This is a genomic window from Facklamia sp. P12950 (genome assembly GCF_050409465.1).
Lineage (GTDB): Bacteria > Bacillota > Bacilli > Lactobacillales > Aerococcaceae > Facklamia.
The window spans coordinates 1-57,671 of record NZ_JBNUPK010000001.1 but is presented as its reverse complement, the minus strand read 5'-3'; the positions used below and the strand labels follow the sequence as shown (position 1 = coordinate 57,671).

The 57,671-nt window shown below is 33.2% G+C and carries 62 protein-coding genes and 4 pseudogenes (1 of these 66 running past the window's edge); 18 read left to right on the top strand and 48 right to left on the bottom strand.

What is annotated here, in order from left to right; all coding sequences use genetic code 11:
* The 5 genes in view from rbsK to rbsB are tightly spaced (at most 21 nt apart) and all read left to right on the top strand, a layout consistent with a single transcriptional unit that may run on beyond the window.
* On the top strand, positions 1–906 hold the 3' portion of the coding sequence (gene rbsK / locus ACQV2Q_RS00330) for a ribokinase (protein WP_428874054.1). Its footprint begins 3 nt before the window's first position; only the last 906 of its 909 coding nucleotides appear in the window; its start codon lies off the left edge, out of view; the stop codon is at positions 904–906.
* The gene (gene rbsD, locus ACQV2Q_RS00325) at positions 881–1,279 is read left to right on the top strand and encodes a D-ribose pyranase (protein WP_428876346.1); all 399 of its coding nucleotides are present in this window, start codon (positions 881–883) and stop codon (positions 1,277–1,279) included. The genes rbsK and rbsD overlap by 26 nt, the downstream gene beginning before the upstream one ends.
* A gap of 11 nt (positions 1,280–1,290) precedes the next feature.
* Positions 1,291–2,772, top strand: coding sequence for a sugar ABC transporter ATP-binding protein (locus ACQV2Q_RS00320; RefSeq protein ID WP_428874933.1), 1,482 nt, complete (start codon positions 1,291–1,293; stop codon positions 2,770–2,772).
* Positions 2,772–3,725 (top strand): ABC transporter permease, encoded by a 954-nt coding sequence (locus ACQV2Q_RS00315; RefSeq protein WP_428874051.1) that lies wholly within the window; start codon positions 2,772–2,774, stop codon positions 3,723–3,725. Before ACQV2Q_RS00320 ends, ACQV2Q_RS00315 begins: the two co-directional genes overlap by 1 nt.
* A 21-nt stretch (positions 3,726–3,746) precedes the next feature.
* A complete protein-coding gene (rbsB, locus tag ACQV2Q_RS00310) occupies positions 3,747–4,673 on the top strand; it encodes a ribose ABC transporter substrate-binding protein RbsB (protein ID WP_428874935.1) in 927 nt (308 codons plus the stop codon).
* Between the two features lie 69 nt (positions 4,674–4,742).
* Here the strand turns inward: rbsB and ACQV2Q_RS00305 are convergent, their stop codons facing one another.
* The 4 genes from ACQV2Q_RS00305 to ACQV2Q_RS00290 all read right to left on the bottom strand — a co-directional run bounded on the left by ACQV2Q_RS00305 (position 4,743) and on the right by ACQV2Q_RS00290 (position 7,770).
* Complete coding sequence (locus ACQV2Q_RS00305) at positions 4,743–5,069, bottom strand: GNAT family N-acetyltransferase (protein WP_428881638.1); 327 nt, start codon at positions 5,067–5,069, stop codon at positions 4,743–4,745.
* 8 nt (positions 5,070–5,077) lie between these two features.
* Positions 5,078–5,287 carry a hypothetical protein gene (locus ACQV2Q_RS00300; RefSeq protein ID WP_428881637.1) on the bottom strand — a complete coding sequence of 70 codons (210 nt, stop codon included), beginning with the start codon at positions 5,285–5,287 and terminating at the stop codon, positions 5,078–5,080.
* A 133-nt stretch (positions 5,288–5,420) separates the two neighbouring features.
* Positions 5,421–7,484 (bottom strand): heavy metal translocating P-type ATPase, encoded by a 2,064-nt coding sequence (locus tag ACQV2Q_RS00295; protein ID WP_428881636.1) that lies wholly within the window; start codon positions 7,482–7,484, stop codon positions 5,421–5,423.
* Complete coding sequence (locus tag ACQV2Q_RS00290) at positions 7,474–7,770, bottom strand: DUF6110 family protein (RefSeq protein WP_428874047.1); 297 nt, start codon at positions 7,768–7,770, stop codon at positions 7,474–7,476. The genes ACQV2Q_RS00295 and ACQV2Q_RS00290 overlap by 11 nt, the downstream gene beginning before the upstream one ends.
* A gap of 702 nt (positions 7,771–8,472) precedes the next feature.
* On the opposite strand from ACQV2Q_RS00290, the gene ACQV2Q_RS00285 reads away from it, so the two are divergent.
* Complete coding sequence (locus tag ACQV2Q_RS00285) at positions 8,473–9,867, top strand: alanine/glycine:cation symporter family protein (protein WP_428874938.1); 1,395 nt, start codon at positions 8,473–8,475, stop codon at positions 9,865–9,867.
* Positions 9,868–10,192: 325 nt separating this feature from the next.
* On the opposite strand, the gene dhaM is transcribed toward ACQV2Q_RS00285, so the two are convergent.
* From dhaM to ACQV2Q_RS00265, 4 genes are read right to left on the bottom strand one after another with little or no spacing between them, the layout of a single operon-like run.
* Positions 10,193–10,567: a dihydroxyacetone kinase phosphoryl donor subunit DhaM gene (gene dhaM / locus ACQV2Q_RS00280; protein ID WP_428874045.1), complete on the bottom strand. Its 375-nt coding sequence runs from the start codon at positions 10,565–10,567 to the stop codon at positions 10,193–10,195.
* The gene (dhaL, locus tag ACQV2Q_RS00275; RefSeq protein WP_428881635.1) at positions 10,564–11,145 is read right to left on the bottom strand and encodes a dihydroxyacetone kinase subunit DhaL; all 582 of its coding nucleotides are present in this window, start codon (positions 11,143–11,145) and stop codon (positions 10,564–10,566) included. The genes dhaM and dhaL overlap by 4 nt, the downstream gene beginning before the upstream one ends.
* 35 nt (positions 11,146–11,180) lie before the next feature.
* Positions 11,181–12,170 carry a dihydroxyacetone kinase subunit DhaK gene (gene dhaK, locus ACQV2Q_RS00270; protein WP_428876357.1) on the bottom strand — a complete coding sequence of 330 codons (990 nt, stop codon included), beginning with the start codon at positions 12,168–12,170 and terminating at the stop codon, positions 11,181–11,183.
* 27 nt (positions 12,171–12,197) lie between these two features.
* Complete coding sequence (locus tag ACQV2Q_RS00265) at positions 12,198–13,337, bottom strand: glycerol dehydrogenase (RefSeq protein ID WP_428881634.1); 1,140 nt, start codon at positions 13,335–13,337, stop codon at positions 12,198–12,200.
* A 177-nt stretch (positions 13,338–13,514) separates the two neighbouring features.
* Here ACQV2Q_RS00265 and dhaS point away from each other — a divergent pair, with 177 nt between their 5' ends.
* Positions 13,515–14,105 carry a dihydroxyacetone kinase transcriptional activator DhaS gene (gene dhaS / locus ACQV2Q_RS00260; RefSeq protein ID WP_428874041.1) on the top strand — a complete coding sequence of 197 codons (591 nt, stop codon included), beginning with the start codon at positions 13,515–13,517 and terminating at the stop codon, positions 14,103–14,105.
* Positions 14,105–15,616 carry a glycerol kinase GlpK gene (gene glpK, locus ACQV2Q_RS00255; RefSeq protein ID WP_428874040.1) on the top strand — a complete coding sequence of 504 codons (1,512 nt, stop codon included), beginning with the start codon at positions 14,105–14,107 and terminating at the stop codon, positions 15,614–15,616. Before dhaS ends, glpK begins: the two co-directional genes overlap by 1 nt.
* Before the next feature lie 326 nt (positions 15,617–15,942).
* On the opposite strand, the gene ACQV2Q_RS00250 is transcribed toward glpK, so the two are convergent.
* The 7 genes from ACQV2Q_RS00250 to ACQV2Q_RS00220 all read right to left on the bottom strand — a co-directional run bounded on the left by ACQV2Q_RS00250 (position 15,943) and on the right by ACQV2Q_RS00220 (position 21,740).
* A complete protein-coding gene (locus ACQV2Q_RS00250) occupies positions 15,943–16,137 on the bottom strand; it encodes a helix-turn-helix transcriptional regulator (RefSeq protein WP_428881633.1) in 195 nt (64 codons plus the stop codon).
* Positions 16,138–16,238: 101 nt separating this feature from the next.
* Positions 16,239–17,459 carry an HNH/ENDO VII family nuclease gene (locus tag ACQV2Q_RS00245; RefSeq protein WP_428881632.1) on the bottom strand — a complete coding sequence of 407 codons (1,221 nt, stop codon included), beginning with the start codon at positions 17,457–17,459 and terminating at the stop codon, positions 16,239–16,241.
* A gap of 2 nt (positions 17,460–17,461) precedes the next feature.
* Positions 17,462–19,306 carry a hypothetical protein gene (locus ACQV2Q_RS00240; protein ID WP_428881630.1) on the bottom strand — a complete coding sequence of 615 codons (1,845 nt, stop codon included), beginning with the start codon at positions 19,304–19,306 and terminating at the stop codon, positions 17,462–17,464.
* A 299-nt stretch (positions 19,307–19,605) separates the two neighbouring features.
* Positions 19,606–20,100, bottom strand: a complete 495-nt coding sequence (locus ACQV2Q_RS00235; protein WP_428881629.1) for an AAA family ATPase — start codon at positions 20,098–20,100, stop codon at positions 19,606–19,608.
* A gap of 44 nt (positions 20,101–20,144) precedes the next feature.
* Positions 20,145–20,579 carry a GNAT family N-acetyltransferase gene (locus tag ACQV2Q_RS00230; protein ID WP_428881628.1) on the bottom strand — a complete coding sequence of 145 codons (435 nt, stop codon included), beginning with the start codon at positions 20,577–20,579 and terminating at the stop codon, positions 20,145–20,147.
* Positions 20,580–20,993: 414 nt separating this feature from the next.
* Complete coding sequence (locus ACQV2Q_RS00225) at positions 20,994–21,392, bottom strand: DDE-type integrase/transposase/recombinase (RefSeq protein WP_428881757.1); 399 nt, start codon at positions 21,390–21,392, stop codon at positions 20,994–20,996.
* Between the two features lie 12 nt (positions 21,393–21,404).
* On the bottom strand, positions 21,405–21,740 hold the full coding sequence (locus tag ACQV2Q_RS00220) for a helix-turn-helix domain-containing protein (protein WP_428881627.1): 336 nt from the start codon (positions 21,738–21,740) through the stop codon (positions 21,405–21,407).
* 197 nt (positions 21,741–21,937) lie between these two features.
* Here ACQV2Q_RS00220 and ACQV2Q_RS00215 point away from each other — a divergent pair.
* Both ACQV2Q_RS00215 and ACQV2Q_RS00210 read left to right on the top strand, forming a co-directional pair.
* Positions 21,938–22,162, top strand: a pseudogene (locus ACQV2Q_RS00215) (helix-turn-helix domain-containing protein).
* A 2-nt stretch (positions 22,163–22,164) separates the two neighbouring features.
* On the top strand, positions 22,165–23,802 hold the full coding sequence (locus tag ACQV2Q_RS00210; RefSeq protein ID WP_428881626.1) for a hypothetical protein: 1,638 nt from the start codon (positions 22,165–22,167) through the stop codon (positions 23,800–23,802).
* A gap of 30 nt (positions 23,803–23,832) precedes the next feature.
* Here the strand turns inward: ACQV2Q_RS00210 and ACQV2Q_RS00205 are convergent, their stop codons facing one another.
* The 3 genes from ACQV2Q_RS00205 to ACQV2Q_RS00195 are packed head-to-tail and all read right to left on the bottom strand — an operon-like array spanning position 23,833 to position 26,066.
* Positions 23,833–24,789: a DNA cytosine methyltransferase gene (locus tag ACQV2Q_RS00205; protein ID WP_428881625.1), complete on the bottom strand. Its 957-nt coding sequence runs from the start codon at positions 24,787–24,789 to the stop codon at positions 23,833–23,835.
* On the bottom strand, positions 24,782–25,867 hold the full coding sequence (gene dcm / locus ACQV2Q_RS00200; RefSeq protein ID WP_428881624.1) for a DNA (cytosine-5-)-methyltransferase: 1,086 nt from the start codon (positions 25,865–25,867) through the stop codon (positions 24,782–24,784). Before dcm ends, ACQV2Q_RS00205 begins: the two co-directional genes overlap by 8 nt.
* Positions 25,868–25,880: 13 nt before the next feature.
* On the bottom strand, positions 25,881–26,066 hold the full coding sequence (locus tag ACQV2Q_RS00195; protein ID WP_428881623.1) for an AbrB/MazE/SpoVT family DNA-binding domain-containing protein: 186 nt from the start codon (positions 26,064–26,066) through the stop codon (positions 25,881–25,883).
* Positions 26,067–26,222: 156 nt separating this feature from the next.
* Here ACQV2Q_RS00195 and ACQV2Q_RS00190 point away from each other — a divergent pair, with 156 nt between their 5' ends.
* From ACQV2Q_RS00190 to ACQV2Q_RS00160, 7 genes and pseudogenes are all read left to right on the top strand, one after another.
* Positions 26,223–26,612 (top strand): DUF2116 family Zn-ribbon domain-containing protein, encoded by a 390-nt coding sequence (locus tag ACQV2Q_RS00190; protein WP_428881622.1) that lies wholly within the window; start codon positions 26,223–26,225, stop codon positions 26,610–26,612.
* Between the two features lie 17 nt (positions 26,613–26,629).
* Positions 26,630–26,722, top strand: coding sequence for a hypothetical protein (locus ACQV2Q_RS00185; RefSeq protein WP_428881756.1), 93 nt, complete (start codon positions 26,630–26,632; stop codon positions 26,720–26,722).
* 48 nt (positions 26,723–26,770) lie between these two features.
* Positions 26,771–27,271, top strand: a complete 501-nt coding sequence (locus ACQV2Q_RS00180) for a recombinase family protein (RefSeq protein WP_428881621.1) — start codon at positions 26,771–26,773, stop codon at positions 27,269–27,271.
* A 12-nt stretch (positions 27,272–27,283) separates the two neighbouring features.
* Positions 27,284–27,874, top strand: a complete 591-nt coding sequence (locus tag ACQV2Q_RS00175) for a recombinase family protein (protein WP_428881619.1) — start codon at positions 27,284–27,286, stop codon at positions 27,872–27,874.
* 45 nt (positions 27,875–27,919) lie between these two features.
* Positions 27,920–28,420: a zinc ribbon domain-containing protein gene (locus ACQV2Q_RS00170; protein WP_428881618.1), complete on the top strand. Its 501-nt coding sequence runs from the start codon at positions 27,920–27,922 to the stop codon at positions 28,418–28,420.
* Between the two features lie 52 nt (positions 28,421–28,472).
* Positions 28,473–28,628: a hypothetical protein gene (locus ACQV2Q_RS00165; protein WP_428881616.1), complete on the top strand. Its 156-nt coding sequence runs from the start codon at positions 28,473–28,475 to the stop codon at positions 28,626–28,628.
* A 9-nt stretch (positions 28,629–28,637) separates the two neighbouring features.
* Positions 28,638–30,012: pseudogene (locus ACQV2Q_RS00160) on the top strand (recombinase family protein).
* Positions 30,013–30,070: 58 nt separating this feature from the next.
* Here ACQV2Q_RS00160 and ACQV2Q_RS00155 read toward each other — a convergent pair.
* The 23 genes and pseudogenes from ACQV2Q_RS00155 to ACQV2Q_RS00045 all read right to left on the bottom strand — a co-directional run bounded on the left by ACQV2Q_RS00155 (position 30,071) and on the right by ACQV2Q_RS00045 (position 47,948).
* Complete coding sequence (locus ACQV2Q_RS00155; RefSeq protein ID WP_428881615.1) at positions 30,071–30,640, bottom strand: hypothetical protein; 570 nt, start codon at positions 30,638–30,640, stop codon at positions 30,071–30,073.
* A 433-nt stretch (positions 30,641–31,073) separates the two neighbouring features.
* Positions 31,074–31,737, bottom strand: a pseudogene (locus ACQV2Q_RS00150) (single-stranded DNA-binding protein).
* Between the two features lie 129 nt (positions 31,738–31,866).
* On the bottom strand, positions 31,867–32,742 hold the full coding sequence (locus ACQV2Q_RS00145) for an IS3 family transposase (RefSeq protein ID WP_428881755.1): 876 nt from the start codon (positions 32,740–32,742) through the stop codon (positions 31,867–31,869).
* A 133-nt stretch (positions 32,743–32,875) separates the two neighbouring features.
* The gene (locus ACQV2Q_RS00140; RefSeq protein WP_428881614.1) at positions 32,876–33,292 is read right to left on the bottom strand and encodes a transposase; all 417 of its coding nucleotides are present in this window, start codon (positions 33,290–33,292) and stop codon (positions 32,876–32,878) included.
* Between the two features lie 37 nt (positions 33,293–33,329).
* The gene (locus ACQV2Q_RS00135; RefSeq protein ID WP_428881613.1) at positions 33,330–33,689 is read right to left on the bottom strand and encodes a hypothetical protein; all 360 of its coding nucleotides are present in this window, start codon (positions 33,687–33,689) and stop codon (positions 33,330–33,332) included.
* A 451-nt stretch (positions 33,690–34,140) separates the two neighbouring features.
* The gene (locus ACQV2Q_RS00130; RefSeq protein WP_428881754.1) at positions 34,141–34,233 is read right to left on the bottom strand and encodes an IS3 family transposase; all 93 of its coding nucleotides are present in this window, start codon (positions 34,231–34,233) and stop codon (positions 34,141–34,143) included.
* A gap of 341 nt (positions 34,234–34,574) precedes the next feature.
* Positions 34,575–34,688: an IS3 family transposase gene (locus ACQV2Q_RS00125; RefSeq protein ID WP_428881753.1), complete on the bottom strand. Its 114-nt coding sequence runs from the start codon at positions 34,686–34,688 to the stop codon at positions 34,575–34,577.
* Positions 34,689–34,876: 188 nt separating this feature from the next.
* Complete coding sequence (locus ACQV2Q_RS00120) at positions 34,877–35,299, bottom strand: hypothetical protein (protein WP_428881612.1); 423 nt, start codon at positions 35,297–35,299, stop codon at positions 34,877–34,879.
* Between the two features lie 198 nt (positions 35,300–35,497).
* Positions 35,498–36,040: a hypothetical protein gene (locus tag ACQV2Q_RS00115; RefSeq protein WP_428881611.1), complete on the bottom strand. Its 543-nt coding sequence runs from the start codon at positions 36,038–36,040 to the stop codon at positions 35,498–35,500.
* A 295-nt stretch (positions 36,041–36,335) separates the two neighbouring features.
* Entirely contained in the window at positions 36,336–36,968 is a 633-nt protein-coding gene (locus tag ACQV2Q_RS00110; RefSeq protein WP_428881610.1) for a hypothetical protein, read from the bottom strand.
* A 143-nt stretch (positions 36,969–37,111) separates the two neighbouring features.
* Positions 37,112–37,399: a hypothetical protein gene (locus ACQV2Q_RS00105; protein ID WP_428881609.1), complete on the bottom strand. Its 288-nt coding sequence runs from the start codon at positions 37,397–37,399 to the stop codon at positions 37,112–37,114.
* 381 nt (positions 37,400–37,780) lie between these two features.
* Positions 37,781–38,011: a hypothetical protein gene (locus ACQV2Q_RS00100; RefSeq protein ID WP_428881608.1), complete on the bottom strand. Its 231-nt coding sequence runs from the start codon at positions 38,009–38,011 to the stop codon at positions 37,781–37,783.
* Positions 38,012–38,020: 9 nt separating this feature from the next.
* Positions 38,021–38,191, bottom strand: a pseudogene (locus ACQV2Q_RS00095) (ATP-binding cassette domain-containing protein); the annotation flags it as partial.
* 51 nt (positions 38,192–38,242) lie between these two features.
* Positions 38,243–38,431, bottom strand: coding sequence for a hypothetical protein (locus ACQV2Q_RS00090; RefSeq protein WP_428881607.1), 189 nt, complete (start codon positions 38,429–38,431; stop codon positions 38,243–38,245).
* 230 nt (positions 38,432–38,661) lie between these two features.
* Entirely contained in the window at positions 38,662–39,102 is a 441-nt protein-coding gene (locus ACQV2Q_RS00085; protein ID WP_428881605.1) for a class I SAM-dependent methyltransferase, read from the bottom strand.
* 795 nt (positions 39,103–39,897) lie between these two features.
* On the bottom strand, positions 39,898–40,413 hold the full coding sequence (locus ACQV2Q_RS00080; protein ID WP_428881604.1) for a hypothetical protein: 516 nt from the start codon (positions 40,411–40,413) through the stop codon (positions 39,898–39,900).
* Positions 40,414–40,753: 340 nt separating this feature from the next.
* On the bottom strand, positions 40,754–41,098 hold the full coding sequence (locus tag ACQV2Q_RS00075; protein ID WP_428881603.1) for a GNAT family N-acetyltransferase: 345 nt from the start codon (positions 41,096–41,098) through the stop codon (positions 40,754–40,756).
* Positions 41,099–41,745: 647 nt separating this feature from the next.
* A complete protein-coding gene (locus ACQV2Q_RS00070) occupies positions 41,746–42,870 on the bottom strand; it encodes a hypothetical protein (protein ID WP_428881602.1) in 1,125 nt (374 codons plus the stop codon).
* Between the two features lie 281 nt (positions 42,871–43,151).
* Entirely contained in the window at positions 43,152–44,714 is a 1,563-nt protein-coding gene (locus tag ACQV2Q_RS00065) for a recombinase family protein (RefSeq protein ID WP_428881601.1), read from the bottom strand.
* A complete protein-coding gene (locus tag ACQV2Q_RS00060) occupies positions 44,704–45,120 on the bottom strand; it encodes a recombinase family protein (protein WP_428881600.1) in 417 nt (138 codons plus the stop codon). Before ACQV2Q_RS00060 ends, ACQV2Q_RS00065 begins: the two co-directional genes overlap by 11 nt.
* The gene (locus ACQV2Q_RS00055) at positions 45,113–46,675 is read right to left on the bottom strand and encodes a recombinase family protein (RefSeq protein WP_428881599.1); all 1,563 of its coding nucleotides are present in this window, start codon (positions 46,673–46,675) and stop codon (positions 45,113–45,115) included. The genes ACQV2Q_RS00060 and ACQV2Q_RS00055 overlap by 8 nt, the downstream gene beginning before the upstream one ends.
* Before the next feature lie 59 nt (positions 46,676–46,734).
* The gene (locus ACQV2Q_RS00050; protein ID WP_428881598.1) at positions 46,735–46,944 is read right to left on the bottom strand and encodes an SHOCT domain-containing protein; all 210 of its coding nucleotides are present in this window, start codon (positions 46,942–46,944) and stop codon (positions 46,735–46,737) included.
* Between the two features lie 176 nt (positions 46,945–47,120).
* Positions 47,121–47,948: a SinI family restriction endonuclease gene (locus tag ACQV2Q_RS00045; RefSeq protein ID WP_428881597.1), complete on the bottom strand. Its 828-nt coding sequence runs from the start codon at positions 47,946–47,948 to the stop codon at positions 47,121–47,123.
* Between the two features lie 115 nt (positions 47,949–48,063).
* Between ACQV2Q_RS00045 and ACQV2Q_RS00040 the strand changes: the two genes are divergently transcribed.
* A complete protein-coding gene (locus ACQV2Q_RS00040; RefSeq protein WP_428881595.1) occupies positions 48,064–49,446 on the top strand; it encodes a DNA cytosine methyltransferase in 1,383 nt (460 codons plus the stop codon).
* A 273-nt stretch (positions 49,447–49,719) separates the two neighbouring features.
* Here the strand turns inward: ACQV2Q_RS00040 and ACQV2Q_RS00035 are convergent, their stop codons facing one another.
* Genes ACQV2Q_RS00035 through ACQV2Q_RS00005 form a run of 7 tightly spaced genes read right to left on the bottom strand, consistent with a single transcriptional unit; the run spans position 49,720 to position 57,596 of the window.
* The gene (locus ACQV2Q_RS00035) at positions 49,720–50,532 is read right to left on the bottom strand and encodes an N-acetylmuramoyl-L-alanine amidase (protein WP_428881594.1); all 813 of its coding nucleotides are present in this window, start codon (positions 50,530–50,532) and stop codon (positions 49,720–49,722) included.
* A gap of 3 nt (positions 50,533–50,535) precedes the next feature.
* Positions 50,536–50,934, bottom strand: coding sequence for a phage holin family protein (locus ACQV2Q_RS00030; RefSeq protein ID WP_428881592.1), 399 nt, complete (start codon positions 50,932–50,934; stop codon positions 50,536–50,538).
* Complete coding sequence (locus tag ACQV2Q_RS00025) at positions 50,927–52,315, bottom strand: hypothetical protein (protein ID WP_428881590.1); 1,389 nt, start codon at positions 52,313–52,315, stop codon at positions 50,927–50,929. Before ACQV2Q_RS00025 ends, ACQV2Q_RS00030 begins: the two co-directional genes overlap by 8 nt.
* Positions 52,302–54,176 (bottom strand): hypothetical protein, encoded by a 1,875-nt coding sequence (locus ACQV2Q_RS00020; RefSeq protein WP_428881589.1) that lies wholly within the window; start codon positions 54,174–54,176, stop codon positions 52,302–52,304. The genes ACQV2Q_RS00025 and ACQV2Q_RS00020 overlap by 14 nt, the downstream gene beginning before the upstream one ends.
* A gap of 18 nt (positions 54,177–54,194) precedes the next feature.
* A complete protein-coding gene (locus ACQV2Q_RS00015; RefSeq protein WP_428881587.1) occupies positions 54,195–54,557 on the bottom strand; it encodes a hypothetical protein in 363 nt (120 codons plus the stop codon).
* Positions 54,557–55,237 carry a phage tail protein gene (locus tag ACQV2Q_RS00010; RefSeq protein ID WP_428881585.1) on the bottom strand — a complete coding sequence of 227 codons (681 nt, stop codon included), beginning with the start codon at positions 55,235–55,237 and terminating at the stop codon, positions 54,557–54,559. Before ACQV2Q_RS00010 ends, ACQV2Q_RS00015 begins: the two co-directional genes overlap by 1 nt.
* A 52-nt stretch (positions 55,238–55,289) precedes the next feature.
* Positions 55,290–57,596, bottom strand: coding sequence for a phage tail tape measure protein (locus ACQV2Q_RS00005; RefSeq protein ID WP_428881583.1), 2,307 nt, complete (start codon positions 57,594–57,596; stop codon positions 55,290–55,292).
* Between the last annotated feature and the right edge of the window lie 75 nt (positions 57,597–57,671).

Sequence of the window (57,671 nt, the reverse complement as noted above, 5' to 3'; positions counted from 1 at the left end):
GTAAAAATTGCAGTCATTGGAAGTATATCTACTGATTTTGTGGTGACTTCTAAACGAAGACCCCAAGCTGGAGAGACTATTTTTGGGGAATACTTTGAAACTTATTTTGGTGGCAAAGGAGCTAATCAAGCCGTTGCAACCAGCCGACTGGGTGCAGAAACTTATATGTTAGGAGCAGTGGGAGCTGATAAATTTGGTGAAAGTTTAATAGCCAATTTGCAAAATAACCGGATTGAAGTTTCACACATTAAAACAAAGAAGCAGCTTCCTTCAGGTTCTGCCATTATTAATGTTGTTGAAGGCGAAAATACGATCATTTATGTAGCGGGAGCTAATGATGCTTATTCAAGCGAACAAGTTCTAAAAGAGCAAGCATTTCTCACTACCTGTGATTTAATTCTAATCCAAAATGAAAGTCCCATCGAAACGGTTGAAACCCTTATACAACAAATGGCTGATGCCTCTTGTCAAATAATATATAACCCTGCGCCCGCTCGCTCATTTAATCCACAATTGATGGCAGCTATCGATTACATCACACCTAATGAACATGAATTTCGCTTAATGTTCCCAGATCAAGAAATGGCAGAAGTTCTGGCTCAATATCCGAACAAAATGATTGTAACCTTAGGAGCTCAAGGGGCCGTCTTTCATAATGGACATGAACTTATTGAAGTCCCTTCCTATAAAGTTGATCAAATTGTAGATACTACTGGGGCTGGTGATACATTCAATGGTGCGCTCGCCTTTGCTATTGGCAACCAGTTCGAACTCGAAGAAGCAATTCGTTTTGCCAACTTAGCCGCCGCCCTATCAATCGGAAAAGAAGGGGCTCAAAAAGGAATGCCTACTATCAAACAAATGAAGGAGAGTGTATATTTTGAAAAAACATGGGATATTAAATAGTCATATCTCCAAAGTTTTATCCGATATGGGCCATACTGATCAACTAACAATTGCAGATTGTGGTCTTCCTATCACAACGCATGTAGAAAAAATTGATTTAGCTATTCGCTTAGGTGAGCCTGATTTTATCAGTGTTTTAAAAACAGTAATGAGTGATATGAAAATTGAACGGATTGTTCTCGCCGAAGAAATCAAACAATATAATCCGAATTTGCTAGCTGAAATCCAGCAATTAGTAAATCCACTTATTGAGATTCAATTTATAGATCATGACTCATTCAAGAAGCAGACCCATAAAAGCAAAGCGATCATAAGAACAGGTGAGGCGACTCCTTATGCAAATATTATTTTGCAATCAGGCGTCATTTTCTAGGGGGGAGTATTATGGAAATTCAAATGACTAATATCCATAAACAGTTTGCAGCCAACCAAGTCTTAAGAGGAGTAAACTTCGACTTAAGAAGTGGAGAAGTCCATTCACTAATGGGTGAAAATGGAGCTGGAAAATCAACTTTAATGAACATTTTAACCGGTCTATTATCAGCTGACCAAGGAAAGATTACCATTAATGGAAAAGAATCATTGTTTGATAATCCCAAAGATGCTGAAAATAATGGCGTTAGCTTTATTCATCAAGAATTGATAACTTGGCCAAAGATGACCGTCTTAGAAAACATGTTTATGGGGAAAGAGCTTACCAAATATGGCCTTTTCTGTGACCAAGCTACCATGAAATTAAAAGCTAAAACTATTTTGCAAGAATTAGGTATTCAGATTGATCTTGATGCCTTGATGGGAACACTCAGTATCGGTCAACAACAACTAATTGAAATTGCCAAAACACTGATGAACGATGCTTCTGTCATTATCATGGATGAACCAACAGCTGCTTTGTCAGACCATGAAATTGATACACTCTTTTCTATAATCCAAAAACTTAAGCAACAAGGAGTCGCAATTGTATACATCTCGCACCGCTTGAAGGAAATATTTCAAATAAGCGACCGTATCACTGTCATGCGCGATGGCATTTCGATTATGACTAAAGATGTTACCAACACGGATGAGAAAGAAATTGTTCGTGCAATGGTGGGTCGAGACATTGGGGATTACTATCCGAGTAAACGTTCAGAAGTTGGCCGTACACTTTTAGAAGTTAACAAGCTAACGGTGAGTGAAAAATTTGAGGATATCTCTTTCACTTTGAAACAAGGGGAAATACTCGGTGTGTCTGGACTGATGGGAGCAGGACGTACAGAAATTATGTCGGCTATCTTCGGCTTGCTTCCGATTGAGCGCGGAACTATTAAAATTAATAATCAGCCTGTGCTTCTCTCTTCACCACTTCATGCTATTAAACAAGGAATTGGTTACTTAACTGAAAACCGTAAAGAGGAAGGCCTTATTTTAGACTTTTCGATTAAAGAAAATATTGGAATCACTGCCTTTAAAGAATTTTCTAAAAACGGTTTAATTCACACCAAGGAAGAAGAAGATTTTGTGCAGTTACTCATCGAACGTTTGGCTATAAAGACAATGGATATGCATCTACCAGTGACTTCCCTATCTGGTGGGAATCAGCAAAAAGTGGTCTTAGCCAAATGGATTGCTGCTGGAACTCAAATTTTAATTTTGGATGAACCTACCCGTGGAGTGGATATCGGTGCTAAACGAGAAATATACTTGTTGATGCGTGAATTAACCGATCGAGGTGTTGGTATCATAATGGTATCAAGTGATTTACCTGAAATAATTGGAGTCAGTGACCGTGTACTTGTTATTCATGAAGGAAAACTGAATGGCTGTCTGTCCCATGAAGAATTATCGGAAGAACGCATCATGACTTTAGCTACAGGAGGAAAATAATGGATAAAGTTGAAAAGAAATCATCGAAAAAGCAATTTGATTTAAGAAGATTAGGTCCAGTATTGGCCTTAATTGTTTTGTTTGTTCTCGTTACCCTCTTAAATCCAAATTTTATTAAAATAAATAATTTACTTAATTTGCTTAGACAAGTCTCAATTAATGCCTTTATAGCATTCGGTATGACCTTTGTCATTATCACTGGGGGTATTGACTTGTCGGTCGGCTCTGTCTTAGCTTTGTCAAGCGCGATAGTCGCATACTTAATGATGTATGGTATGAGCCCTATACTTGCTGTTTTAATTGGGGTCTTACTTGGGGGACTTTTAGGAGCAATTAATGGATTAATTATAACTAAGGGGAAGGTTGTTCCATTTATTGCTACCCTTTCAACTATGACTATCTATCGCGGATTAACTTTGGTACTAACGGGAGGAAATCCTCTCACTAAATTTGAAGGGGGGCAATTTTTTGAATCCATTGGAAGGGGGTATTTATGGAAAATTCCAGTGCCGGTTCTTCTAATGTTGGTTGTTTTTGGCATTCTCTACATGCTTTTGCATCGCACAACATTTGGACGGAAAACTTTTTCCGTTGGAGGAAATGAAAAAGCGGCTTATATTGCTGGAATTAATAGTCATCGAGTTAAACTTATTGTCTACACTATCTCCGGGGCTTTGGCTGCCACTGCAGGTTTAATCTTAACTTCACGATTAAACTCAGCGCAACCAACTGCTGGAGTCGCTTATGAAATGGATGCCATCGCTGCTGTTGTCATTGGTGGTACAAGTATGGCTGGAGGTCATGGCCGCATCATTGGAACCTTAGTCGGCGCTTTAATCATTGGTACGTTGAATAATGGTTTAAACTTACTTGGAGTATCTAGTTTTTATCAACAAATTGTTCAAGGTATCGTTATATTAATCGCTGTTCTATTAGATCGAAAAGAAAAATAACTATATAAAAGGAGCATTCAAATGAAATCTATTAAAAAAATTACTATCGCCTTGTTCGCTATTTTACCACTTGTTCTATCAAGTTTAACTGCTAACCTACAGGTTAAGGCAGAAGAAGAATATACAATAGGTCTAGCAATTTCCACTACCAATAATCCCTTCTTCGTCGATTTACAAGAAGGTGTTGAAGAGGCTGCAAAAGAAATGGGAGCCACTGTTAAAATTGTTGACGCACAAGATGATGCAACAACACAGCTTAATGGACTGGATGACTTAATCACTCAAGGAGTAGATATTTTACTCATTAATCCCGTTGATTCCGATGCTATAGTCCCAGCTATTAAAAATGCTAATGAAGCAAAAATTCCTGTTATTACCATTGACAGAAACGCTGCAGAAGGTGAAGTTGTTTCATTAGTAGCCTCTAATAACTTAGATGGCGGTAAGATGGCTGCTGAATTCATTATTGAAAAGATTGGAAAAGGTGCAAAAGTTATTCAATTAGAAGGTGTTCCAGGCGCTTCTGCAACAAACGAAAGAGGGGAAGGTTTTGAAGAAGGAGCCAAAGATCAATTAGAGCTTATCGCTAGTCAATCTGCTAACTTTAACCGTTCAGAAGGATTAACTGTTATGGAAAATCTTCTTCAAGCACACCCTGATGTTCAAGCTGTCTTTGCTCAAAATGATGAAATGGCTTTAGGGGCTATTGAAGCTATTAAAGCTGCTGGTTTAGAAGAAGAAATTCTCGTGATAGGATTTGATGGCAATGACGATGGCTTGGAAGCGGTCAAAGAAGGTGAGTTGGCTGCAACGATCGCTCAACAACCTAAAGAAATGGGACATTTAGCGGTTGAAGCTGCCATCAATCATTTAAAAGGAGAAAAAGTTGAAGAATCCATTGCTTCTCCGTTAGAATTAGTAATTAAAGACACACTAGAAGAAAAATAATTCACTTTTCATTTAATAGTTTTAAGACCTCACGACACTTATTTAGTGCCCTGAGGTCTTCATTATTTTTTACCCACCTATATTAGTATCTGTAGCATAATCCCTAAAATCATTTTCCACTAACTCATAGTCAACACTGGATTGGCTACAACCAAGTTGGTCGACCCATGAGTCATCGTTAATCCGCAACTTTTTAAACCCTAGTAGCTCATATACATGTTGGGCCCTAGTATTTTGAAGATTAACATCTAAAATAATTTTTTGATAGCCTTGATTAAATAATTCTTTAATCAGTAAACTCAGAATAATTCGACCCAGGCCTTTATTGCGATAAATTGCTTCACAAATCTTTATATGTATTTCTGTGACTTGATTCCCCAAGTTATCATAAAACATTTCACCAATTAATTGACCTTGATACTCAATGAGTAGGAGCCGACCTTTTCATCGGTATAATTTTCAATCTTATCTTCGATTTCTTCGACTGATTTGCCTAGTCCATTGGGAAAGCCCAAATATTTCATTAGTTTCCCATCATTCCACCATTGACAGAGTTTGGCAGCATCTGCTATTTCTGCATCACGTATCCATAAATTTTTATACCTTACTTTCATAGAAATCCCCCATTTTAATACAGGGCTGCTTTATATTAAACAGGCATTGCAATTGATATTCAGGTTTAACTAGGATAAGGCAAAGTAAATCTACCAGCTTTTTTAAGAGAAAGCGAATACTGGATTATTCCTTTTATCTTTTAAAACCTGACATACTTCTTAAAATTATGCCAGTCGTTGTCAAATTATGTAGGATTGATAGGGAACTTGGTGATAATAAATCAAAAACACCTAATAAAATGAGCCCACTATTAATCGCAATGGTTTGTTTAACATTTTTCTTTATTCTTTTATCTAATAAATGGCTAATTTCAGCCAATTCCATTAGACTTTCTAATTGATTATTTGATAAAACAAGATCACTTGTTTGTTTGCAAATATCAGCAGCATCATTCATAACTGCCCCTATGTCTGCAAGCGATAGTGCAGCAGAATCATTGAGCCCATCTCCAAGCATCATGACTTTTTTACCTGAACGTTTTTGTTCTTCAATGAACTGATATTTATCATTTGGTGACACTTCTGTTTGTAAATATTGAACGGATATATTATTCATAAGATTTTGAGTTCGCTCTTTGGTATCACCAGTAAGAAGCGCAACTTCTTTGCCCTTACTTTGTAACCATTGAATGACTTTGGCCGCTTGCGGACGAAGCGGGGTATCAATTAGAAAAAGACCAATTAATCTTCCGTTGTAACCAAGATAGAGTAGGTTGTATTGCTGTTCATAGTTATTAATAACGGCTTTTTGTTCTTCAGAAATAGCAATTTTTTTATCCGTCATTAAAAGATAACTACCAATGACTACTTCTTTTCCATCAATGGTTGATAAGATCCCGCGCGACGCAATATGATGGAGCTTTCCATGCATTTCATCATGGACAATAGCTTTTTCTTGGGCTTCGTTCACTACGGCTTTAGCCAATGGATGATGAATGTGTTCTTCTAAGCAAGCGCCCATTCGTAAAACATCTTCGGTTTCATAATCATCAAAAGAGACGGTTTTATAAACCTTAGGATCGGATACAGTTAAAGTCCCGGTTTTATCAAAGACAAACAGATCGATGTCATTATACTTTTCCACGACATCCATACTTTTAATTAATATTTCTTTCTCAACTGCTTCTTTAATTGCCGTTAAGTAAGAAATAGGAACCGAAAGCTTCAAAGCACAAGAGAAATCAACTAATAGAAACGATAGGGCTCTTCGCAAGGATCCAGTGAATAAATAGGTAAGAATGACACCTAAAAAATTGTACTTAACCAGATTGTCAGCTAGAGCAATATATTTAGTTTGTTGAGTGCCTTTTTGATTTTCTGATTGACGCATTAGAGACATCAATTCGTGGATACGGTAATTTAACGTGGTATTTGTAACGCGAATAGATAATTCTCCCGATTCGATCACTGTATTTGAAAAGACTTGATCTTCTTCTTGCTTAAGGATAGGGAAAAATTCTCCGGTAAGCGAACTTTCATTGACCATGGCTGAGCCAGCATCCACTACCCCGTCAAATAAAATTTCCTTTCCTTCAGACACGATTATAATGTCATTCAACTGAACTTCTTTAGCATTACGCTCAAGCTTATTCCCTTGACTGTCTAACAACCATACCATTTTAGTAGGATCTTTCATACTGCTTTCCAAATCTGCAATTGACTTTTTATTGGTCCAGTCATTTAATTGATCACCCAATCCCATGATAAACATAATGGAACTAGCGGTTTTAGGCTGTCCAATCAATATGGCAGTTAAAATAGCAGCGCCATCTAAAACTTCCATATTTATATCCTGCGATACTAACGATTGAAGCGCTTTTTCTATATATTTAGTGGATAAATAAAGGGTATAGAGATACTGAATAGGTTGAGGTAGAAATAGACGTCTCAGCACAAACAGGCTCAGTTCCTTCGAAACAATCGCATAAGGCGTCTTTTCTTTGCGATAGGGCTCTTGTAAACATCTAATGACTTGATCTTCAGTCAAACTATTTAAAAATTTGAGGGCGTGTGCCATCGAGTAATCTTTATGAACAAAGACAGCCATTGTCCTTTCATCATGATAGAAAACTATTTTTTGAATAGCTGGTTGGAGTTGAGCCTCCTCCTTAATCATTTCTCTAACGGATAACGTTAGTAAAAAAGAACACTTAACTCTTACTCGACTTTTGTTTTGATGACAAATTTTAAACTTCATTAGCGCCTGCTATATCCTCAATGCTATCGGCTTGCTCTTGCTGTTTTTGGGCAAGATAAATTTCTTGAGCATCTGACAAAACGTCATCGGTATGTTGTTTAATTGTTGATACATTCGCATCAAGCTCATCTTTTAATTGGTAAGATTTTGCGATTACATGAGCATAAGTTTCTTTAGCTTTTTTACTCGTTAAAACTTTTAACCCTAGTGTTCCAAATAGAGCTCCTCCGAGGAATAAACCAGATGATTTGCTGATTTTTGTGGCCTTTTTTAAATTCTTTAACATTTTAAATCCTTCTTTCTATTTATATTTAAATAATTATAGCACTGATAAAAGTAAGTTTCAATTAATGGGTCCAGGGCTCAATTCTTATCGTGTCCACAAGTGATAATGTTTGCTTTTCGTTTTGAAAAAACTCGTTCCCATACGCTCTAATGTTAGACATAAATAATTGTTAAATCAAACAGATGCGCAATCATTTTATAGTAAATCAGCTTAGATTCAAATTGAGAAGTTAAAAATAGAATGACTTATCGATAGAACCAGCAATTAATAGGAGCGTTATGATGACCTTGGGCTTTTGATTCGATCTTTTAAATTATGGCCACTGCAATGGATTAGTGTGTTTTTTCTTAGATTAGGTAGTGACTTGTCCCTTAGTGGATTATTATTTTGTGGAGTAGTTTTAGCAAAACAGACCCATTCTTTGTTTAAATTCAAATAGATATACAGTTTAATTGTTAAGTACTGTTTCTTTCCTATTTTATTCACTTTTTATTTCGTTACGCTACCCTAAAATTGCAATTAGGCTTGCTGAAGTAAGCTTTGTCAATTGATCAATCTTTCACAAAAACACTTTTATTTCATTTGAATTTTTGCTAATTTTTTTTAATTCGAAAAAAATGGTTTCGTTTTCATAAAAATCATTGACTTGCTATACCCTTTTATCATACAATTTAGTTAAATAAAAATTTAGGAGGGGAAGAGATGAATTCTTTAGTCAGTTATTTTGTGAAAAATATCACTCATTTGAGTGATTTAATGTGGTCCAGTGTTCTTTTGTATATTCTTATAGCGGTCGGTATTTTTTATACTTTTTATCTTGGCTTTCCGCAATTTCGTTATTTTGGAACAGCGTTTAAAGAGACTTTTGGCGGCGTTTTTGGTAAAAAGGAAAAAGAAGAAGCCGGTACCATGTCTTCATTCCAAGCCCTAGCAACAGCCATTGCTGCTCAAGTCGGAACAGGTAATGTTGCTGGGATTGCTACAGCTATTATGGCAGGAGGACCTGGTGCTATTTTCTGGATGTGGATGTCTGCTTTTGCTGGCATGGCTACAATTTTTGGCGAGGCCGTTTTAGCTCAGAAATATCGTGAAGTGCGTGATGATAACTTTGTGGGAGGGCCTGCCTTTTATATCAGTAAAGGGATAAAACAAAAAACCTTAGGCAAATTCTTAGCCGGCTTCTTCTCAGTAGCAATTATTATTGGCTTAGGATTTATTGGGAACTTAGTGCAATCAAACTCGATATCTGCCGCTGTCAATGAGGCTACCGGTATTAACCCAATTATCGTTGGTGTTTTGATAGCAATTGCAGCTGCTTTAGTTTTTATGGGTGGTATGAAACGAATTGCTAACTTTGCCGAATTAGTTGTGCCATTCATGGCTGCTTTATATATTATCGGCGTCATCGTCGTAATGGTTCTCTATAAAGATCAAGTCGGTCCTGCTTTTAAATCGATTTTTGTGGAAGCTTTTAAACCTACATCTATGATGGGTGGAGCGATTGGTGTCACCGTTAAACAAGCCATTCGATACGGGGTCGCAAGGGGTCTCTTCTCAAACGAAGCAGGTATGGGTTCTACACCACATGCCCACGCAGTGGCCAACGTAAAACATCCTGCTGAACAAGGTTTAGTAGCGATTGTTGGTGTTGTCATTGATACGCTCGTTGTTGGAACCGCTACTGCAATGGTAATTCTCGTTACCGGCGCTCATGAAAAAGGGTTAGAGGGGGCTTTAGTCACGCAAGAAGCTTTTTCTTCCGCTTTTGGTACGTTAGGTACATCCTTTCTAGCTCTTTGTTTAACCTTTTTTGCCTTTACCACTATTGTAGGTTGGTACTATTTTGGAGAAACCAATATTCGTTACTTATTTGGTAAAAAAGGGCTTTTACCTTATCGTATTATCGTCATTTTCTTTATCGTTTTAGGATCATCACTCACTAAGAAAATCGACTTTGTTTGGACCATGTCAGACTTCTTTAACGGGCTGATGGTCTTTCCAAACATGATTGCTCTCCTTTTATTAGCGCCTCAAGCTAAACGGATTCTAGATAGCTATAAAGCGCATCAGCTCTATAACCGGGAGGATTTAAGTTAGTTTTATTAAAGTATAAAAAGGCCTCTGAAGTTGAATTCAAATCAACTTTGGGGGTCTTTAAATATAATCCAAATATCAATTCTTGTAATATTCGCAAACTATGTGTAATAAAAATCCCACTAATTTAAAAAATAGATAGGACCAGTTCTTTAAAAAAATAATTGAAAAACTCTAGCTCTCCTACTCTTTAGGATGCGGCTAGAGTTTTTAACGCGGTGCTGCCATTAAAGTTAAACCCTCACTATTTTCTCCAAGTATTTAGCAATCTAGGGAAAACATTTTAAGCTACTGATGATTTTCTTTACTAATAAATAAACTTTATCCGTTATTTTACCATATGCATTTCTTCTAGTTGTGCCTCGATATTTTCTTGATCGACACCGGCTTGTAATAAAGTTGCAGCGGTATATGCTCCTTCTACGACTGGAACATCATATATTTTGATTGTTTTATCACTCATTTCCATAGCCATTTCTAGATTCATTTTTGCACTACCTAGATCATAAAATGCCAATAAATTTTCAGCTGAGTTTTTATTGATGGCTGCTAAAGCGGTATCAAAGTTCGTCCCTATTTCGTTTTGATCAATACCGCCTACTACTTGCACATCAACATCTGCTGCTGCTTGTTGAATCAAACGATGAATTCCTTCCGCAATCTCATGAACATGTGAAACAATCACAATTCCAGTTTTTTTCATTGTTCTGCCTCCGCTTCTAGCATTGCGTGAAATAATAAGCCTGAGGAGTAAGCTCCTGGATCAATATGGCCAATAGATCGATCTCCCACATAAGAGGCTCGTCCTTTTTTAGCTTTTAATGGTTGCGTTGCTTCCACTGCTTCATCAATTAATTCGTGGGTTAATTGATGAGTCTCAACTGCTTCTACAACAGCTATCCATAAATCTACCATTGTTTTGTCGCCTTGTTCTGCTTTTCCACGCTTTTGAATCGTTTCTAACCCAGCTTTTAAAACACTTGCCCAGTCTTCAGCTGATGATTCAGCTTTCATCATGCCCATAAAGGCTGACCCATATAGTGGCCCTGAGGCTCCACCAACTTTACTTAGCATATTTTTCATCATTAATTGAAGCAATTCATTCAACGTTTTTGGGTTTTCGTCTTCAATCGCTTTAATTACATGGGTCATGCCACGAGACATATTATTTCCATGGTCACTATCGCCAATAGGTGTGTCTAGTTGTGTTAAATAGTCTTTTTCGTTTTGAATTTTTTCATTGAATAATTCCATCCAACGAATTCCAGTCTCTAGATTCATTTAAAAGATTCACCCTTTCATTTTATAAAATAATCTTACCAATTAATGGTATCAACTGGTGCTTCAATAGCTTTCAAATAGAATGCTTCATCTAAGCGAAGCAAAGTTAAGGATAAACCTTGCATATCTAACGAAGTCATTAAATTGCCTACTTTCGAAAACGCAATCGTCAGATTCTTTTCTTTCATTATCCTTTGCACATCATTTGCAAATACATATTGTTCCATTAATGGCGTTCCACCTAAACCATTCACGATTATTGCGAAGCGATCATTGGCTTTGGCATCAAACTCTTTTAGTAATTTTGTAAGTAATTCTTGGGATAAATCCTGTGAACTCTGCAATTTTTCTCGTCGATATCCCGGTTCGCCATGAATACCTACGCCATACTCGATTTCATCATCCGCTAAGGTAAAACTTGCTTCATCGCTCCCGGGCGTAGTGACCCCTGTTAATGCGACTCCAATCGTTTTTATATTTGGGATAAGATTTTCTGCTAATTTTTTAATCTCTCCAATGGTTTGCCCTTGTTCAGCAGCATACCCTAATATTTTGTGAACAAAGACCGTTCCTGCAACGCCACGTTTTCCCTGGGTGTAGAGACTATCTTCGACAGCAATGTCATCATCAACTACGACACTCTCTACTTTTATTCCTTCCATCTCAGCTAATTCCTGAGCCATCTCAAAGTTCATAATATCCCCTGAATAGTTCTTTATAACGAGAAAGACACCTGCCCCCTCATCTGCTTCTTTAATTGCTTGTAAAATTTGATCGGGCGTTGGAGAAGTAAAGACTGCCCCACAAACAGCTGCTGATAACATTCCTCTTCCAACAAATCCAGCATGTGCAGGTTCATGTCCGCTTCCTCCACCAGAAATAATAGCCACTTTCCCGGTTTTTTCTAAAGTTCGTTGAATAATTCCTGTTTCAGGAATTCTTTTAAGCAATTTTGAATGACTTTGTACCATTCCATTAATCATCTCATCCACAATATTTTCTGGTTTATTTATTATTTTTTTAATCACGCTAGATTCCTACCTTTTTTAAATTTATTTTGCTTGTTTTTTTGCTTTATAATCGCGACCCATCGCATCCGCTGCAATAATTGCATTTGCAACGGCTTCTTCTGTGATTTCAAAAGGCATTGAATGAATGGATTCTTCTGGGATACATGCTTTTTTAGCTACTTTTAGAATTTCTTGGTAATTAACTTCTTCGACATCTAAGTCCGCTAGAGATACTGGTAACCCAACAGAAATATTAAAGTCTAATAATTCTTCGACTTCTGATTTTGGTGCGTCTTCGAGCACTAATTGAACAAAGGTTGTAAAAGCAACTTGTTCCCCATGGTAATAATTTCCTGGCCCTTCTAAAACAGTTAAGCCATTGTATATTGCATGAGCAGCTGCTAATCCTCCCGATTCAAAGCCTAAGCCAGATAATAAGGTGTTTGCTTCTACGATATCTTCTAAAGCTTGTGTAACAACGTTCTGATCAGCCGCAATTTTTGCATCGTATCCTTTTTCTAGAACCACTTTTAAACTTTTTTCAGCTAGTGTCATGGCTGCAATTGTTCCTTTAGCAGGTCCTGTAGCCCCAGTACGATAACCATTTGGCAAACCAGCATTCACATTTGAATTGGATTGACGAGTCGCTCGAGCTTCATAATAAGTTGCCAAAGTATCGCCCATACCAGCTACTAGGAATCGACTCGGTGCCTGTGCAATAACGGTAGTATCCATCAAAACAACATCTGGGTTTTTGCTAAAGTAAGCATAATCATCAAATTGATGATCGGCCGTATATAAGACAGCAGAGTGACTCGTGGGCGCATCTTGAGCTGCAATCGTCGGGCAAATAATAATATTCTGTCCTTCCGCTACAACTTTGGACGTATCGATTGCTTTTCCTCCCCCCAATCCTACAATAACATCAGTGCCTTTTTCTTTTGCTAATTTTTTCAATCGTTCGACTTCTTCGCGTGTGGCTTCGCCACCAAAATCTCCTCGATGTAATTGAACCTTATAGGTTTCAGCTGTTTGATCCAGCTTGGCTTGTACACGATCAATATCTGCTTTATTTCCTATAACGAGGGCAGATTCACCTAAAGACTGAATATAAAATCCTAAATTCAATAATTCATCTTCACCTTGTACATACTTACTTGGACTAATAAATGCTTTTCTCATTCTTATTCCTCCTGTATCTTTTAAGCTTCTTCTTCTCCACTAAATTAATGGTAACAAGTAAGCGCTATCAATTCAACAGACAAAAACCTTCGTCTGTCCGTTTGGTTTCAGATTTGCTCTGTCGTATACTGATACTATCAAATACTGTTTTATTTTTAATAAAAGGAGTTTGCCTGGATGAAAGAAAAAACAGATACACAAGAAATCATCGCTCAATCATTTCGAGAATTAACACTAAAAAAAGAAAGGGATAAAATTTCAATCACCGATATAATGAAACAAGCAGATTTTCGTCGTCAAACTTTCTATGATTATTTTGATGACAAATATGATTTAGTTACCTGGATTTTTTCGCATGAACTCTATCAATCCATTCAATCAATAATGGATTGGCAAAATTGGGAAGAAATCTTATGGCAACTATTAACTTATCTTGAATCAAACAATAAATATTATCGAAAAATCTTCCTCGATATAAAATTAGATTCTTTTAAAGAATATTTTATTTACTCCATTAAAAAAATAATCAAACAATTAGTAGATGATTATTTCAAAGAGCAGTTTCTTTCGTTAGAAAAAAAGCAAATGATTCAAACAGCTACAGATTTTTATAGCTATGGTCTCTCTGAAAGCCTCTATCATTGGGTCTTAGAAAATTGTGAACCAAATAGTAAACACTACCATGCGATGCTCGTAAAGCTTGTAAACTGTCGAAGCAAATCGAATGAACACACTACTATTTTATCAGGGAAAGGAAAGGATAAGTAATGGCAGAATATATATTATCAATTGATCAAGGAACAACGACGACACGTGCTTTTATTATTGATCGCAAAGGAAATTATATTGGAACTGCGAGTCGAAAATTCCAACAAATTATCCCACAAACTGGATGGGTAGAACACGATCCGAATGTTATTTGGGAAACTGTATGTCATGTTATTGAAGAAGTTATCCAAAAATCTGGGGTTAATTACTCTCAAATCAAAGCACTTGGACTAACGAATCAACGTGAAACAACTGTTGTTTGGAACAAGATAACAGGTGAGCCGATATATAATGCCATTGTTTGGAGTTCTAACCAATCATTAGCTACAATTAATCAATTGAGATCCAGTAAAAATGAAGAATATATTCATAAAACCACCGGACTGGTTATGAGTCCCTATTTCTCAGCCAGTAAGATTCGTTGGATTTTAGATTATCATACTGGAGCGCAGGTTGATGCTGAAAAAGGAGCATTACTTTTTGGGACCATCGATAGTTGGATTGTTTGGAAATTAACTAAAGGAAAGTTACATATCACTGACCATACGAATGCTTCAAGAACCATGCTCTTTAATATTCATCGTTTAGAATGGGATAATGAATTGCTTAAGCTTTTTAATATTCCAAAAGCAATGTTACCCAATGTTTATCCTAGCTCTCATTACTATGGCGAAACAAGTTCTGATCTTTTCCATGGAGTAAAAATACCCATTACAGGGGTAGCTGGAAATCAGCAGGCTTCTTTAGTTGGTCAACTTGCTTTTCAATCTGGACAAGTTAAAAGTACTTATGGTCAAGGGACATTTATTGTTATGAATACCGGGACTGAAGCCAAATTATCAAACAATCATTTACTGACAACCATTGCCTATTCGATCGATGGTCAAATTAATTATGCTTTAGAAGGGGCTGCTTTAATTTCTGGAAGTGCCATTGAATGGTTAAAAGACGGTTTAGAATTATTTGAAACGATTGAAGATTCAGAAAAGCTGGCTCTCATGGCAAATCCAAAGTCTTCCGTCTATTTTCTTCCAACTTTTAAAGGAATTGAAGCTCCTTATTGGGAAACGAATGTCAGAGGGGCTATTTTAGGCATGGATGACTATACGACTAAAAGGGAACTTATCCTTGCTACTTTTGAATCATTAGCTTACCAAGTCTATGACATTATTGACTTAATGGAATCAGACACTGGAATTGCGCTGGATGTTTTACATGTTGATGGTGGCCTTGCTCAAAATAACTTACTCATCCAATTTCAAGCCGATATTCTTAATAAAACAGTTGAACGCGTTGAACGTTTAGAAACAACCGGTTTAGGTGCTGCATATCTGGCTGGATTAGCTGTGGGTTACTGGAAGGATTTAGATGAATTGAGAGCTTTAGTATCCGAGAACGAAGTTTTCCAACCAAATATGAGTCAAACCGATCGCTTTAAAAAACTGAATGGATGGCACAATGCGCTTAAAGCTGTTCGATATTATTCTCAGTTAAGTCAAGATTTCTTTTAATAAAGAACACGAATGAATTTAAGTGGATTTCAAAAATAGCTAAGAAAAAGTTCTTAGCTATTTTTAGAAAGTTCTTAATCTTATCTAAAATACTTTATTATTATTTCTATCCTATCCGACTGATTGAACACCTCTAAAATTTATGGTGTCGATGGAGCCATTCGATTCATTGACACCATTTTTATTTTTTAATAAAAAGTCAATGAATCGCTACCATTAAGTTTCCACAAATAAAGCTAGGAGCATTCACAAAACTCATTCTTATATACGAATGATTATGGAATTAATGTAACAGTTATCTATATGCTGCATCAATTTCCAGAAATCTACTGATCATTAATAAAAAGCTCATCAACCATTGTATCTAAATGCTTTGCCATATTAAAAGCAAGTTGTAGACTCGGATCGTATTTGTTATTTTCAATTGCATTAATTGTTTGTCTGGTAACATTGCACTTATCCGCAAGTTGGGCTTGAGACCAACCCTTCTTAATTCTTAGTTCTTTGATTTTATTATTCATAGATTAACTGAACTTTCTAATTTAAAGACCATTTCATACGATTAAGGACATTACCAAACAAATCTTTCTAAATAATAAGAATTTAGATTCGTTGAAACCTTTTACTTGAGAGCTGCTGCAAACTTCTTCCAAAAATTTCTTCTGATATTATTAAATTCCTGACGATTTATTTCACTCGGTTTTTCAATTTCATGAAGAATGCTCATATCGTCGCGGTGCTGACTCTTTGTCAAGACGGCTAATATCCCATCGGCTTTTTGGCCTATATGATGAAGTTCATAAGGCAACTTTGATATCGGATCAATCGGTGCACGACCCATTTCCATTAGTTGAAGATTGGTAAGATTAAATCCTTTGGCTTTGTAATTTAAATCAATTTTTTGAACCATTTGTAATTTACCATCAATCATTTTGGCTATTAAGCCTGCTTTTTTATAGTGTTCATACTCCTTAATTGTTTCAATCTCTTTAATAAGTTCAACTGGATATCCTGATTCTACTTGTAAAAATGCTGCCTCTTTTATATTTAAACCAGATAACTTGGCACCTTTTAGATTTGTTAAAGCTTTTTGAAATTTATAACCCACTGAACTTGCTCCAGTGATTGATCCAAGAATTGCTCCCCATTTAAATTCGTCACTAGCTGAAAGAATGCCTGCTTTTAATGCTTTTTCTAGATTGTTTGTTTGAGCGCCTGTTAAAGCTGCTGTTGTTATGCCACTTAATCCAGCGGATGAAGATGCTAATGTTAAAGCCGATTTAGCACCTGTCGCAAACATTAAACTCACAAGCGGAGTCCCTGATGTGACCATCGATGCTGTCACGAAGATTAAGATGACCCCTGACCCTACCGATACGTTATTAACAATTTTATTAAAAGTATCATCATAATCTTCAAATTTTTCGACAGTTGTTTCATTTGTATTACCTAAGGTAAAAACATAACGTTGGTCATTAAACATTTCATTTAAATCACTCAAAGAATAGCCAAAATAATTATTTTCTTTTGAGTTATATGCCAGTTCCTCAATATACTCTTGTGATAAATAAACAGCCTCTACATTCTCTATAAAATACGTTTCATTTTTTAGTTTTTGGATTACCTCAGTATATAGATTATCTTCTACATATCTCAGTAAATCTGGATCATCTAATCCTGTAAATTCGGGTAAGATATTCTTAAAGTCTTGGTTTTTTATTTCTGAATTCATTTCATTAGCATTAACTTTTATAAGCTCACCAAATGTATTCATAGGGTAGGAGAAAAAACAACGATTAAATAGTAATGTTATTGTCACAATAAAGGTTATCAATTTTTTCATAGTTACTCTCCCTCGTTATTTCTTCTTTTAATAACTACCCATAGAGCAATCATCAAGCTAACTATAGCTAATAGTACAATAAAAGCATTATTGCTCTTATTTTCTTCTACTTTAACAAAGGTTTTTGTTTCTTCAATTTTCTGTTTCGGATTCTTTCCATCAGATGGTTTAGGTAACAATTCTGTAATCTCAGAGTTTTCTCCTAAGCGAATGTCACTTTCTAACTTATCAACCATGTCCCCATTTTCATTAACTTCTCGTCCTGCTAATAATTTCTTATTCAATTCTTCAATACTTAATTGATTCTTTGCTAATGCAGCAATATAACGATTCTTTCCAACAAAAATAGTAATGGTAGTTGGAGCTGAATCTGAGTAATTATTTTTGACAGTTAATTCATAAATACCTGGTTTATCATACGTGTTTTTTCCATTGCCTACTGTATTTGAACGTACACTACTTGAAACACTGCCGTCATCATTTTTAGTGATTTCTTTTCTTACAACATCTAAAGTTAAATACTTTGATTGAGTAAAATCAACCGTAAAACCGTTATCTGTATGGGCGCCATCCTTTAATTCAGCCCCAGATTCTATATCTCTTGGAAATGCCATTGTATTTCCATTTCTAATTGAGAAGGCAAAATTAATTTTATAATTAGTATAAGAAGGTAGAACATCCACCGATAAAATTTTTCGTGGATTGTTAATAATTTCATAATTCAAGGTAACTTCGTAGTCACCTTCTTGATAAATTTGAATACGGGTATTGGCCCGAGTAGAGGCATTTGCTGCTAAAAAATCAGTATAAATAACCGGATCAAAACTGTGCCCCTCATCATCGGTATATTTCACTATTAAAGTACCATGCTTAAAATTGGTCGGTTTAATTCCCATTGCAACATCATAGCCATTGGTATCTTCTGATATCGATAAGACAGGATTATTGTCCAATCGATTAATGTCTTGATTTAAAGTAAACCATAATTTAATATCATCACCTATCGTCTTTAAAAAGACTGGCTTGCCCTCAATCTGTTTAGCTTCCCTAGTGTATCCATTAATAGTAAAATAACCTAAATCCCAGCCAAAATGAGGATCTTTTGTATCAATTAATTCAGCTTTAGTTATGTCATAACCTGTATCACGACCTATTTTTACTTTTTCTTTAAATTCTTTACGTGGTTTATCCTTTGGAGAAGCATTTGAATCCTCAACTGTTTTCTGATCAATGGCATAAAATTTGTATTCCTCAAATTGATATTTAGTTTCAGTATTTTCAATATCAAAAATAATCAAATCAGTAGGGTCACTCGCTCTTTCTAATTTATAAGTAACCAAAATACGGTAAAATGTCCCATTTATTTGTTGAATGTCATTGGTCGTAAAGAAAGGTTTGGAGAAATCCATCTCTTCTGAAAGAATATCAGTAATTATTTGGTCTGTTTGCCAATCTTTCCCATCAAAAGAAGATTGAACAATAATGGTCCCTTTCATAATCGGTTTCTCTAATTTAAGTTTGCCAATCTTTGTGCTTTTATCTTCGATAACCTGCCATTGGTTTTTTAAATCCGTTATTTTTGATTTATTGAGCTCATAAAAAAAGCTTAAATTCCCTTTTTGTATGTGATAGTGATTATCTCCTTGATCATTAACGTCTCCATTAATAAAGAATTGCCCGATCGTTTCTAATTCACTATTTGCCTCTATGCTATTATTTCTTGATAAATCATAATTTTTTACATTTTCCTGCTCATATACTTTTCCTTCAATGATTGTACGATCCTCTGCATAAAGCCTAGTATTCGGGTTTAAAAATAGGCCTAAAAATAGAAATGCTATGAACAATTTATAAAACCTAGTTAAAATCTTCATAAAAACGTAACCTTTCTTTTTAAATAGTTGGGACTAAACTGAAACAACAATTATTATAAATATATTATCAAAAGATAAACTCTTCCACCATTATTATTCTAGATTTTTTCCAAAAATGAATACAGAGTTTGTAAAGAGATATTGTTTGAGTCAAATTTTCTTTTATCTTACTCTCCTTAAAATTTGATAATATATTTAAAAAAACCACTAATCTATCGCTGAGGTCAATCTCATTCAAATAAACCAGTAGTTTTTCTTCTAGATTTATAATTTTAACGTATTGAAGCCATAATCATTTTTACTGCTTCCTCGATTTCTATTTCCTCAGTGAGTATTTCTTCTTCGATCCCTTCAAGATAATCTTTTTCATTCCACCATCTTTTTAACTCCGCCTCACCAAACTCATTTCGTTCATCCTTAGTCCGATGTCTTCGGACTGTCTCTTTAAACGGCAACTCATAATAATAAGCAAAGATGTTTTCTGGACCGTATAGTTCTTTGACCTTTTCAAAAAGCGGTTGATACCATTTAGCGTTGAGAATTCCCTCGAGAATAGTCACTTTATTGTTTGCATAGCCGTATTCAATTATTGTCTGCAACAATTGAATTGCTTCACTACCCACGCCATCATGAACGCTCAGCATTTCCCTTCTAATAACATCTTGCGCTATCACTAATGTATTCGGTCCAATAGCTTTTTGAAGCTCTTTGGCTAAAGTTGTTTTCCCACTGCCTGAATTTCCTCTGATAACGATTAATTTGGTCATACTTTCTCCCCCATAGACTTAATCTAAACCCTTATTTTACTTGCTTATCCTATCTTCTTTAACTCAAGAAGCATGTCTACTTCATGACAACCAGATTCTTCTACATTATTGACTTCCGAAAACCCAACTTTTTGATATAGATTCTTTGCTATTTCATTCCCATAGCGATATGTTGTGGTAATTACAGATGCTTGATAGTCTTCTTTCATTATTTTTAACAGTAACTTTAAACCACTATAACCTAAGCCTAATCCTTGAAAGTTTTTATCAATGGCATAATTCCAAAGAAACCAGCCTTTACTGCTAAATTGTCTAAGCATGGCAAAACCAACTAATTCGTCGTCATTAAAAATATCATAAGCTATGACGTTTTCTTGCTTACACCCATTTTTAATTTTTTCAAGTGAAAAAATTTGGTCGATTTGTTCTTTATTTAGAGAAATTTTTATTTCATTTGAACGCATAAATTTTATACTCATTGCACACCTCTAAAAACAATCTCAATATTTTAAAACATTCTATTTTTTATTATTATCTCTAGTAAAAAAGTCTAGAGTTGTCAAACATATTTTACACAAGGTGCTTCTAAATGGGCATGCTTATGTCTTAGCGTCTCATCCTCAAATTCTTTATTTCTGTCAAAGAGGAAAGCAGAGCGATCCTTGACAGAAATAAAGAATTTGAGATCATGGGCAAGACTAAGCAGGCTTGTTCCTAAAGTATTCGCGTACTACTTCATTGGGACTCTTAAAATTTAAAACCTTTCGATGGATATTATTGCCTCGGTTCACATATCGACGATGTGCTTTCTTCAATTCTTGCACACTCTTAAATTCTCGACGATTGTAGAATCGTTCCCCATCTTCTCGGTGACTTCTTTCAACTATGCCGTTCTACCATGGAGAATAGGGACGGGTCTTGAGATACTCTATCTCCTTACTCTCTAATATCTCCTCAAAGATGGTTAGTTTATCGGTAACATCTGGATCATTGGTAAATTCACGCCCATTATCCGTTTGAACCTTCTTGATATCAAAGCCTAGACACGCTTCTAACTCTAATAAAAATAAAGCGGTATTGGTGATTGTTTTTTCATCCACAATCTCACAGTAGCGTTTGCGCGAATACTCATTGATCGCTGTGATTTGATAATAACGAATGCCTTTCGAATCAAACTTAAGACAATGCATGGGCACATATTTGATATCGTTTTGTAACTTTTCGCCTGGATAAGTTACTTGGGTCGGTTTCCATGTAGACTTGGGATATTTTTTCTTAGCATCCGCTACGATCTTATTTCAACCCTATTCACGAAACTGTTTGCACATATCATAACTACGTGAATAACCTTCACGCTGACATTGAACATAAACTTCCACGAGCCCTTCATGACCATAGCGTTGATACTTTGCTTTGATTATTTGAAGTTCGTTATCGGTATGCTGATTAGGGTGTGAGTGAGGACGTCGTGACTGATTTCTTATACTCTCCCAACTTCCGTCATATCGATCACGCCAACGTTTTACATTTTGTCGAGACGTATGATAACGCCGAGCTGCTGCTGCATTATTATCATGTTCGATGGCATACTCTACAATTCTTTTTCTTAATCGCATTTCTTCTGTTATAATATTTTTCATGGGAGCTTCCTTTCGCTAAGTTGCTTATATATCTTTAGTGTAACAGAAGCTCCCTATTTTTATTTGTTTTATGCCACATATGTATTATCGTCTAACAACCTTAATCAGGGTAACATACACAACGTTGAATTTACAAAATCTAAAGAAATAGGAAGATACGGATTTCTTAATTGAATATATGATTAGGAGGACACATTTTGAAACTAAAATTAAGCTATAACAAACTCTGGAAAGTTCTTATTGATAAAAACATGAGTAAAACTGATTTAAGAAAAAAAGCAGGAATAAGCTCAGCTACATGAAATAAGCTAAGTAGAGGAGAAAATGTCAACACAAGTTCTCTTCTTAAAATTTGTGAAGCTATTAACGTTAATTTAGAGGATGTCGTAGAAACAATTATAGTTAAAAAAAGGGGCGAATAATTATGACAACAGAAAATATTATAGGAAATAATGCTCACGGATTTACTAATGAACAATTGTTGATAAAATCCTTAGATAGTAAAAAATATAAATCTTTAAATACACATTTAAAGAAATTTATTCAGCAAATTTGTATAGAACATGGTATTAGTATAAGAGACGAAATGTTAATTACTTCATTTAAAGCCGAGAGAGAAATAGACCCTTTTACAAATAGTAGAATCAATGTAAAGCCAGACTTCTATATTGAGATAACGAATCAAAAATTTGGAATAAGTACGAAAATGGGGTCAGGTAATAGTGTACATCAAGAGAAGGTAGAATCTTTTATTCATTGGATAAAAAACAATAAGAATATTATTATTAAAGATGAGTCTATTTATAATGACTTAAGACTTTTTACATGGGGAGATGGAACATTAGATGGTAGCGCCCCAGTTACTAGAGATTCTAAAAGTTATGTTATAGGTCGCTATTCTACAAAAGAGTTTAAAAAAATTTACCCAGAAAAACACAAACTAATACAAGAGTTTTTAAATAAAAATTCTCAAGAAATTATTAAAAGATCACTATTTCTTGGCAAAACAAATAATGAAGTTCATTATATATATCACGGAACATCTATAAATGGAGTTTGGATTTCACAAGATGCTATTCTTAATTTCAATTTAACAAACCCTCTAAATAATAGCACCTTTAACGTTGGTAGGTTGTCATTTCAGATATATAATGCAGATAAAAAAGGAACTCCTTCAGGAGCAAAAAAACGTGGTGATATTCAGCTTAAATATGGTACTATTGAAAACGACATTCAGCATTTAATGTTAATAAGCACATCAAACATAGGAACTTATGAAGGTAATTTAGAAGAGTTTAATTTTTCTAAAATGATGAATAGAAACAAAAAACATAAATTTTGGAACTATTTACATTCAAAATTAAATTTAAACAAAAACAAATATTATTATATTGTTAAAGTAGAAGGTCAAAAATATTCTAAGAATGCCAAAAAGAAAGTTATGTGTAAAACTGATAACTATATTATTGAAACTGAAAAAGAATTAGATAAAAGTTTTCTGTTGAGAAATGAATATCAGCTTACAGAAGCTGATTTGGATAATATTGCTGAATATCGAATAGTTTTAAATTCTGGAATGTCAATAAAACAAAAGAGCTCAAATAATTTTACAATCACAAAATTAACAGTAAGTAGCTTTAAATCTGCATTTAACAACTACCTTAACAATCTTGAATACATTAGTGCTACACTTATTTTTTACTGCACAAAAAATCAAGTTGATAAAAACTATAAAATAGCTCAAGATTTGAACATTGAAGAATCTAAATTTATAGAATTTATTGCTTCTGAATATGGTTTAAACATTGAAAGTCTATTAGATTATAATTCTTTATCACTAGCCACTAAAGCTACAAAAGAGCTAGTTACTAAAACTATTGAAAACAATAAAGAGCTAAAGAGGGCTTTGTTTGCTGGAAAAGGATGGTTTGATTCTCCATATGACATAAACTTTATATATTCCAATGGTCAATTAACCGATCAATTTTATACTCCATATAGAATTGATAATGGATCTGGTCGCAGTAAAGGTATATATACTATAATTATTAAGCCTTGTTAAAAAACTAGAGGTACAATAAAATTTGTGCCTCTACTTTATTATTTGTATTAATTTTTCACCAATCATTTCAATAATAGGAACTACTACACTATTCCCTATCTGTTTATAACTTTGACTATAGTTCGGCTTAATCACAAACGAATCAGGGAAACCCATTATTTTCAAGCATTCCTCCGTAGTAAATTTCCTATTTAATTCAACAATTACGGGAACATTATTCCCTCCTGTTCCCATTTTAGCAGTTAAACATGGTGATATCCCATTCGAGCTAAAGGATACTTTAGATGGTCTAATATTATTTGCTATAACAGGCTGTTTCTCCATTAATGTTAACTGTTCTTTTTGTAAATAAGATTTTATATGTTTTTCTATGTTGTTTTTTGCTATGTTAGAAATTTCATACTCCTGTTCTGTGGTATCTACTAAAATATCTTTTAAAGTGTATTTCAACTCAGACTTAGATGGAAATACCTCCTCTAAATCCATATCTCCACATAGTTTATCTATACCCACACAATACCACCTATTCCTATTTTGTGGAATTCCATAATACTTTGCATTCATTAATTTCCACGATACATTATAATCTAAATCTTTTAAAATATTAATAATCGTGTCTAGAGTTCTACCATTATCATGACTAACTATGCCTGCTACATTCTCAAGTAGAAATGCTTTTGGCCTTTTTCCTTTAATAATACGTGCCACTTCAAAGAATAGTGTCCCTCTGGCATCTTCAAACCCTAATCTTTTTCCTGCAACTGAAAATGGTTGGCAAGGAAAACCTGCGCATAGAATTTCATGATCTGGAATATCTTCTGCCTCAATCTTAAATATATCACCTGATGGGTATTCTCCAAAATTCACCTTGTAAGTTTCTCTTGCCTGTATATCTATTTCACTAGAAAACACACACTCACACCCTAAATTTTCAAATGCCAGTCTAAAACCACCTATACCACTAAATAAATCTATAAATTTAATCATCCTTTACAAACTCCTTATAAAACTTTTTCATTATCCCAGCGATTACTGGTGGACTAACGGCATTTCCTGATTGCTTATACATTTGTGTATTACTCATCCCAGTTTTTTTTATGTTTTTAACAAACTCTTCACCAAAGCCTTGTATTAGAAAATTTTCTTCTGGAGTCAATTTTCTAATTTTATAAGCTCCTCCATCATTTATTAATATTTTAGGAGAGTCGGTACGCGCTAATAAGGTCGGAGATATTCCTTTTGTTGAGTAAACCCTCCTTTGTCTTTCCAAGTCATTGTGAACATCTTTTGGTAAATCAAAAAGCTTAATTATCTTATTATCACGAGTTATATTATACTCTACTAATAAAGATTCAAGAAATTTACTAACTTCTTTAGTATTGATGAAAAATTTTTCATCTACATCTTCTAATAACACATCATCTATTACTTTTATTTCCTTTTTAAAATCCAAAGAATTAAAAAAGTTAAAGCTTGTATATTTTTTAATGTTCAATTTTTGTTTCAATTTGTTTATTTTAGCATTTCTTTTGTCTGGTAAATATTCTTCTGTTTTCCAATTATAAACCCCAAATATATATGTCCTCTCTCTATTTTGTGGTATACCAGCTTCCATCGAATTAATAATTGTAAAATCAACAGTATAATTCAATTCTTCTAAAACTTTTAATATTTCATTAATTGTTTTTCCCCCATCATGACCAATTAAATTCTTAACATTTTCAAGAAAGATAAATTTAGGTTTCTTGTTATCCAAAATTCTTGCTACATCATAAAAAAGAGTTCCTCTTGTATCTTCAAAGCCCATCCTTTTTCCAGCAATACTGAAAGCCTGGCAAGGAAATCCTGCAAGCAATAAGTCATGATCTGGTACACTATTTGCTTTGATTTTGGTTATGTCTCCATATAAGTTTTTTGTATGAAAATTAGCTAAGAAGGAAGTCTGGGCAAACTTATCTATTTCTGAAGCAAATACAATTTCAAAATTAATACCAGCAAACTTCAATCCTTCTTCAAACCCACCAATTCCTGAAAATAAAGATGCTATTTTTATTCTCTTTTCCATTATATTTCTTCCTCTATTCTATATCTCTATCTGCATCTTTTCTTAATATTAATTGAGAATTTTTAGCATCACAATATATTTTAAATTTTGTCTTTCCCTTTGTTGCTTGCAAATTTTCTATAATACTTTTTGGCAATCTTATTCTCATATCTCTTTGTAGTACATAAGTATCTAAATAAATCAATTCTTCTTTTTCCATTTCTAACCTCGTTTTAGTCTGTTTTTAGTCTAATTATAGCGTTTTTTGAGGTTTTTTCAACATTTACGTCTTACAAAAATAATTTTTACTAGATAAATTATTTTCTTACTCAAAACCTATCAAAATGTCCTGTCCTTTATAGGAGGGGATTTTTTTATGATAGAAAAACTAAGACAAGAAGGTTACAGCTACAAAGAAATAGCTGATGCCTTAAGAATATCCATTAATACAGTTAAAAGTTATTGTAGACGAAATGGGCTAACTGGCACAGCAGAAAAGAAAAGATATATTTGCATAAACTGTGGAACTGAAATTGGTGAAGGCAAAAGGTTCTGTTCTTCTATGTGTAGACAGACTTGGTGGAACAATAATCTTGACAAGTTAATCGTAAGGCTTACTACTCTTTTACTTGTTCCTATTGCCATAAACCTTTTAATGCCTATGGGAATAAAAATAGGAAATATTGTTCTCATGAATGCTATATCAAGAATAGGTTTAGCCATGAATAATGAGTTTAAGTTTATACTTCCCACTTATTCTTCCTAAGACTAAGAGATGAAAAGATAATAACCAATAAGGAGTTTAAAGAAATAAAGGAAAAACTAATAGAAAAATATAGTTCCTCAATAGTCCCTTTTATGCTAAATATCTCTTGACTTATAGACCATAAGTATTGATATATAGTAATGGAAGGAGGAAGTCTTATGAAAAGAATACAAAAGATTGATGTCAAGCTACCTGAGTTAAAAAAGAAAAAAAGAGTAGCTGCCTATGCCAGAGTTTCAGTTGCAAAAGGAAGAACCCTTAATTCCCTATCACAGCAAGTAAGCTACTATAATGAGCTAATAACAAACAATGAAGACTGGGAATTTGCTGGTGTCTTTTCCGATTTAGGTATATCAGGATCAAGTACCAATCGAGATGGTTTTCAAGGTATGCTTAAGGCTTGTGAAGAGGACAAAATTGATCTTATTCTTACTAAATCCATATCAAGATTTGGAAGAAACACTGTAGACCTACTTGAAATAGTTAGGCATCTAAAAGATATAGGAGTTGAGATTCACTTCGAAAAAGAAAATATCAAAACATTTTCTGGAGATGGTGAACTTATGCTTTCCATCCTTGCTTCCTTTGCCCAAGAAGAAGCAAGGTCTATTTCTAACAATGTTAAGTGGTTTGTTCGTAATAAATTCAAAGAAGATTGAGTTAATAACTTTGTGCTATATGGCTACAGATGGGATGGAGAAAAGTTTAATCTTGTCCCCAAAGAAGCTGAGGTTATAAGATATTGCTTTCGAAATTTCTTAGATGGGAAATCAGCTGAGACTACTGCAGAGGAACTTTCTAAATGGTCTATTAAAGGTCTTACTGGAAAACCTATAAGTCCATCAAGTATAAGAGCTATTTTGAAACAAGAAAAATACACTGGTAATTCTCTACTACAAAAAACATACACCGACTTCATCACTAAGAAGAAAATTAAAAACGAAGGAGAACTACCTATGTATTGGGCTGAAAACACTCATCCAAAGATAATAGATTTAGATATTTTTGAGAAGGTTCAAGAAGAAATAAAAAGGCGTAGAGAGCTTGACCCACTTGCCAACTGGTCAATAAACACATCTTGCTTTACAAGCAAAATTCACTGCTCATGCGAAAGAAACTACCAACGTAACCAAAGAAACAATCGAGCAAAAGCAGATGGTAAATATACCTGGTGGATGTGTGCCAGTCAAAGGGAGGGTAAACGAAAGGGTTGTCTCAATCCAGGTATTGAAGAAGGCCTGCTTAAAGGAATCTGTGCTTAGGCTTTAGGCCTTGAGGAATTTGATGAAGATATCTTTAGTGACAAGGTGTCAGATATCAATGTTTTAAAGCCTGGTCTTTTAGAGTTTATCTTTTATGATAACAGTAAGAAAAAAGTCCCATGGCAGTCAAAGGCTAGAAAAGACTGGTGGACAGATGAAGCAAAGCTTGCTTATTCAAAGAAACGTAGCCAGTCAGAGTTTAGTCGTAAAATAGAACGATTTAATGCCTTTTCTAGCTTTGTAAAATGTGGGAAATGTGGCCTAAGCTACCGAAGACAAACCAGGTATTATAAAAATGGCGACCAACTAAAATGTTTTACCTGTCCTTCCCCTGCAGATGAATGTTCAAACTCTACCATCAATCAGAGCCTTTTAGAGGACTTGGTCACAGAAAAACTGAACCTTCCAAGCTTTTATAAGGAAGAGATGTATAAAAATTTAAGCCATATCAGTATCCAGGATAACAAACTCACCTTTCATTACAAAGGTGGTCATGAACACACCATTTCCTATGAAAATCCTATAAGACCAAAGCCAAAAACATAGTGAGGAAACCAAGAAGAAAATGAGTGAAAAAAAGAAAGATGGAGGTTAAGACGTGAGAAGGAAAGTAACAACAATTCTAGCGACTAAGGCTGCTTTTTCATCAAAATCTACTATCCAGTATTCTAAGAAAAAAGTAGCCGGCTATGCTAGGGTATCAACAGATTCGGATGAGCAGTTTACCTCATACGAGGCCCAAGTCGATTATTAAACTAACTACATTTCAGGAAGGGCTGACTGGAAATTTGTTGGAATATATACCGATGAAGGAATATCTGGGACTAATACCAAAAAACGTGAAGGTTTTAATAATATGGTCCAGGATGCACTAAATGGAAAGATAGATCTTATCTTAACAAAATCTGTTTCAAGATTTGCAAGAAATACCGTAGATAGTTTAACAACAGTTAGAGAATTAAAAGAAGCGGGAGTCGAGGTCTATTTTGAAAAAGAAAACATCTGGACTTTTGATTCCAAGGGAGAACTCTTGATCACAATCATGTCCTCCCTAGCCCAAGAAGAATCCAGGTCTATTTCAGAAAACGTCACTTGGGGGCAAAGAAAAAGATTTGCTGGTGGAAAAGTAAGCGTTCCATTTGGTAATTTCTTAGGCTATGATAAGGGAAAAGATGGCAACCTAGTTGTAAATAAAGAAGAGGCCAAAATCGTAAAGAAAATCCATAGGTATTTTCTTGAAGGCAATACCCCTACAAGATTGCAAAGATACTCACAGAGGAAGGAATACCTACAGTACAAGGCAAGAAAAATGGTCTGGAGGACCTGTTAAGTCCATTCTAACCAATGAAAATTATAAAGGAGATGCTCTTCTTCAAAAATCTTTTACAGTTAACTTTCTTACTAAAGAAAAGAAAAATAATGAAGGAGAGGTCCCTCAGTACTATGTAGAGAAAAAACATGAACCAATCATCGAACCTGTCATTTGAGATTTCGTTCAAGATATGATAAAAAGTAGACCTAAGAATAAAAACGACCTTTTTTCTTCCAAAATTATCTGTGACAATTGTGGATTCTACTATAGAGCTAAGACCTGTCACTCTAATAGTAAATACAAACGTACCATTTGGAGATGCAACAATAAATATAACAAAAAAGAACCTTGTAAAACACCTCATCTTTATAAAGAGGAAATTGAAGAAGCTTTTGTAGATTCCATCAATAAGTTAATAGCTAATAAAAAGAATATTATTGAGGATTTGAAGCTATTGGAATACATCTTTGATACAAAAGAACTAAAAGAAAAACTAAACTCTTCAATTGAAATCATGAATCTGAATAAGGAAAAAATAGAGCAGATTATTGAAGAAAACTCTAATGCAAGCCAAGACCAACTAGAATAAACTAAAAGATATGAGCAGATCGTTACCGACTTTAACTCCAGTAAGGAAGACTATGAAAATCTACGAACTTTAATAGAAGATAAGGAATCAAAAAAACTCAAGTATGACTTCTTTATTGAAAAACTAAATATACTTGAACCACTAGAAGAGTTTGAGCCTTTACTTTGGAATTTGATGCTTGAAAAGATGGTAGTAAATGAGGATGGAAGTTTTGAGTTTAAATATCTAAAGGCATAAACAAATAGAGCTTATCAGAATTATCCCTCATAGGCTCTAGTTGCTTTTTCTATTAATACTAAGAAGAATATCCAATGATTTCACGTATTCCATCGACCAACGCATAATATAAATATGCATCCCTTACCCTAGCTTCAGGGTGAACAAAGCTAACAATGATTTGATTTTTGTTTCTTACATACTCCACGCCTCTTCTCATCATAGCCCAATTAACATAATTAGATTCTGAGTAGCATTTAATAAAATCAGATGAAGTGCCACAACAAATTATTATCTCTGGATCGTACAATTCTATTTGTTGTTTTATTATTATTCTATTTTTAGTTGCAGCTGTTGATATTTCTTTATAAATCGATGTATGTTTTCCTGGTGTCTTTTTTAAATTTATTGTTCCAATTTTTCTAAGGTACTTTTTCCTCCTATTCTCATTATCCTCAGATAGGTATTTCCAACTGAATTCTTCATGTAAATTAAATATACCTTCAGTCCATCTGGCTATGTTATCCCAAGTCTGTGAACGCCCACCTTCAAATAAAAAATCTTTTAAATCCCAACCAGACCCACCATTGACTTCTTTCATTATATATACTATTTTAAATTTTAATTCTATATATTGTTTTTTATCCACTATGCCATCTTCAACAATGTTAGGATTTTCTCTTTTAAGCTTATCAAATATATTTTTTCTTTTTCTTTAATACTCATGCTACCCCTCTTTTGAAATATAATCAACTTATTACTACCCTCTTTTAATAATACACACCCTTTTTAAATAAGCGTTAAAAGGTATACGCTAAATTTTTCTTAGGGGTGTGCATAAAACGTAAATCCTAAAAATAAACAATAAAAAAAGACCTTAAATCCAAAGTCCATTATAATTAATTTTCATTATCTCCATCCTTAACTAATTAGTTTTTATTTGAATTATTAGTATATATATGCGAAGTTTTCATATAGATTATTATATCATACCTTTATATACATTTTTAAAGCTCATCATGGTTTGATTGAGAATGTTAAACAACAAAAAACGGTGCAGTTCGAAGACCACACCACCAATCTTATCTTTCTGTTTCTATTTTTTTATCTGCCTTTTCCGAGTCTTTGCCCTTATCCTCTGTCTTGCACTTCTTTATAACTCCAAGGATGGATTCTTTTTTAGGACTTTTCTCCTGGCCTTTCTCTTTTGCTTTTAAGAGCTTTGATGATAGAACCCTTATGTTTGTGTATTCTTTTCCATCAGCACCTAGTGTGTTCTTTGTTTGCCCAAACACTCTCATAAAATCTCCCTGTTTAAGATTTTCCATTCCTTTTGCTTTTTCGCCATAAGCTGAACAAGTGTGGTAATTCTTCCCTCCCTCCTTGTCATTAGAAACCAAGGTAAAATTAGCCACCTTAAGTTTCTCTCCTTGATTATCCTTTATCTCTAATAGTTCCGGATCTTTGATAAGATTTCATACTAGATTAATTAGGTCATCTCTTTCTTCCTTTATAGTAGCTTCTTCATTGTAGTAAGCTTTGTTCTTTAAAATTATCTATTGAGTAATCAAATTCTTCACTTAATAAACCTTGGGTATCATTGTCCATGAACTCCTCATATAACCTGTCTAAGGCTTTTTTATCATCAATCCCTTTCTCATAATAACTAATTAGATTTTTTACGAAGTCCTGATAGTTATTATCTGCCATTTCTTCTATATTTTTTCTCATCTCTTTGTCACTCATTTAATCATCCTCTTATAATTAATAAAAGGAGCTATCTCTAACCCCCTTATAGAGTGACCCCAAATAGTTGGACCAGAGAGATACACACAATTTTGTGTGTATCTCTCTTTTTGGTTTAAAGATGAAACCTTAAGCAATCCGTGCTTTCCTATATGCCACTGGACTTAACCAATTCAATTTTTCTTTAATTCGTTCCTCGTTATAGTAGTCAATATAATCGATGATTGCCGTTCTTAACTCTTTATCATTTCGATATACTTTTCCATAATACATTTCCTGCTTCATCACACTAAAGAAGTTTTCAATGGGCGCATTGTCATAACAATTCTCTTTACGTGACATGCCTTGGAAGACATGATGTTCCTCGAGTAGCGCTCGATATTCTTTCATTTGATACGCCCACCCACGATCTGAGTGAAAGGTTCGTCGATATGCGCAGGATTGGGAAGCTTCTAAAGCTTCTTTCAAAGCGTCAATCATTGTGAGGCCGTTAGGTTGAGAAGATAGTTTAAAGCTAATAATTTCTAGATTATACAAGTCCATAAAAGGATCTAAATATAGCTTCTTAACTTGAAGCTTACCAGAAACATCTTCTTCATAATATTTGAATTCAGTCGTATCAGTCGTAATCTTTTGTCTGGGTATGGAAGCCTCAAATCTTCGATTGATACGGTTAGGGGCAATTCGGCCAACAACCCCTTTGTAACTATTGTATTTTCGATATTTACGCCCAAAGTTTTTAACCTGAATCTTTAATTCTTGACAGAGACGTTGGACTTTCTTTTTATTAATTTTCCACCCCTCATTAACAAGGGTCGCATGAATCCGACGATAGCCATAGTTTGGATGTTTCTTACGAGTTGACAAGATAGCATCTTTTACTTCTTGGTCAGGGTCTTGTTTTTTCCATTGAGCCTGCCAATACATATAAGTCGATTTAGGAAAATCTATTGCCGCAAGAATCTCAGTTAAAATAAATCTTTCTTGTTGTCGGAGCTTGTGGATGATTCTTGCTTTGTCTTCATTGCTTTCTGTCGCCGCAAGCTCCTTAGCATTTCCAAGTATTCATTTTTTATCGTTTGCATCTTTAATTCATACTCAAGTTCTTCAATTAGTTTATTTGCGAGCTTTAGATCCTTTATCTCAAAGGCTTTAGAAGCAGTTTGTTTTCCCTTTTAACTTTTTCTTTATTAGACATTGGCGGCCTCCCTGGTTTGCGAGAAAGACCTTCCATCCCGTGGTCATGATACTCTTGACGCCATCTAGTAATCAGAGCTGGATTATTCAATCCCAATTCATTCGCCACATCTTGATAGGACTTCTCGCTTGCTTCATACATAGTAATTGCTCTTAACTTAAAGTTTACACTGTATGTCTTCTGTTTGCGAGAGCGTTCTAATCCTTTTATACCTAAAGTTTTATAAGCATGAATCCATCTTCTTAATTGTTGGGTGGATTTAAGCTTATATTTCTTAGCTAATGCGTTTATTCCGATCGTTCCAGAAAGATATTCTGATACGATGTTAATTTTAATTTCTAAACGATATTTAGCCATACAAATACCCCCTAAAGTTAGATTTTTTGGTCCAACTTTAGGGGGTCAGTACAAAATAATTAATAACATCAATCGCTAAATCCGTGTATTTATGTGCTAAAGGTTCTGAATCACTCTTATTAATATGCTTATTTATAAAGAATATGATTTCCACTTTTGATCTATATGTCTTTAACAAATCAAAAGTATGATTATGATAAGTATAATCTTCAATTATTTTTTCAGTACAAATTCCCACTAAATAATCTTGATAATAAAAAGTATATGTATCTTTTTCTCTAAAAGGAATAGCAAATGGTAATTCAATTAGTACTGTAATAAATCCATTTGAATTATCTTCATGCTTGAATTGCCTTTTCATTAATTTATAAATACTATAATCAAATATCCAGTTCATGTTCTGCCCTACTTTCTTAAGATTACCATCGGCCCCAATAACCAGAATGCTAATCTTTAAAAATTCATCTTAGCTACATGATCTTTATGATGTTCCCTTATTACTAATAACTCATCATTTTAAGATATTTTAAACTTTTCACATCAGCTTTTGAAAAAATATAAAATTTATTAATATTTCCACTTTCTGATTGCATTCAAAAATTTTCTTAAATGTTCGGCCAATTTATAGTCTTGCATTGTCTTTAAAAGGTGAATGGTTATTTCTTTTTCATTACTAACTTTAATCTGATGTTCATCTTGAACTACTTGCTCTTTTCCTTTTTAGTTGATGTTCATCTAATTCCTATTTCTTGATTTAATAGAAACATATGATTCATAAAAAATATTTAGAATTTCTGAAGACATCTCTCATACTTCACAAGTATACACGTACTTTAATTGAATAATCTTTAAGCGGCTTGTAACCTATATTGAATAGGAGATAGACCGTTTAATTTTAGTTTAATTCTTGATGGATTGTACCACTGATATGTGTGAACCATTAATTGATAATTGGTGGGTAATTTTTTGGAGTGCTTTATCCTAAGATCCGTTGGAAAATTGGACAGTCGGTGAAGTACATAAGCTATATCCAACAATCTCACTGTTATATAAGTCTAAAATAGCGGACAGTTAGAGCTTTCTATCTTCATTTGAAATGACTTAACTCCGTCACATCACTCAGCCAAATGGTATTATCTGTTTCAACTTCAAATGAACGGTTCAAATGATTGTCGGTAATTTTCCCAACTTCTCTCTTATAAGACCTATATTTTCGAGATTTTAAAAAAATTTAGTACAGAGTATATCATTTTCTCTCATTAATCTCAGGACTCGTTTATGATTAATTTTTTGAGTTCTTTAAGTCAGCTGTCACTCGACGGTACCCATAACTCCCCCTAGATTTATCAACGATTCTACATATTTCTTCGATAAGTTTTTCTTCCTCATGGTTAATTATATTTAATTTTTTTAACCACTCATAATAGGGAGATTTTGGTAAATCAGCTGCTTTTAGCCAATCGCTTAACTTTTATTTTGGATACGCTCGCCTTAACTCAATCACAAGTCTCATTTTTTCTTTGTTTGTGACTAGTTCTTGCGCCGAATTAAGGCGTCTAGCTTTTTAAGATTAAGTACTTTTGCTTATAAATATTCATTTCTTTCTCGTAATTCTTGAAGTTCTTCCCATTCGCTTTTCGTTAATTGACGTGGCTTTTGAGGTCTCTTGGACATATCGTTCTCTCCATCCTTCTTAGGACGTCCTAACGCTCTTGATAGACCTGCGATCCCTTCTTCACAATAGATACGATTCCAGTTAGCAATAGTAGCTAGATTTTTAATTTGAAAGTGTTTCGCAGTCTCACGATAGAACAGTCCATGTTCTTGTCTAAATCTTAATACAGAGAGTTTGAGTTTATCGCTATATTCTGTTTTTCGCATACTTCTACGTATACTTTCAATCCCAAACGATTGGTAATCGCGACACCAGTTTTTAATCGTAGAAATATTCAGTTTGTATTTTTTCGATAAGCTTCTATATCCCAGTCCCTTTTCTTTTTCGATCACGACATTTAATCACAATTAAAAAATTTTCTCTAGACATGCATAAGACTCCCTAATTCCGTGACGGATTTTGAGGGTCAATCATCCTACAAAGTTGGTCTTTTTTATTTTATATTTACCTATAAACACGCTTTACGAAATTTTCCATTATAAATATAATCATATTTTCGTAGATTAGGTTTCAAGTTAGATCCTCTATTATTATTGTTGTGAAAACCCTATTTCTGTTAAAAAGCTTTCTAATATCGACTTCATAGAAGGATAATCTTCTTTATCAAATTCATGCCAATACCATTTATGTAAATCATTCTTATCATATTTATCTAAATGAACATTATTTCTTAATTTTCTCAAAGAATCCAATTGATCTATTAATTTAGAATCTAAATTAAGTAAGTTTTGATCTTGTACTTTTTTGATCGCATTATTAAACGTCTTTCTATCATTATCCCATTCACCAAATTTATCGACTATATAAATTAAACTTGCTTCTATTATTGAACAAGCGTTTATTATATATGTCTTATAAACGTTTTTTTCCAATGTTCCTTTGAGATAAATCTCTTCTATTTGAACATCAATAAACTCTAAGTACTGTAAAGTATATTTTATATTTTTTCTTAGCGGTTTATCAATGTCTTTCAATAATGAATTTTTAAAACAATCATAATAAATTTTAAAATCTGTTGGATACCATCTCTCTTTACAGTGATTTTTAATTATTAAACTTTCCATTCTTTCCATAAAAAATCTCCTCTGTATTTAATTTTCACTTATTTATTTAACTCTATATTATCATAATCATGTGTTTTTTTTATATTATACACCTTTACTTATCTGCCACCGACATCTATACCACTGCCTCAATATTTGTCGTGAGTAAGGTAAGTGCGTAAAATGGTATGTTGATTATAAAGTTTTACTGTAAATCACTTCATTCCAAAATATGTTCCATCTCTATTGTAAATATTCTTTATATCACTTGATATGGTCAGACTATCTTCATTATTATCATCAGAATTCTGTTTCTTCTTGGCTTTCAATAGTTTATTATCATTTTCTTCATTAGCATAAAAAATTTTATTAAACAATTTTTCAATCTGATCATGAAGCTATCATATCCTGTTTCTTCTACAATTTCTTTGAAGTTTTTATCATCACTCTTGAGATATTCACTTATCAAAGGAATCTTTGCTAATAGTGAATATGTGTCCCATCTGAGACCAATTTTAAACTCTTTATCTTCATATACAACATATTCGGTGTTATTGATACGCTCTTTTTTAGACTGACTATTTTTGAGTACGTACAAATAAGGTAAATAATAATTAATTATCTCCATATCCAAATTAACATTCAAACCATTATTTAATTGACTAATTTCTGGATCAATATCGATAATTTCACATTCATTTTGATTACCATTATTAGTGTTGACACCAGTGTAGATAATATGACCTTCCAATTGAAATATATTATGCACATTATTTCTTGAAGGATAAAATATTGAATTTGGCAAAGTATTTTCATAAATAATACCTTGAAACGTATTATTAAATGTAATGTTTTGAACACTATTTAGCTGTTCAACTGCACGTATTATCCTTCTATAATCTTTTTGTAATTTTGATTGACCTTTCGCCTCAAATACGAAACCTCTATTTGGATTCAAAGTAAAACCAAAAAAATCTGGTTCTCTTCCTTCTTTAATGCTTCAGATTCTATTATCATTAAAATGGAACAAGTATTTCACTCTATGCACTCTTTCTGCTGAAACCTTTGCGCCTATCATACCTAAATAAAAAGAAATACCAGCTACAAAAGATTTTTCTGCATTAAAAAATCATTGCCTATATAAGGGATATCTTCTCGAGGAAAGATAAAATCTATTAATGAAAAATAAAACCTGTGTGCCTTATCGCTTAGAAACGAACCATAATATCCTCCTAATTCAAAAGCAATTTTTTTTAGTTGTAATTTATAAATTTGAATATTACTATCCGATAAACTATTTCTAGTATTTAATGTGTTTTTTACTAAAGCTTGAATATCCTTATTATGATAAGTTTGAGGACTATCAAAATATCTATGAATTATTTCCATTTAGAACCTTCTTTCAAAAATATAATAGAATCTGTTATTATAAATCGTATTTCATTAAGAAAAACAGATTTTGTATTAATACAAATTAGTTTGTCTAATAGACAGTTATCCTAAATTGTCTTTCTATTATTTAAGTGATAGTATAATTTTACAATTAAACTCGCAGCTTATCCAGAGTCTTCAGAGAAAATTTACCTAATAAAGCTGTAGCAACCTACCATTCGGAAAAGTGATAAATCCAATTCGAAAGAGACAGAGGGGTTTAAAAAGAGAAAAATAAACGGCCTTTCCCCTATCAAGGATAGGCTACAGGCCGTAGAAAAAAGTAAATTATTGTCTGTATTTAGGACTCACATTATCATTTATGATTGCAAAAACTTTTTAATATACAGCCACTAAGCCTCGATCAGTTTCCATTACATCCACCGGTATTTGAAATAAATCTGATAATGTTTGGCTTTTCATTATGTCCTTCACTTTACCTGACTGAAAGAGTTGACCGTCTTTAATCGCGCAAATATAGTCGGCATACTGTGAAGCCATATTGATATCATGAAGAACAATGACAATTGTGCGGCCAAATTGATCGCAGGCTAAGCGTAATTGTTTCATCAAATTCACTTAATGCGCAATATCTAGGTTATTGAGCGGTTCATCCAATAAGATGTATTCCGTTTCTTGGCAGAGAACCATGGCAATAAAGGCACACTGTCGTTGTCCGCCTGATATCTCATCCAGATATCGATCTTGTAAGGATAATAAGCCTAAAAATTTCAAATAATAATCGACACGTTCATAATCTTCCTGAGAAAAGCGTCCTTTATTTGAGGGAAAACGACCGAATCATGCTAACTGTCTGACGGTTAACCGAACTGTAAAATGATTATCTTGCATTAGGATTGCGAGATGTTTAGCTACTTCACCCGAAGGTTGTTGATGAATATCTATCCCTCCCATCGTCACCTTCCCTTGAGCAAGAGGCAACAAGCGCCCCTTCATGGTTAGGATAGTAGATTTTCTATATCCAACCATTCATCTAGCCAAACTTTATGACCTAGTCCTCTATGTTCCTTAGAAACTTCCTTCATTACTTTTATTACTAAATCTCAATTCTTTTCCAATCTCAAAATCATAGATATTACTCTTCCTTTAAAGAAATAAACATTCCATATTCCTTTGGAATTTTTATAACTCCATTAGTTTTATTTTTTTCTAAAGTGTGCTTTATTGTATCCCTTGGTATTCTTGATAAGTGCGTCATATTAGATAAACTCAAATGTTTTTAATAAAATTTCTTTACCATTTTGCAATGTGAAATTTCTATTTAAAGTGTTCTCTACCCCGAAATTACTAAGATTGTTAGAAATATATTTAACTATTCCATTTTCACCGTTTATTGCAGAATAAAATTTACCTCCGCCTTTTAAAACTCTTTTTACTTCAGATACTGCTTTATTAATATCCTGCACATGGTATAGCATCATATTAGCAATTACAATATCAAAAGACTCATCTTCAAAAGGTATTTCTTGAATGTCTATAACTTTAAAAGAAATATTTTTATAATTCTTTAGTTTTATTTTAGCTGAGTTTACCATAGTTTGAGAAAAATCAGATAGAACCAACCTATCACAAGTTTCTATTATTAAATCTTTTTCTTGCCACATATCTCCATTGCCACAACCTAATTCTAATAACCTCATATTATTATCTATTTCATACTTTGAAAAAACCCAATTTCCAAAACCAATTTTATTAGTTGAATATTTCTATGTATTAAAATTCTTTTTCCAAATTTTCAGTAGTTGCGTATTGTTTTATTACAATTTCTCTATCCTTTAAATTATTCATACTTTATTCCCATCTTTCCTTCATTCTATTAAGTTACCAGTAATTTCTTCTTCCTTTTATATAGTCATTAACATCGTCTTCTAAAATCTAACTTCGCTCCATATTAACTACATCCAATTACTGTTATAATATTTAAATACTATAAACAATTTCCCTTTTTTAATCATGATTTTAATTAGATTTTTATATACTAATAAGTCTCACTATTGTTGATTATATATTAGAGAATCTTTAAAATTACCCTTTGCTTTATTAGGTGTGTGCAGGTGTGTGCATTTTTTGTTTTTGGAGAAGTTTTATCAACTATTAATTTCATCACCAATATTTTTATCAAAAAAAGAAGACTTATTCCAAGCTATACCAACGATTTAACGATAGCTATTGAATAAGCCTTATTTTTCAATACTTTATTTACTTGTCTGGTGCAATTTTATTGACATCATAACTATAGTCTCGATTTTCTTATCACTTTGTTTCAAATGTCCTAATAATTCTCTCGAAAACAATACCAAAATCTACTAAAGCAATTTTGTTTACAAGAGTGGAAACTCCTCCTTGAAGTTGCTCATCTATAATTGGTTGCAAGATATTTTGCTACGAGAAAGATTGAGAATATAATCGTGCTATAAATAAATTTAACCGATACCTTAATTAAGTAGATATGATTTATCATGTTCTATGAGAGTAATGTTGGCAGCTTCATATCTAGATAAAAGATTACTAGTATCCCAAACATTTGGCATTTTAGTTCTACTGAGTAAATAATCTTCAGCTTTTGTTACTGTTGCAGTCCACAAATATTTGTTTAATTGATTGAAAACAAATTCTTGTTTTAGCTCACCTTTAGAAGCTAAATTTTCACAAATAGACTGAATAAATCTTTGTTTTGGAATAATATGCTCATAAATTAAGTGCTTATGATCCTCCTTCATTAATTGATGCAAGGCTTTCTCCGTAACAAAGTCAGTTGTGTAGTACTTATTATTTTTAGAATTTAGAATATTTTTACAAGCTAGATAGATATTTAAATTAGATAGAAACTTACTTTTACCTTCTTTAATACCAACCATAAAATACTCATCATAATAATCCAATAAAGTTAAAAATTTATAATAAGTCTCAGCAAGTTGCGCTAGAATTTCATTTCTATAATTGACGCTCATAATTCTCGTCTTTCTATTTGTAGTTGATTGTTAAAATCACTCATTATAACTGAAGGCAAGGTTTCGATGTTTTATTCGTTAATTCATGATACTATTATTTTACAATTAAAAACCACAACTCATCCAGAGTTAGCTGAGGTAATTGGTCATGAAAAACTAATCCTTAAAAGGTTATTATTTAAAAATTAGAAGGCACTCATCAGTTTTTATGCCCTTTAAATAATTTTTAAGCTATTTCATCTCATTAATTTCTTAGTCATTATGACTTCATTCCAACCCTCTTGTTTTCCAGTCTCAACATAACCTTCTGTTTCTAATAGATGTTTCATAGCTACATTACCTACCACGTAATCAGATACAATTTTTTCGTATCCCCTAAGGGTGTGGATGTATTCTCAATCACTCTTAAGGCTTTTCTTCCATATCCTTTTGACTGATATTGACTCCCAATCATAATACGCCAAATATGAACTGTTTTTTCCTTAATTTCTGTTATCAAAGATAAGAATTCCACAACTTCATCCTGCTCTTCTAATGCAAACAAAAGCACTGTATCATCATCACGATAATAATAACTCTCAGCTAAAGAAAAGAGTGGGTCCCTTACAAAATTGCTTTGATTCGGCTTAAGCTTGAGTGCCATCACAGCATAAATATTTTGCTCTGTAATTTTAGCTAATTTCAAGTAATTCACCTTATTTCTTTACTTTGAATAAATTTATATCATTTCAGAATTCTTACCAAACATTTGCGGTAATACCGAATTACCTTCTTCAGTAATCGATTTGCTAGCTTACCTAAATCATTCTGATATACTAGGTAAAATTCGATTTCTCTTTTAACATTTTCAAATTCATGAAAAACAGATTAATAAAAGTAGTAATACATCCTTTTCCTATATCAAAACATCTTTTGTACTAAATTTATACTTAGTCTGAATAAATTAAAAATATATAAATTTTATTTGTGAAACCGAACCCTTTTGATATTCTATATTATACAACAAAAGCGAGCCACAGAACCATGTCTCTAGAAACATGATTCTAGGGCTCGCTTATTTTTCAACTGTAATATTTTCTCCACTTTTTTGTGAGGTGCACAGGCGTCATCTTTAATTACTATTTACCTTTTAAAACAACACCACACACTCGATGTGGCTTGAGTCGACAGTATGGATAACATTTGAGATTCTAAGAAATCCTCGTATGTGAGAATATATCAAAAATATAACTCCATATACATCTATACCTAACCATCGTTGTTTTAAATTAATATAGCTAAATTCACCTAATCACTGTTTTTAATTCATTCTATCAGAATTTGACTATAATTTTATTTTTCAGAATTTTCTTTTAAAATTTCTTCAATTTCTTTAATATCATCATCATGCCTAGATCTATTTATGCATTGGTCATTTTTATAATATTCATCCATAACTCTTTCAATTGTATCATCTGAAAACTCTCTATAATGTAGCTTGAAAAATATCATGAAAGAATCAGCCGAATCAAAACCATAATATGATGGCACAGATTTTATCATTATAATTATGAATTCATTTATATCAAAGTCTCTCTCATCCTTCAAAGTATCAAAAATATCTTTAATATAGCATGGATCTTGTAAGCTTGAATTATCTTTAAACCATTGATTTGCAGTTTTTTCTCCAGAAGGATAAAAATATTTATATTTACCCAGCTCCCTTGGATCACTCAGTACTTTGTCAGCAATAAATGTAAGTAATTCATTATCCATCTTTATTATTTCCATTATTACTGGAAAATTAGTAATTATATCTACCAACATGCTAAATTTTATGTTATCATCTTTCAGATTATCAATGTTTATTCTAGAAAAAATTTCCAGAATACTTTCTTCTTTAAAGATTTCTGAGTGGCCTTTTTTAATAATAAATTCAGTCATAGCAATAATAAATACATAAAGACCACTTGCATTATTTCTACATTCAACATCATCAGATATAAAATTCAGTTTAATGAATGTTTTATATGATTTGCATAGTGAATTGTAAGTCATCCTACTAAGATATTTTTTCTTAATATTATTTTTAATATTTTCTTCTATTTCTCTTCCTGGATAGTAAAACACTGCATTTGCGTAACTTTCAACATCTGTCTCTACAAAACTAAATAAATCTAAAATAAATGGAGCTTTTACAGAAAGAATATTATCATACATTGAACAAATTAACATTCTTGCTTGATAGTCATTTGGTACATACAGAGTATTATCATCTACTTTCAAGTGTGCACACTTGTTACGACAATCTTTTAGATAATTAATATCTTCCTTAAAATCTTTAAAATAAAGTTCATGATTCTCAATGAAGTACCCAACTATCTTATTCTCCACGATTGAATATTTCTCATCATCTTTAATCATGCTATTTATTTCTTCTACCATATTTTTTGCTTTGGTATCGCCTTCAATTGCCATTGTCTGTAGTTTCATGAATAAATCATAGATAACGAATGAATACAATAATACAATAGTAGCTCGATAATTCTGGCTATAATAAGATTGCAGTATTTCCCTAAAATAAACTCTTGAATCAGAATTTTGAAAAACCCTCATGTCTCGTTCATCAAATAGCATAATTTATAGTCCCTTCCTAACAATTAATATTTTTTGTTGCCATCATGAATTATGTATATATTTCATTTATATTATACCATTTATAAGCAAAGGAAAAACAGCCCCATAATATGAGCTGTTCACTAATCAATCTGAACCTCAAGTCCAGATTTGAATACTACTTTTAAATTTTCTTCATACAATATTATCTTCTCTACTAATTTTCTAACCAATTCTTCGTCATAGCTTTCTATTTCAAAATCTTGATGATCCAAAAAATTTTCTAGTTCTTTTAGTCTATTTTGAGAGTTTTTTTCTTCAGCCATTTTAAGTAGTATCTTTTCTTTTTCATTCCTTAACTTTTCTACTTGGTTTGCAAGGTCTGTGTAATCTTCTTTTGCATTTGCAACTTTCAATAATTCTTCTTGGACTTTTAGCATTTCTTCGTCAATTTCTTCTATTTTTTCATTGGCAGTCCCTATGATGACTGTCTCTATATTTCTTTTTATAATTACTTTTAATTTGCTTCTTTCAGTTATAAGTTGATTTATTGCTTCAACGACTGCTTCTTGTAGACCCGTTTCTTTAATAGTTCTAGCATCACATGTCTTTGGCCCCTGAGTTACTCTTGTACAACATCTCCAAACTGGATATTTCTTTCCCCTATTATTCCACATTATTCTCCTATAGATATCACCACATTTGGAACAATAGACGATACTTGAAAGAGCATACTTATTAGAGTAAATTCTTCTTTTCCCTTTACCACTCACCATATTTGCTCTTCTTGTTAATTCTTCCTGAACTCTCATAAAGATTTCTTTTGGTATGATGGCTTCATGGCTGTTTTCTACATAATACTGAGGCACGATGCCATCATTTTCTACTCTTTTCTTATTTAGAAAATCCACTGTATAAGTTTTTTGCAAGAGAGCGTCTCCCATGTACTTTTCATTCGTAAGAATCTGATTGAGATTTGAAATATGCCACTTCTTATTTCCTGCCCCATTTGTAATTCCAACTTTTTCCAGACCTTCTTTTATATCTCGTAGACTTGCCCCTTCCAAGTACTCTCTGTAAATCCTTTTTATTACTTTCGCCTCTTCTGGAAAGATGATTAGTTTGCCATTTTCATCCTTTGTATATCCTAAAAATCGATTATGATTTATTTGAATTTGTCCCTGCTGAAATCTGTATTGAAAGCCCAGCTTAACATTTTGGGATAAAGACTGACTTTCTTGTTGAGCAAGAGATGCCATAATAGTAAGTAAGACTTCTCCCTTAGCATCCATTGTGTTGATATTTTCTTTTTCAAAATATACGGGAATGTTATTTTCTTTAAGTTTACGAATGTACTTCAAACAGTCCAGGGTATTTCTTGCAAAACGGCTGATGGATTTTGTAATGATGTAGTCAATATTTCCAGCCATAGCTTCTTCAATCATTTTATTAAATCCATCTCTTTTCTTAGTATAAGTTCCACTGACCCCTTCGTCTGCAAAAACTCCTACAAACTCCCAGTCCGGATTTCTTTTAATATATTCCGTGTAATGTTCTACTTGTGTATCATAAGAAGTTGCTTGCTCTTCACTGTCTGTGGATACTCTTGCATAGGCTGCTACTCTTAGCTTCTTCTTTTCAGATTCTTTGATGGTATTCCCTTGTTTCTTTTTGGCTGGTATAACAATAACTTTGCTATTCATCATCAATCACCTTAATCCTGCTATATTGATATCTAGCTCTTTCAAATGGATCTATGGGCAATACTTCCCCCTTTTCATATAAAAACTCTGTAGGAACTTCTATTTCCTTCTCTCTCTTTTTCCATACTCTTCCCATAGCTACTGCCCTGTCTTTAATCATTTGACCAGCCATATCAAAGCTTTCTTTATCTATGATTTTTGGGTAATTCTCATTTCCCATATATTTTTTATTAGTGAGAATTCTTTTTACACTAGAATTATTTTTCTTAATACCCATTAATTCTGCAGACTTGATAAGTGAATTTCCTTCTAGATAATTTCTAAAAATCCCTCTTATATTTTGAGTTTCTTTTTCGTTTATCACAAATTTCCCATCTTTAATCATATCGCCATAACATAATCTAGCCACTCACTTCTACCTCCTCTCTAAGAACAAGTCCGCACTTTAGATAAAAATCAAATATATTTCGATCAACCACTAGGATATAATCAATGACTTCTATAAATAGACCATCATCAAAACTCTTAAGCATGTCAGTTTTAGATAATAAATCTATTAGTTTTTCTAGTTCCCTTATTTCTTCATCGTTACCAAGGATTGCATTTTCACTTCTTGTCCTCTCTTTTATCAGTGTTTTTTCTTTCTCCCTAATTTTTATAGTTTCTTCAGTGTATACACTAGCTTCCAGAATTCCTGATGTCATGAGTTTGTTTAATACTTCTTTTCTATCAACTAACTTTTCTAACTCGCCTTCTAATTCATTTAGTTTTTTCACTTCTTCTTTACTATCGATCTTTTTTACAGATTCTAAAAGTGGTAACAAAATGAACTCTTTTCCAAAGATTAATTTATTGATTAAAGTTATAAAAACTAATTTAACATCTTTATCTCTTATATATTTCATGGAACACTTATGAATATCCTCTAAATGTTTTGTACAAGTCCATGCAATATATTTTCCGTTAGGTTGGTAGTGATGTCTTCTTTTAAAAGTTGAATGACATTCTCCACACTTAATTTTTCCTGATAATGCATACCTATTCTGATACTTACCTGTATTTTCTACATTACCTTTCTCTATTGCTCTAAGTTCTATCAAGTCTTGGACTTTTTCAAAGTCTTCCCTGCTTATAATTGTCTCGTGATTGTCTAAAAGCAAATATTGGGCTTTTTCCCCATTATTAGTATGTCTGTTGTAGGCAGTATCAGTATAAGTCTTTTGATAAAGTACATCTCCAACATACTTTTCATTTTTTAATATTGCATTAATGGTTGAACCATACCATCTTGCTCCTCTTTGCCCCTTAATGTTTCTATCATTAAGCTCATCTGCTATTCTATGGGTTCCATTCCCAGCAAGATATAATTGGTATATTTTCTTTACAATCTCTGCTTCTTTTTGATTCACTACCATTTCCCCATCAATGTTTTCATAGCCATATGGTGGAGATGATATGATAAAGGTTCCATTTTGAAATCTCCTCTTTATGGACCATTTATTATTTTCAGAAATTGACCTGGATTCACTTTCTGCTAGGGATGAAAGAAGCGATAACATCAATTCACTTTCCATAGACCTTGTATCAATATTTTCTTTTTCAAAATAGATACCAATGTTTAAATCAAGCAGTCTTCTTACGACTTCTAAGCAGTCAACAGTATTTCTTGCAAGTCTTGAGATGGATTTGGTTAGAATAAAGTCTATCTTTCCTTCTTCGCAATTTTTTAGCATTTTTAAAATCCCATCTCTTCCATCCTTCTTTGTCCCGGATATTCCCTTATCATAATATAGGCCTACAAAAACATAATCCTCATTTTCAGATATCACCTTTTCGTAGTGGGTCTTCTGAGTCTTAAGACTTACTAGCTGAGCATCTTCATCCGTTGATACCCTTGCATAAGCAGCAACTCTTAATATAGGATTTTCTTTTTGATTTGCTTCTATTTTAGTAATCTTTTTCATTGTCTCACCTCCATTTCTGCTAGTGCTATATTCCCGTACAACTTAGTATTTATCAAGTCTTATAGCAGTAATTCTGAAAGAATAGGTTTGAATTTCTTGATGTTTTCTCTCCTAATTTTCCTGTATTCTTCAAGGCTGATTTCATCTAAAAGAAATAAATCTCGAATCATTTTATCGGCTAAATAGAAATTAAGTTCTCCTTTTAGTTCATTCTCTCCATATTTTCTTACCTGAATCTCTTTTTTACCTTCAACCTTATCTACTTTCATAATCCACCTCCCATGTCACAGGCAAAGAAATTTAGTCAATTTTTAACCTTGTCTTAATTTCTCACCTTCTATATCCCTTTGGACAATTAGCTTGATTTTGAGAAATAATACTAATAAAAAAATAGAGGTAAAAATTTCCTCTATTTTAATCAAATATAATATTTTAAATAAGAATTTTATAGACTCTCAACCTCGGTAGTTGAATTTTCATGAATATATTTAAGATACGAATCCTCATTTAATTCTTTTACTGCTAAATTAATTTTCTGTTCAGTAATTTTATCAGTAATATTGGTATGAGCTAATACCAACTGTTTTAAGTTTTCCCAATTTGGAATTGGTTTACTTAAATCTGTACTATCTGGTCTATTTAATCTATTCCACTTTATAATTGTAGTTCCACTTCTAATTGCAGAACTCGAACTATTTTCTGTATTGTACTTATTTTTTACTTGTAGCATAACAGAATTGTTTTCATTATCATCATAATCTAACAAACAAAAGTCGATAGCTCTATAGACTGATCCTGAACACCAAATCCAACCTATGGGTTCTAAAATTGTTGATAAATATTCTTCTAAAATTGCTCCATTAAAGTTCTCTGCACTCATATAGATTGCATGACCATAAATATATTTTTTTAAATCTTCATCAGATGCTCTGGTTACCTTATCTACTCTAGCTGTCAAAGCAGAATCTAGTTCCATATATGTTTTTAATTTCTTTTCTGTAGCGGGTTGTAATCGTTCATTTAGAAAACGTCTTATCCACTTTTTAAAATAATCCTCAGATGCATGATGTAAAGATACAAATAACTCTGGATTATATTTAATTGCATATTCAAAAAGTTGGTCAATTGAATCTAGCCAGTATTCTTTGATTTGATAATTGCTTCTTGAATATTCTGTTTTAATATAATCTTTTGCCTTTTTAAATCCTTCTTTTGCCTCCTCGATTGTAATGTTTTTATCTTTCATTGTTTTAACATAAGTTTGTTGTGCCATTTCAAATCCTCCCTGACTCAATATAAATATATTATAACAAACTTAATGATATATTACTAAATGTATGATATAATTGAATGGGTCTAAAAATAGTTTCGCAAAGGAGTTCATACTATTGTTAAATACAAAAGAAACATCTGAAATATTAAAAATTTCAGAACAATATGTCAGAAAGCTTATTAAAGATAATACATTAAATGCAATAAAAGACGATGATAACAATTGGGTTGTACCAAAAGAATCAATAAATAGTTTACTACAAGAAAGAACTTTTGTGGTTAATCCTGATAACTTTATTAGAAAAGAAAAAACCATACCAAATATAACTGCAGTCTCATTTTTTTCTGGAGCTATGGGTTTGGATATAGGTCTCCAAAATGTTGGGATAAAACCCATACTAGCTGTTGAAAATAATAAAGCAGCAAGAGCCACTATAGTAAATAATCACAAAAATATAGGTCTATTAGATGATATAAATAACTGTGATAAGGAATTAATATATAAGTATGCAAACTTACCTAAGGATAATAAAATTAATATATTTGTTGGTGGACCCCCCTGCCAAGCTTTTTCAACGGCTGGTAATAGAAAAGGCTTTGAAGATTCTAGAGGAAGCGTGTTGATAAAATATGTTGAATTAATAATAGAGGTTAAACCTCAATATTTCATTCTAGAAAATGTGCGTGGCCTATTAACAACAAAGGCTGTTCTTCCAGAAAATAATAATATTCCTATAAAAGGTGCCGCCTTGCATTATATAAAAAACACGCTCGAAGAAGCTGGATATGGTATATCTTTTGAATTATATAACGCTATGTATTTTGGCGCTCCACAAAGCAGAGAAAGATTTGTAATTATTGGCAAGTTAAACGGAGATAAACCTGAGTACCTTACACCAACTAATTCTGATGATAAGACTTTAGGTCTCAAACCTTTGGTAACTTTATATGATGCAATTTCTGATATACAAAATAAATCAATGAATTATGTAGATATACCAAAATCTAGAAGAGAATGGTTTAAAAAAATACCAGAAGGTGGAAACTGGAAATCATTAAATATGGAGGATCAGAAAAAGGCCATGGGTAATAAATTTAATATGGGTGGTGGAAAAACTGGATTTTTTAGAAGATTAAGTTTCAATAAACCTAGTCCAACATTGGTCACTTCCCCAATAATGCCCGCGACTGATTTAATACATCCAACTGAATTACGAGCTTTATCAATAGAAGAATATTCTAGAATACAAGGTTTTCCAGACGATTATAAGTTCTACGGTAGTATCATGGAACAGTATAAGCAAATTGGAAATGCTGTGCCCATTAAATTAGGAGAAGCTATTGGAAAAACCATATTAAATGATATGAATGGCGTAAAAACTAATAAATATAATAACTTTAGATATTCGAGATATAAAAATACTTCTGATGAAGTTTTTGAAAAACTGTATATCAATAACCTAAACAAAGAGTTTACGATATTTAATATTGATTATTAGTGTTCTTCTTTTAATATACTTGGAGTTATGTGAATTACATGAAAAAGGAGATTCTGCACCTTTATCGAATCTCCTTTAATTTGCTTTTTTATATTTATTATCACGCATATCCTCATTCAGGATCTATGTCTGTTCGCTTTTTGATACAATTTAATCCTTGACTTTTCAAAATGGCTATTCTATTGAGTCGCACACCCCTTTACTAATAACGTTAAAAGGTATGTAAATAAAAAAACGCCTGTACCATAAGTCGGCACAGGCATAATTTTATCCTTATTGTATGATTTGATTTACTCTTTTCTGAACAGCATAATAATCATATCCTGCTTGAGTCAGTCTTCTTTTTCTTTCTTCTCCATTACCCCAACCACCTCGAATAACTTCTCTTGCTAATTGGTCGATTGTTTTACCTATTGGATAGATTATCTTGCCATTTTCATCAAACACTTTTAATCCAAATCTATCAGCACATCTTTTTGCATTATCTAAATTCTTAAACGCTCCCTTTTGACTTTTAACATCGGACCAGGATTTCCTCACCCTATATAGTTCACCTTTTGATTTACTTACTGATTTATTTCCCCTTAATCTTTTATTAACCTCACTGGCAATATAGGAGAACTTACTGCCGAGATAGGGTCCTGGACAGTTTGTATTTGAATACCACTCATGTTTTTGTAGCACTCCATCCTTTCCTCCTGTATAGGTGCAATTCTTGATTCCATTTCTCTTGCAAATATCTGTAACTAAGTCAATAAGTGTAGTTAAAACTCTATCACTTATTGGCCAATTGCCACCATTTTTTGAATTTGCAACTTCTATTGTAACCGCCCTATTATCACACCAGGAAGATGATGTACACCAGGAACGATTTTTTTCATCTACACATAAGACTATCTTGTTATCATTGCCAATACCATAGTTACATGATGCCCTTCTTGTCCTTGGTTTGAAAATATTTCCAATGGTTTCTGCACTAACCGCTCCAGCTGTATGGTGGATGGCAATTTTAGTAATGGGCTGATTTCTCCTTCCACTATGGTTGGGGCTATATATCCTTAAGTTTACTAGTGGGCTATTCGTCATTTCTTATTCCTCCTTCAGTTGCTTTAGCATATCTTGTAATTTTTTAGGTACAGGTAGGCCTATGGCAATTGAGTTCTCTAATATAGATAGGCCCTCATTTGCTATATAAAAAAAGATGATGGCTGTACGTATTATAGTTCCATCACCTTTAAGTAAATTTACATCGCATAGGTTTGCTATCCCTACCACAATAAAAATCATAATCTTTTTCGCTATTCCTTTAAAACCGATACTTGATGAAAGTTTCTTTTCTACTCCTGCCCTTAAAATACCTGTAATGTAATCAGCTATTATAAAAGCCAGTAGGGTATAGATAAAGGCATCTACATTTCCAAGGTAAAATCCTATATAACCACCAAGGGCTATAAAGAAAACTCTCATGGTTTCTAAAATCTTACTCATTTACTTCCTCCTCTGTTAAAATATAGGTTATTTTCATTGTCTTATCTGCTGTCTTTAATATTGGACTTGATAGGTTATTGATTGTTCCAAGATATGGGGTATGAAGATACAACAGTTTATAAAATCTTTCTTCATATCCTCCAAATCCAATAGCAAGTGGTCCTATAGTTTTTACTTCCGTCATTAAATAGTTGGGTAATCTTCCATCATAATTAGAGACATCATTCACTATAACTTGATCGTTTTTATCTATAACAAATTTATATCCTAGAATATAATCACCCCAATTATATAAATAATTGTATTCTCCCGAATATCTACTAGTATTAACTTCTTTTCCCAATTCTATTATTGAAATATCAACGGGATTATTTATATTAATCTTATAAACTTTATCTGTTGAATATTTTCCAAGTACATAGAGGTATCCATTTTTGATACAACAATAGTTATAACGATGGCAGTAACTACTTGTTTTTTTATTATAACTTCCTAAAACAGGCAGACGTATACCATTTAAAGACCACACATCAGTTTTGGTAGAATAATCATCTTTCTTTATCTTTATTCTTACCAAATTTTCTCTTTTAGTTCCGAAGCCATACCAATATCCATCCTCTCCATCATAAAAACAAGTCTCATACCAGTTGTAGCATTGACTAAAAAATTCTGATACATCGATAGTAATTTTTTCTTCTGCATAATTAGCTTTGCCATTAATAGGATCATTTAATCCAACACTTGTAAAAGGCGATTTCAATTTAATCAGTTCTATAGATTTTTCATCTATAGGCCAAATTGATACTAATGAATTATTTTTAAAATCCATCTCAACACAACCGTTATAGCTGTCTGATAATTCTCGGTTATTATAAAAACAAGTCCTGTTTAGTAAAATAAAAGGGTCTTTCCCATGAGTGTCTCCGTAAAAGTATTTACCTCCCCTGTAGTGTGTGAGGGCTAAAGATGATATCCTTCCATTAGCTTGAGATGTAGAAAAATCCCAAACAAACTTATGACCATTTTCAAGTGGTGTCGTTTCTGTTAAATTTGCCGAACCTCTTTTTGGAGCATCTGTTTGATTTACATCATTTGATGCATAACCAATGATTTGATTATCCGATGGAGCAAATATTTTGTCTGCTTCTTCTACCAGCTTATCTTCAAAAAGTAAAATTCCTCCATAGCACTTTTTTGCTATTGGAAAAATCTCCTTATCATATTCTGTTATTCTAGATTCTCCTACGGGATACATTAACCCCATGGGATTAAGTCTTAGTAAATCCGGTACCGCATTTGTAATTAGGTTTTCATCTTCATATACTTCTTTTTTATTCGTCCTTACATCGGTAAGTTCAATGACTGATTTACCCTTCAGCATTTGTTCCTTCCTCCTCTTCTTTTAATTCATAACTTAATTCTTCACTTAAATTTCCAAACTTGAGTCCTTCATATTTAAATCTTGCTACTTTCTCGTTAAAGATAATAGGCCTTGGAACTTGTCTTTCAACTGTATATTCATCTTTTATTTTTCTAAGCAAAAATGAGTGTTCAAGCTTTATCTTATTCCAAGATTCATCAATCTTTATCTTTCCATCCCAAGCCTCTGTTGAGCCTAAGGATTGTCCACTTATAGCAGCTATTGCATTGTCTTTACCTATCATAGCTTGCCCTGTTTCTAATCTTATAAGTACAGAGAAATTGTTCATAGTCTTTTCTTGAAGTTTTGTAAGAGGATAAAAAAGATTTAAAATATGATTTCCACTTAAGTAGGTTTCTTTAGGCACATGGTGTTCAATTCTCGTATCATTAAATACGTAGGTTATAACTAGCCTTGTTGGTATCTCAATACTTTCTGTAAACTCAAGTTCTTCTATTTCTTCTTTATCTTCAAACTTCGGTGGATCATAAGACTCCCCATCTTCAGTTAAAACCTCAACCTGTCTCATTAATGTTCTTGATATTTTTCTAGTCTTATCTTCTGTATCACAGATGATATTTAGTAGAATAGACGCATTAAAAATTGCCTCTGTTTCTTTATTGGAGGCAAACTCTATTCGTATAATTGGTGTATCGGTAGTGCTTAGTTTTATCGCTGAATAATTAGAATAAGCATGTACAACAAGTTGTTCTGACTCTATTTGATTTAATATTCCTACAATATTTTTGTCATTCTTACTCTTTGCCTTTGAAAGATATGGATTCTTTCCTACTCCTAGAATTCTGTGTTTTCCATTAATCTTATATTCAATATCTGTTATAAGCCCTTCTATGTTCTCATCTTTAAATAAAAGGCTAATCCTATCCCCCACATCTAAAGAGGGATCACCAATGGTTGTCGCATCAAAGGGAGTGTGATGGATCTTACAAATTTCTGTAAGAAGAGCCTCACACATTCTCTTTCTTTTTTCTGGAAGACCTAACTGCATAAGTGGATTTACTCCAAGATTCATAGTAAGTCCATCATCTTTCTCAAGAGAATAGTATTCAGATGTTTTTGTTTTAACATTGGTGGAGTTAATTGCTGTGTAGTAGGTTTTAAAATCGGATATTGAAGAAGAAAACCTCTCTTTTGCATCGATGCTCGTGCTTACATTCTCACTATAAGTCTTTATTATTAGCTTTCCTTCTCGATTAATTTGAGCAAAACCTCCCAATACGTGAGCAATATAGTGAATAAAGTCTCTATATGTTTCTATATCGTGGTCTTGATAAATTGCCAAAACTTCCTCTCCATTTACAAAAGATTTTAATTCATCTTCTGTCATTCCAAGTTCTACCTTGCATTTTTCGCAGGATAAAGATAGAAGTTCAAAAGCTGTGCCAAAGGTATCTGTTACAGGGAAGTTCTTATCAAAACGCAACATATAGTCATAGCCTTTTAACTCTAAGATTTTCTTAGACCTATTAGCCTCCATTACATCAAAGTTTCCCATGGGGATAGTTTCTATCATTTTATTTTCCAACTCTTGATGGTAGAAAAGTCCTATCTTTGAATTTTCTAAACTATATCTATCTATATCTGAAAAGAGACTGATACCAAATTCTGATGCATAGACTGTTCCTATTTCAAGTTCAGATGATCCGGAAGATGAACGGTGAATGTATCCTGACCCTTTTAATATGTCCTGATTGGTAAAAGGAATGACCGTATCATCTTTTAGGATAATATTTCCACTCCAGTAAAATTTACGAGAGTTTTGCTTTATTACTCTTTTGTATTCATCACTTGTTGGATACACTCAATCACCTCCCCTTACCTAGTACTCCTCTAAAGAAAAAGACACCTCCCACAATCCCTTGTAAGAAGTGTCTTTTACAAGCTTAACTGAAAATTTATCTATATACATTTCTGTATTCTTAAGCTCTAAAGTTTCTGTATCCAAGTATTTTACTTTTAGATTTGATTTATTTTTAAGTCCTGTAAGAACTTTTACTAGCCTTGGACTACTTGTAAACTCAACTGATATGCTGGCAACTTTATTTCTAACTATGTCTCTTTGAATAGTTCCTGCCTCTGTCTCTCCTCCTGTGTCAGCCTCAATATCTCTATAATCTAATGAGTAAGAGTCTGGAAGTGGCAGTTCAATGTCTTCAATAATTAAATAGATTTGATGTTTCATTATCTCCCCCCACTTCTTAAGTTCTTCCTCATCGATGCATTAACTATCACCTCATCTAGGAGAGTTCCTCCTAGATAAACAGGAATCACAATATCGCCTGTATTTTCAGATGTTAGGTTTATTTTAGATAATGCGTCTGATATTTGTTTTCCAATATCTATCCCATGCGTTTCAATGGCACTACTGTTTACTCCAACAGTAGCTATATTTGGATTTAAAATCATATCGCTTGCTACATTTTTCATGGACGATTGAACTAAATTTCTACTTTTTTCTATGCCTCTAGATAGGCCTTCCATAAAGTCAGGCATCCAAGTTTCATAATCAGTAAGTGGCCCAACATCAGGGACTGAGAAGTGAAGATATGACCTTATAGTACTGGCGACATTGGAAACAGCTGACACTACATTTCCAATGGTATTTCTAATTCCTCTTGCAATTCCATTTATCATATCTGCTCCCCAAGTGTAGGCTTGAGATGCTAGATTTCTAATATGATTAACCGCATTACTAAACCCATTTTTAATAGTTGATTGTATATTTGACATTGTAGATGAAATGGATGATTTCATTGAATTAAATGCAGAGGATACAGCAGACTTTGCCGAATTAGTCGTTGATGAAATTGTAGATTTGATATTATTCCAAGCTGATGACACAAAAGACTTAATATTATTCATAGTTGAGGATATAAATGTCTTTATACCATTCCATATGGTTTCAACGATAGATTTAATCGCTGTGAGTACAGTCTCTATACTTGTCTTTATTCCATGAAGTCGTATTAAAAGTCCCAATAGACGTAAGGATAGTAGTAATAAACTCTTTTATAGCATTCCATATTGTTTCTACTTTAAGCTTTATGGCATCTAAGACTATTGAAATAAAGGTCTTAATGCCATCCCATGTTGTCTTGAAAAATTCAGCAATTGTTGTAAAGACTTGTGTAGTTGTTGTAGAAATAGCAGTCCAGGTGTTTTGAAATATATTCTTTATTCCCTCCCAAAGTCTAGTGAAGAAATCTCCTAGACCTTGCCACAGTGTCTTTGCTCCTTCAATAAAAGCATTCCAAGATTCAGATAAAAATGTAGTAATTGCTGACCAAACCGTACTCCAACTTTCAGAGAGTCCATCCCACATACTGGTAAAGAAGTCCTTTACCCCCTGCCAGATACTTTTTATTCCATCAATAAATCCTGTCCATAGATTTGAAAGAAAAATCTTAATGGCAGTCCATGAATTAGACCAGGATTCAGATATTCCTTGCCATAAATTTGTAAAGAACTCTTTTATTCCATTCCAAATATTAATTGTCTCCCATATGGAGATTACTCCTTCTCTAAACCAGTCACACTTTTTCCAAAGTAGGACAATTCCTGTAACAACTGCTGCAATAGCAATAGGCACAATTCCAATAGCAGACACAACCGCTGTTATATCAGGTATGATAGTTCCTGTAACTAGTCCAGCTATTTTAGAAATTCCTCCAATAATTAAAGGTCCTTTGGTCATAATTGTCCCTATTGACCATATAAGTTTTCCTACAATAACTAAAACCGGACCAAGAGCAGCTACAAAGACTCCAATTGCAGCTATAATTCCTTTTACAGGAGTAGGAAGGCTATTAAGTATATCTACAAAACCTTTAAGCCCATCAACAATTTTCTTTACAGCTGGCATAAGGAGTTCACCAAATGAAATAGCAAGTTCTTGTAAGGCTGATTTTAATTGTTCTATTTTACCACCAAGGTTATCTTGCATGGTTTCAGCCATATTTTTTGCAGTACCATCTGCATTGTATATGGCGTCACTTAAACTGTTGTAGTCTTTTTCACTTGCATTAATGATTGCAAGCATACCGGACATAGCATTCTTACCAAAAATCATAGAGGCTGCCTGCGCCTGTTGCGTTCCGTCTAAGTCGGCAAAAGCATCTCTAAAAATCCTTAAAGTTTCATCAAGAGATAAACCTTGCACGTCTTTAATGGATAAACCAAGCATAGACATTCCATTGATTACTTCTTTGGTTGGGGATGCAAGCCTTGTTAAACCAGCTCTTAAAGCAGTACCTGCCTGTGAGCCTTTTATTCCAGAATTTGCCATTAGACCTATGGCTACAGCTGTATCTTCTACTGAATAACCAAGAGCACCTGCAATTGGTGCAGCATATTTAAAAGTTTCGCCCATCAAGGATACATTGGTATTAGCATTGGATGATGCCTCAGCAAGAACATCTGCAAAGTGTGATGAGTATTCGGCTGTAAGTCCAAAAGCAGTGAGAGCATCTGTAACAATATCAGAAGTAAGTGCTAAATCCTCACCACTGGCTGCAGCGAGGTTCATAATTCCATCAATACCACTAATCATATCCTTGGTTTTCCACCCTGCCATAGCCATGTAGTTCATGGCTTCTGCAGCATCGTATGCGGAGAATTTAGTCTTTGCTCCCATTTCACGAGCTTTTTCTTTTAATGCGTTAAAGTCTGCTCCTGTAGCACCTGATACTGCCTTTACCTTAGACATCCCTGAGTCAAAATCTGCCGCAGTCTTTACAGCGACTGCTCCAAGACCTGCAACGGCAAGAGACGCTGGCATAACCTGTTTACCTACAGATTCTATTGACTGACCTGTTGCTTGCCATTTTTCACCAGTTATTGCTATGTTTTGAAGTGTTTGGTTGGTAGTTGCACCCTGTTTTTCTAAGGATTTAACTGCCTGTTCTGTTTCAATTATCTCTCTTTTTAGGGCATCATATTGTTCTTGTGAAATCTTACCCTCAGCAAGTGCCTGTTCTGCTTGCTTTTGTGCCTCTTTTAATGAAGTTAATTTATTTTTTGTTTCTTCTAGAGTTTGTCCTAAAAGCTTATGTTTCTGTGAGATAAGTTCAGTGTTCCCAGGATCAAGTTTAAGAAGTTTGTTGACATCACGCAGCTCAGACTGGGTATGTTTTATTTCGGTACTAATCTGCTTTAAAGCAGCCTGTAATTTGGTCGTATCTCCACCGATTTCTACCGTTATTCCCTTTATTCTATTTGCCAATATATCACCTCCTAAATTTGGGCATCAAAAAAGCACCTCCCTTTTTGATAGGTGCTTTATAAAATATCTTCGTAA

Excerpts from the sequence above, each read along its gene's own strand:
- ACQV2Q_RS00320 (WP_428874933.1), top strand. The coding sequence starts at position 1,291 with ATGGAAATTCAAATGACTAATATCCATAAACAGTTTGCAGCCAACCAA.
- ACQV2Q_RS00315 (WP_428874051.1), top strand. The coding sequence starts at position 2,772 with ATGGATAAAGTTGAAAAGAAATCATCGAAAAAGCAATTTGATTTAAGA.
- rbsB (WP_428874935.1), top strand. The coding sequence starts at position 3,747 with ATGAAATCTATTAAAAAAATTACTATCGCCTTGTTCGCTATTTTACCA.
- ACQV2Q_RS00305 (WP_428881638.1), bottom strand. The coding sequence starts at position 5,069 with ATGTTTTATGATAACTTGGGGAATCAAGTCACAGAAATACATATAAAG.
- ACQV2Q_RS00300 (WP_428881637.1), bottom strand. The coding sequence starts at position 5,287 with ATGAAAGTAAGGTATAAAAATTTATGGATACGTGATGCAGAAATAGCA.
- ACQV2Q_RS00295 (WP_428881636.1), bottom strand. The coding sequence starts at position 7,484 with ATGAAGTTTAAAATTTGTCATCAAAACAAAAGTCGAGTAAGAGTTAAG.
- ACQV2Q_RS00290 (WP_428874047.1), bottom strand. The coding sequence starts at position 7,770 with ATGTTAAAGAATTTAAAAAAGGCCACAAAAATCAGCAAATCATCTGGT.
- ACQV2Q_RS00285 (WP_428874938.1), top strand. The coding sequence starts at position 8,473 with ATGAATTCTTTAGTCAGTTATTTTGTGAAAAATATCACTCATTTGAGT.
- dhaM (WP_428874045.1), bottom strand. The coding sequence starts at position 10,567 with ATGAAAAAAACTGGAATTGTGATTGTTTCACATGTTCATGAGATTGCG.
- dhaL (WP_428881635.1), bottom strand. The coding sequence starts at position 11,145 with ATGAATCTAGAGACTGGAATTCGTTGGATGGAATTATTCAATGAAAAA.
- ACQV2Q_RS00265 (WP_428881634.1), bottom strand. The coding sequence starts at position 13,337 with ATGAGAAAAGCATTTATTAGTCCAAGTAAGTATGTACAAGGTGAAGAT.
- dhaS (WP_428874041.1), top strand. The coding sequence starts at position 13,515 with ATGAAAGAAAAAACAGATACACAAGAAATCATCGCTCAATCATTTCGA.
- glpK (WP_428874040.1), top strand. The coding sequence starts at position 14,105 with ATGGCAGAATATATATTATCAATTGATCAAGGAACAACGACGACACGT.
- ACQV2Q_RS00250 (WP_428881633.1), bottom strand. The coding sequence starts at position 16,137 with ATGAATAATAAAATCAAAGAACTAAGAATTAAGAAGGGTTGGTCTCAA.
- ACQV2Q_RS00245 (WP_428881632.1), bottom strand. The coding sequence starts at position 17,459 with ATGAAAAAATTGATAACCTTTATTGTGACAATAACATTACTATTTAAT.
- ACQV2Q_RS00235 (WP_428881629.1), bottom strand. The coding sequence starts at position 20,100 with ATGACCAAATTAATCGTTATCAGAGGAAATTCAGGCAGTGGGAAAACA.
- ACQV2Q_RS00230 (WP_428881628.1), bottom strand. The coding sequence starts at position 20,579 with ATGAGTATAAAATTTATGCGTTCAAATGAAATAAAAATTTCTCTAAAT.
- ACQV2Q_RS00220 (WP_428881627.1), bottom strand. The coding sequence starts at position 21,740 with ATGAAAAATATTATAACAGAAGAAATGCGATTAAGAAAAAGAATTGTA.
- ACQV2Q_RS00210 (WP_428881626.1), top strand. The coding sequence starts at position 22,165 with ATGACAACAGAAAATATTATAGGAAATAATGCTCACGGATTTACTAAT.
- ACQV2Q_RS00205 (WP_428881625.1), bottom strand. The coding sequence starts at position 24,789 with ATGATTAAATTTATAGATTTATTTAGTGGTATAGGTGGTTTTAGACTG.
- dcm (WP_428881624.1), bottom strand. The coding sequence starts at position 25,867 with ATGGAAAAGAGAATAAAAATAGCATCTTTATTTTCAGGAATTGGTGGG.
- ACQV2Q_RS00195 (WP_428881623.1), bottom strand. The coding sequence starts at position 26,066 with ATGGAAAAAGAAGAATTGATTTATTTAGATACTTATGTACTACAAAGA.
- ACQV2Q_RS00190 (WP_428881622.1), top strand. The coding sequence starts at position 26,223 with ATGATAGAAAAACTAAGACAAGAAGGTTACAGCTACAAAGAAATAGCT.
- ACQV2Q_RS00180 (WP_428881621.1), top strand. The coding sequence starts at position 26,771 with ATGAAAAGAATACAAAAGATTGATGTCAAGCTACCTGAGTTAAAAAAG.
- ACQV2Q_RS00140 (WP_428881614.1), bottom strand. The coding sequence starts at position 33,292 with ATGGCTAAATATCGTTTAGAAATTAAAATTAACATCGTATCAGAATAT.
- ACQV2Q_RS00135 (WP_428881613.1), bottom strand. The coding sequence starts at position 33,689 with ATGAACTGGATATTTGATTATAGTATTTATAAATTAATGAAAAGGCAA.
- ACQV2Q_RS00130 (WP_428881754.1), bottom strand. The coding sequence starts at position 34,233 with ATGGTTCACACATATCAGTGGTACAATCCATCAAGAATTAAACTAAAA.
- ACQV2Q_RS00115 (WP_428881611.1), bottom strand. The coding sequence starts at position 36,040 with ATGGAAAGAATGGAAAGTTTAATAATTAAAAATCACTGTAAAGAGAGA.
- ACQV2Q_RS00105 (WP_428881609.1), bottom strand. The coding sequence starts at position 37,399 with ATGGAAATAATTCATAGATATTTTGATAGTCCTCAAACTTATCATAAT.
- ACQV2Q_RS00100 (WP_428881608.1), bottom strand. The coding sequence starts at position 38,011 with ATGAAACAATTACGCTTAGCCTGCGATCAATTTGGCCGCACAATTGTC.
- ACQV2Q_RS00090 (WP_428881607.1), bottom strand. The coding sequence starts at position 38,431 with ATGGTTGGATATAGAAAATCTACTATCCTAACCATGAAGGGGCGCTTG.
- ACQV2Q_RS00085 (WP_428881605.1), bottom strand. The coding sequence starts at position 39,102 with ATGAGGTTATTAGAATTAGGTTGTGGCAATGGAGATATGTGGCAAGAA.
- ACQV2Q_RS00080 (WP_428881604.1), bottom strand. The coding sequence starts at position 40,413 with ATGAGCGTCAATTATAGAAATGAAATTCTAGCGCAACTTGCTGAGACT.
- ACQV2Q_RS00070 (WP_428881602.1), bottom strand. The coding sequence starts at position 42,870 with ATGGCAATTGAAGGCGATACCAAAGCAAAAAATATGGTAGAAGAAATA.
- ACQV2Q_RS00065 (WP_428881601.1), bottom strand. The coding sequence starts at position 44,714 with ATGATGAATAGCAAAGTTATTGTTATACCAGCCAAAAAGAAACAAGGG.
- ACQV2Q_RS00055 (WP_428881599.1), bottom strand. The coding sequence starts at position 46,675 with ATGAAAAAGATTACTAAAATAGAAGCAAATCAAAAAGAAAATCCTATA.
- ACQV2Q_RS00050 (WP_428881598.1), bottom strand. The coding sequence starts at position 46,944 with ATGAAAGTAGATAAGGTTGAAGGTAAAAAAGAGATTCAGGTAAGAAAA.
- ACQV2Q_RS00045 (WP_428881597.1), bottom strand. The coding sequence starts at position 47,948 with ATGGCACAACAAACTTATGTTAAAACAATGAAAGATAAAAACATTACA.
- ACQV2Q_RS00035 (WP_428881594.1), bottom strand. The coding sequence starts at position 50,532 with ATGACGAATAGCCCACTAGTAAACTTAAGGATATATAGCCCCAACCAT.
- ACQV2Q_RS00030 (WP_428881592.1), bottom strand. The coding sequence starts at position 50,934 with ATGAGTAAGATTTTAGAAACCATGAGAGTTTTCTTTATAGCCCTTGGT.
- ACQV2Q_RS00025 (WP_428881590.1), bottom strand. The coding sequence starts at position 52,315 with ATGCTGAAGGGTAAATCAGTCATTGAACTTACCGATGTAAGGACGAAT.
- ACQV2Q_RS00015 (WP_428881587.1), bottom strand. The coding sequence starts at position 54,557 with ATGAAACATCAAATCTATTTAATTATTGAAGACATTGAACTGCCACTT.
- ACQV2Q_RS00010 (WP_428881585.1), bottom strand. The coding sequence starts at position 55,237 with ATGAATAATATTAAGTCTTTTGTGTCATCAGCTTGGAATAATATCAAA.